At 55.8% G+C, this 55,179-nt stretch carries 65 protein-coding genes, 1 CRISPR repeat array and 1 riboswitch (2 of these 67 cut by a window edge); of the genes, 28 read left to right on the top strand and 37 right to left on the bottom strand.

All coding sequences use genetic code 11. The features are described from left to right. The 9 genes from ugpA to QEN58_RS01090 all read left to right on the top strand — a co-directional run. Positions 1–638 carry the 3' portion of a sn-glycerol-3-phosphate ABC transporter permease UgpA gene (gene ugpA / locus QEN58_RS01130; RefSeq protein ID WP_280105387.1) on the top strand. It extends 247 nt beyond the left edge of the window, so 638 of the gene's 885 nt are visible here — the last part of the coding sequence; the start codon falls outside the window, past its left edge; the stop codon is at positions 636–638. 18 nt (positions 639–656) lie between these two features. Further along, positions 657–1,499 (top strand): sn-glycerol-3-phosphate ABC transporter permease UgpE, encoded by an 843-nt coding sequence (gene ugpE / locus QEN58_RS01125; RefSeq protein WP_133731662.1) that lies wholly within the window; start codon positions 657–659, stop codon positions 1,497–1,499. A 1-nt stretch (position 1,500) separates the two neighbouring features. Continuing rightward, positions 1,501–2,556, top strand: a complete 1,056-nt coding sequence (locus QEN58_RS01120) for a sn-glycerol-3-phosphate import ATP-binding protein UgpC (protein ID WP_280105386.1) — start codon at positions 1,501–1,503, stop codon at positions 2,554–2,556. A gap of 91 nt (positions 2,557–2,647) precedes the next feature. After that, complete coding sequence (locus QEN58_RS01115; RefSeq protein WP_280105385.1) at positions 2,648–3,892, top strand: RNA polymerase sigma factor; 1,245 nt, start codon at positions 2,648–2,650, stop codon at positions 3,890–3,892. 81 nt (positions 3,893–3,973) lie between these two features. Then, a complete protein-coding gene (locus tag QEN58_RS01110; RefSeq protein ID WP_280105384.1) occupies positions 3,974–4,447 on the top strand; it encodes a VOC family protein in 474 nt (157 codons plus the stop codon). Then, positions 4,444–4,806, top strand: a complete 363-nt coding sequence (locus QEN58_RS01105; RefSeq protein ID WP_280105383.1) for a YciI family protein — start codon at positions 4,444–4,446, stop codon at positions 4,804–4,806. The genes QEN58_RS01110 and QEN58_RS01105 overlap by 4 nt, the downstream gene beginning before the upstream one ends. A 21-nt stretch (positions 4,807–4,827) precedes the next feature. Continuing rightward, positions 4,828–5,196 (top strand): DUF1428 domain-containing protein, encoded by a 369-nt coding sequence (locus tag QEN58_RS01100; protein ID WP_280105382.1) that lies wholly within the window; start codon positions 4,828–4,830, stop codon positions 5,194–5,196. Positions 5,197–5,728: 532 nt separating this feature from the next. Next, positions 5,729–6,883 (top strand): glycosyltransferase family 4 protein, encoded by a 1,155-nt coding sequence (locus QEN58_RS01095; RefSeq protein ID WP_280105381.1) that lies wholly within the window; start codon positions 5,729–5,731, stop codon positions 6,881–6,883. Beyond that, complete coding sequence (locus tag QEN58_RS01090; RefSeq protein WP_280105380.1) at positions 6,855–7,394, top strand: phosphatase PAP2 family protein; 540 nt, start codon at positions 6,855–6,857, stop codon at positions 7,392–7,394. The genes QEN58_RS01095 and QEN58_RS01090 overlap by 29 nt, the downstream gene beginning before the upstream one ends. Before the next feature lie 374 nt (positions 7,395–7,768). Here the strand turns inward: QEN58_RS01090 and QEN58_RS01085 are convergent, their stop codons facing one another. Beyond that, entirely contained in the window at positions 7,769–8,011 is a 243-nt protein-coding gene (locus tag QEN58_RS01085; protein ID WP_280105379.1) for a hypothetical protein, read from the bottom strand. Positions 8,012–8,310: 299 nt separating this feature from the next. On the opposite strand from QEN58_RS01085, the gene QEN58_RS01080 reads away from it, so the two are divergent. The 4 genes from QEN58_RS01080 to QEN58_RS01065 all read left to right on the top strand — a co-directional run bounded on the left by QEN58_RS01080 (position 8,311) and on the right by QEN58_RS01065 (position 10,094). Then, positions 8,311–8,442 carry an entericidin A/B family lipoprotein gene (locus QEN58_RS01080; protein ID WP_280105378.1) on the top strand — a complete coding sequence of 44 codons (132 nt, stop codon included), beginning with the start codon at positions 8,311–8,313 and terminating at the stop codon, positions 8,440–8,442. Positions 8,443–8,447: 5 nt separating this feature from the next. Further along, on the top strand, positions 8,448–8,975 hold the full coding sequence (locus tag QEN58_RS01075) for a YqiA/YcfP family alpha/beta fold hydrolase (RefSeq protein ID WP_280105377.1): 528 nt from the start codon (positions 8,448–8,450) through the stop codon (positions 8,973–8,975). 89 nt (positions 8,976–9,064) lie between these two features. Continuing rightward, positions 9,065–9,238, top strand: coding sequence for a DUF6435 family protein (locus QEN58_RS01070; RefSeq protein WP_007111925.1), 174 nt, complete (start codon positions 9,065–9,067; stop codon positions 9,236–9,238). Then, entirely contained in the window at positions 9,222–10,094 is an 873-nt protein-coding gene (locus QEN58_RS01065; protein WP_280105376.1) for a ChaN family lipoprotein, read from the top strand. The genes QEN58_RS01070 and QEN58_RS01065 overlap by 17 nt, the downstream gene beginning before the upstream one ends. A gap of 3 nt (positions 10,095–10,097) precedes the next feature. Here the strand turns inward: QEN58_RS01065 and ntrC are convergent, their stop codons facing one another. From ntrC to glnA, 4 genes are all read right to left on the bottom strand, one after another. Continuing rightward, the gene (ntrC, locus tag QEN58_RS01060; RefSeq protein WP_280105375.1) at positions 10,098–11,525 is read right to left on the bottom strand and encodes a nitrogen regulation protein NR(I); all 1,428 of its coding nucleotides are present in this window, start codon (positions 11,523–11,525) and stop codon (positions 10,098–10,100) included. Then, positions 11,522–12,580: a nitrogen regulation protein NR(II) gene (gene glnL / locus QEN58_RS01055; RefSeq protein WP_280105374.1), complete on the bottom strand. Its 1,059-nt coding sequence runs from the start codon at positions 12,578–12,580 to the stop codon at positions 11,522–11,524. Before glnL ends, ntrC begins: the two co-directional genes overlap by 4 nt. Before the next feature lie 272 nt (positions 12,581–12,852). Then, on the bottom strand, positions 12,853–13,407 hold the full coding sequence (locus QEN58_RS01050) for a DUF4124 domain-containing protein (RefSeq protein ID WP_280105373.1): 555 nt from the start codon (positions 13,405–13,407) through the stop codon (positions 12,853–12,855). A 141-nt stretch (positions 13,408–13,548) separates the two neighbouring features. Beyond that, positions 13,549–14,955, bottom strand: a complete 1,407-nt coding sequence (gene glnA, locus QEN58_RS01045; protein ID WP_007111930.1) for a glutamate--ammonia ligase — start codon at positions 14,953–14,955, stop codon at positions 13,549–13,551. A 533-nt stretch (positions 14,956–15,488) separates the two neighbouring features. Between glnA and QEN58_RS01040 the strand changes: the two genes are divergently transcribed. Both QEN58_RS01040 and QEN58_RS01035 read left to right on the top strand, forming a co-directional pair. Further along, positions 15,489–16,112: a hypothetical protein gene (locus QEN58_RS01040; protein ID WP_280105372.1), complete on the top strand. Its 624-nt coding sequence runs from the start codon at positions 15,489–15,491 to the stop codon at positions 16,110–16,112. A 534-nt stretch (positions 16,113–16,646) separates the two neighbouring features. Continuing rightward, on the top strand, positions 16,647–16,952 hold the full coding sequence (locus QEN58_RS01035) for a hypothetical protein (protein WP_280105371.1): 306 nt from the start codon (positions 16,647–16,649) through the stop codon (positions 16,950–16,952). Positions 16,953–17,100: 148 nt separating this feature from the next. Continuing rightward, a CRISPR array of direct repeats spans positions 17,101–20,488; the repeat unit is 28 nt; unit sequence TTTCTGAGCTGCCTGGGCGGCAGCTAAC. 129 nt (positions 20,489–20,617) lie between these two features. Here the strand turns inward: QEN58_RS01035 and cas6f are convergent. From cas6f to cas1f, 6 genes are all read right to left on the bottom strand, one after another. After that, complete coding sequence (cas6f, locus tag QEN58_RS01030) at positions 20,618–21,187, bottom strand: type I-F CRISPR-associated endoribonuclease Cas6/Csy4 (RefSeq protein ID WP_280105370.1); 570 nt, start codon at positions 21,185–21,187, stop codon at positions 20,618–20,620. 3 nt (positions 21,188–21,190) lie between these two features. Further along, positions 21,191–22,246 (bottom strand): type I-F CRISPR-associated protein Csy3, encoded by a 1,056-nt coding sequence (gene csy3 / locus QEN58_RS01025; protein ID WP_280105369.1) that lies wholly within the window; start codon positions 22,244–22,246, stop codon positions 21,191–21,193. Between the two features lie 18 nt (positions 22,247–22,264). Continuing rightward, a complete protein-coding gene (gene csy2, locus QEN58_RS01020) occupies positions 22,265–23,248 on the bottom strand; it encodes a type I-F CRISPR-associated protein Csy2 (RefSeq protein WP_280105368.1) in 984 nt (327 codons plus the stop codon). Then, entirely contained in the window at positions 23,245–24,633 is a 1,389-nt protein-coding gene (gene csy1 / locus QEN58_RS01015) for a type I-F CRISPR-associated protein Csy1 (protein ID WP_280105367.1), read from the bottom strand. The genes csy2 and csy1 overlap by 4 nt, the downstream gene beginning before the upstream one ends. A 439-nt stretch (positions 24,634–25,072) precedes the next feature. After that, the gene (cas3f, locus tag QEN58_RS01010; protein WP_280105366.1) at positions 25,073–28,405 is read right to left on the bottom strand and encodes a type I-F CRISPR-associated helicase Cas3f; all 3,333 of its coding nucleotides are present in this window, start codon (positions 28,403–28,405) and stop codon (positions 25,073–25,075) included. Further along, complete coding sequence (cas1f, locus tag QEN58_RS01005) at positions 28,402–29,376, bottom strand: type I-F CRISPR-associated endonuclease Cas1f (RefSeq protein WP_425270318.1); 975 nt, start codon at positions 29,374–29,376, stop codon at positions 28,402–28,404. The genes cas3f and cas1f overlap by 4 nt, the downstream gene beginning before the upstream one ends. Positions 29,377–29,533: 157 nt before the next feature. Here cas1f and QEN58_RS01000 point away from each other — a divergent pair, with 157 nt between their 5' ends. The 5 genes from QEN58_RS01000 to QEN58_RS00980 all read left to right on the top strand — a co-directional run bounded on the left by QEN58_RS01000 (position 29,534) and on the right by QEN58_RS00980 (position 33,261). Further along, on the top strand, positions 29,534–30,217 hold the full coding sequence (locus QEN58_RS01000) for a hypothetical protein (RefSeq protein WP_280105364.1): 684 nt from the start codon (positions 29,534–29,536) through the stop codon (positions 30,215–30,217). 156 nt (positions 30,218–30,373) lie between these two features. Further along, positions 30,374–30,523, top strand: a complete 150-nt coding sequence (locus QEN58_RS00995) for a hypothetical protein (RefSeq protein ID WP_162836274.1) — start codon at positions 30,374–30,376, stop codon at positions 30,521–30,523. Continuing rightward, positions 30,520–31,254 carry a metal ABC transporter ATP-binding protein gene (locus QEN58_RS00990; RefSeq protein WP_280105363.1) on the top strand — a complete coding sequence of 245 codons (735 nt, stop codon included), beginning with the start codon at positions 30,520–30,522 and terminating at the stop codon, positions 31,252–31,254. The genes QEN58_RS00995 and QEN58_RS00990 overlap by 4 nt, the downstream gene beginning before the upstream one ends. After that, complete coding sequence (locus QEN58_RS00985; protein ID WP_280105362.1) at positions 31,238–32,128, top strand: metal ABC transporter permease; 891 nt, start codon at positions 31,238–31,240, stop codon at positions 32,126–32,128. Before QEN58_RS00990 ends, QEN58_RS00985 begins: the two co-directional genes overlap by 17 nt. Positions 32,129–32,163: 35 nt before the next feature. Further along, positions 32,164–33,261: a metal ABC transporter solute-binding protein, Zn/Mn family gene (locus QEN58_RS00980; RefSeq protein WP_280105361.1), complete on the top strand. Its 1,098-nt coding sequence runs from the start codon at positions 32,164–32,166 to the stop codon at positions 33,259–33,261. 22 nt (positions 33,262–33,283) lie between these two features. Here the strand turns inward: QEN58_RS00980 and QEN58_RS00975 are convergent, their stop codons facing one another. After that, entirely contained in the window at positions 33,284–34,159 is an 876-nt protein-coding gene (locus QEN58_RS00975; RefSeq protein ID WP_280105360.1) for a LysR family transcriptional regulator, read from the bottom strand. A 158-nt stretch (positions 34,160–34,317) separates the two neighbouring features. Between QEN58_RS00975 and ampC the strand changes: the two genes are divergently transcribed. Both ampC and QEN58_RS00965 read left to right on the top strand, forming a co-directional pair. Beyond that, positions 34,318–35,499, top strand: a complete 1,182-nt coding sequence (ampC, locus tag QEN58_RS00970; RefSeq protein WP_425270317.1) for a class C beta-lactamase — start codon at positions 34,318–34,320, stop codon at positions 35,497–35,499. A gap of 175 nt (positions 35,500–35,674) precedes the next feature. After that, positions 35,675–36,340 carry a cupin domain-containing protein gene (locus tag QEN58_RS00965; RefSeq protein ID WP_280105358.1) on the top strand — a complete coding sequence of 222 codons (666 nt, stop codon included), beginning with the start codon at positions 35,675–35,677 and terminating at the stop codon, positions 36,338–36,340. On the opposite strand, the gene QEN58_RS00960 is transcribed toward QEN58_RS00965, so the two are convergent. Both QEN58_RS00960 and gloA read right to left on the bottom strand, forming a co-directional pair. Continuing rightward, positions 36,337–36,705 carry a DUF6164 family protein gene (locus QEN58_RS00960; RefSeq protein WP_227404105.1) on the bottom strand — a complete coding sequence of 123 codons (369 nt, stop codon included), beginning with the start codon at positions 36,703–36,705 and terminating at the stop codon, positions 36,337–36,339. The genes QEN58_RS00965 and QEN58_RS00960 overlap by 4 nt on opposite strands. Positions 36,706–36,714: 9 nt before the next feature. Then, on the bottom strand, positions 36,715–37,251 hold the full coding sequence (gloA, locus tag QEN58_RS00955) for a lactoylglutathione lyase (protein ID WP_280105357.1): 537 nt from the start codon (positions 37,249–37,251) through the stop codon (positions 36,715–36,717). 244 nt (positions 37,252–37,495) lie between these two features. Here gloA and QEN58_RS00950 point away from each other — a divergent pair, with 244 nt between their 5' ends. From QEN58_RS00950 to QEN58_RS00925, 6 genes are all read left to right on the top strand, one after another. Beyond that, entirely contained in the window at positions 37,496–37,840 is a 345-nt protein-coding gene (locus QEN58_RS00950) for a hypothetical protein (RefSeq protein ID WP_280105356.1), read from the top strand. Positions 37,841–37,894: 54 nt separating this feature from the next. Next, a riboswitch (TPP riboswitch) is annotated at positions 37,895–37,993 on the top strand. Between the two features lie 23 nt (positions 37,994–38,016). Beyond that, positions 38,017–38,826 (top strand): hydroxyethylthiazole kinase, encoded by an 810-nt coding sequence (gene thiM, locus QEN58_RS00945; RefSeq protein WP_280105355.1) that lies wholly within the window; start codon positions 38,017–38,019, stop codon positions 38,824–38,826. Continuing rightward, positions 38,816–39,448 (top strand): thiamine phosphate synthase, encoded by a 633-nt coding sequence (gene thiE / locus QEN58_RS00940; protein ID WP_280105354.1) that lies wholly within the window; start codon positions 38,816–38,818, stop codon positions 39,446–39,448. Before thiM ends, thiE begins: the two co-directional genes overlap by 11 nt. Then, a complete protein-coding gene (locus QEN58_RS00935; protein ID WP_280105353.1) occupies positions 39,445–40,365 on the top strand; it encodes a LysR family transcriptional regulator in 921 nt (306 codons plus the stop codon). The genes thiE and QEN58_RS00935 overlap by 4 nt, the downstream gene beginning before the upstream one ends. A gap of 78 nt (positions 40,366–40,443) precedes the next feature. Further along, positions 40,444–40,881, top strand: a complete 438-nt coding sequence (locus tag QEN58_RS00930; protein ID WP_280105352.1) for a DoxX family protein — start codon at positions 40,444–40,446, stop codon at positions 40,879–40,881. Positions 40,882–40,967: 86 nt separating this feature from the next. After that, a complete protein-coding gene (locus QEN58_RS00925; protein ID WP_280105351.1) occupies positions 40,968–41,705 on the top strand; it encodes a DODA-type extradiol aromatic ring-opening family dioxygenase in 738 nt (245 codons plus the stop codon). Here the strand turns inward: QEN58_RS00925 and trhP are convergent. From trhP to rplP, 23 genes are all read right to left on the bottom strand, one after another. Next, entirely contained in the window at positions 41,698–43,089 is a 1,392-nt protein-coding gene (trhP, locus tag QEN58_RS00920; RefSeq protein ID WP_280105350.1) for a prephenate-dependent tRNA uridine(34) hydroxylase TrhP, read from the bottom strand. The two genes, QEN58_RS00925 and trhP, sit on opposite strands and share 8 nt — an antisense overlap. A 120-nt stretch (positions 43,090–43,209) precedes the next feature. Next, entirely contained in the window at positions 43,210–44,085 is an 876-nt protein-coding gene (locus tag QEN58_RS00915; protein ID WP_280105349.1) for a DMT family transporter, read from the bottom strand. A 91-nt stretch (positions 44,086–44,176) separates the two neighbouring features. Beyond that, entirely contained in the window at positions 44,177–45,565 is a 1,389-nt protein-coding gene (locus tag QEN58_RS00910; protein WP_280105348.1) for an SPOR domain-containing protein, read from the bottom strand. 249 nt (positions 45,566–45,814) lie between these two features. After that, positions 45,815–46,201, bottom strand: coding sequence for a 50S ribosomal protein L17 (gene rplQ / locus QEN58_RS00905; RefSeq protein WP_008959150.1), 387 nt, complete (start codon positions 46,199–46,201; stop codon positions 45,815–45,817). A gap of 39 nt (positions 46,202–46,240) precedes the next feature. Then, on the bottom strand, positions 46,241–47,236 hold the full coding sequence (locus QEN58_RS00900; protein ID WP_064235085.1) for a DNA-directed RNA polymerase subunit alpha: 996 nt from the start codon (positions 47,234–47,236) through the stop codon (positions 46,241–46,243). A 98-nt stretch (positions 47,237–47,334) separates the two neighbouring features. Then, positions 47,335–47,955, bottom strand: a complete 621-nt coding sequence (rpsD, locus tag QEN58_RS00895; RefSeq protein ID WP_008959152.1) for a 30S ribosomal protein S4 — start codon at positions 47,953–47,955, stop codon at positions 47,335–47,337. A 12-nt stretch (positions 47,956–47,967) separates the two neighbouring features. Then, the gene (rpsK, locus tag QEN58_RS00890; RefSeq protein WP_007111985.1) at positions 47,968–48,354 is read right to left on the bottom strand and encodes a 30S ribosomal protein S11; all 387 of its coding nucleotides are present in this window, start codon (positions 48,352–48,354) and stop codon (positions 47,968–47,970) included. 39 nt (positions 48,355–48,393) lie between these two features. Beyond that, positions 48,394–48,750: a 30S ribosomal protein S13 gene (rpsM, locus tag QEN58_RS00885; protein WP_007111986.1), complete on the bottom strand. Its 357-nt coding sequence runs from the start codon at positions 48,748–48,750 to the stop codon at positions 48,394–48,396. 123 nt (positions 48,751–48,873) lie between these two features. Next, a complete protein-coding gene (rpmJ, locus tag QEN58_RS00880) occupies positions 48,874–48,987 on the bottom strand; it encodes a 50S ribosomal protein L36 (protein ID WP_008959154.1) in 114 nt (37 codons plus the stop codon). Positions 48,988–49,051: 64 nt separating this feature from the next. After that, entirely contained in the window at positions 49,052–50,383 is a 1,332-nt protein-coding gene (gene secY, locus QEN58_RS00875; RefSeq protein WP_280105347.1) for a preprotein translocase subunit SecY, read from the bottom strand. After that, the gene (rplO, locus tag QEN58_RS00870; RefSeq protein WP_040479525.1) at positions 50,384–50,818 is read right to left on the bottom strand and encodes a 50S ribosomal protein L15; all 435 of its coding nucleotides are present in this window, start codon (positions 50,816–50,818) and stop codon (positions 50,384–50,386) included. A gap of 3 nt (positions 50,819–50,821) precedes the next feature. Beyond that, positions 50,822–51,004: a 50S ribosomal protein L30 gene (gene rpmD / locus QEN58_RS00865; protein ID WP_040479528.1), complete on the bottom strand. Its 183-nt coding sequence runs from the start codon at positions 51,002–51,004 to the stop codon at positions 50,822–50,824. A 6-nt stretch (positions 51,005–51,010) separates the two neighbouring features. After that, positions 51,011–51,511: a 30S ribosomal protein S5 gene (gene rpsE / locus QEN58_RS00860; RefSeq protein ID WP_007111990.1), complete on the bottom strand. Its 501-nt coding sequence runs from the start codon at positions 51,509–51,511 to the stop codon at positions 51,011–51,013. Between the two features lie 11 nt (positions 51,512–51,522). Beyond that, the gene (rplR, locus tag QEN58_RS00855; RefSeq protein ID WP_008959159.1) at positions 51,523–51,873 is read right to left on the bottom strand and encodes a 50S ribosomal protein L18; all 351 of its coding nucleotides are present in this window, start codon (positions 51,871–51,873) and stop codon (positions 51,523–51,525) included. Positions 51,874–51,882: 9 nt separating this feature from the next. Continuing rightward, positions 51,883–52,413, bottom strand: coding sequence for a 50S ribosomal protein L6 (gene rplF / locus QEN58_RS00850; RefSeq protein ID WP_223288618.1), 531 nt, complete (start codon positions 52,411–52,413; stop codon positions 51,883–51,885). 9 nt (positions 52,414–52,422) lie between these two features. Next, entirely contained in the window at positions 52,423–52,815 is a 393-nt protein-coding gene (gene rpsH, locus QEN58_RS00845) for a 30S ribosomal protein S8 (protein ID WP_035582690.1), read from the bottom strand. Between the two features lie 32 nt (positions 52,816–52,847). Beyond that, on the bottom strand, positions 52,848–53,153 hold the full coding sequence (gene rpsN, locus QEN58_RS00840) for a 30S ribosomal protein S14 (protein ID WP_040479530.1): 306 nt from the start codon (positions 53,151–53,153) through the stop codon (positions 52,848–52,850). A gap of 10 nt (positions 53,154–53,163) precedes the next feature. Beyond that, the gene (gene rplE / locus QEN58_RS00835) at positions 53,164–53,703 is read right to left on the bottom strand and encodes a 50S ribosomal protein L5 (RefSeq protein ID WP_280105346.1); all 540 of its coding nucleotides are present in this window, start codon (positions 53,701–53,703) and stop codon (positions 53,164–53,166) included. 18 nt (positions 53,704–53,721) lie between these two features. Continuing rightward, positions 53,722–54,036, bottom strand: a complete 315-nt coding sequence (gene rplX / locus QEN58_RS00830) for a 50S ribosomal protein L24 (protein ID WP_007111996.1) — start codon at positions 54,034–54,036, stop codon at positions 53,722–53,724. 14 nt (positions 54,037–54,050) lie between these two features. Continuing rightward, positions 54,051–54,422 (bottom strand): 50S ribosomal protein L14, encoded by a 372-nt coding sequence (gene rplN / locus QEN58_RS00825; protein WP_008959163.1) that lies wholly within the window; start codon positions 54,420–54,422, stop codon positions 54,051–54,053. Between the two features lie 49 nt (positions 54,423–54,471). Beyond that, positions 54,472–54,732, bottom strand: a complete 261-nt coding sequence (gene rpsQ, locus QEN58_RS00820; protein ID WP_007111998.1) for a 30S ribosomal protein S17 — start codon at positions 54,730–54,732, stop codon at positions 54,472–54,474. Between the two features lies 1 nt (position 54,733). Next, a complete protein-coding gene (gene rpmC / locus QEN58_RS00815) occupies positions 54,734–54,925 on the bottom strand; it encodes a 50S ribosomal protein L29 (RefSeq protein ID WP_007111999.1) in 192 nt (63 codons plus the stop codon). Further along, positions 54,925–55,179: the 3' portion of a 50S ribosomal protein L16 gene (rplP, locus tag QEN58_RS00810; RefSeq protein ID WP_007112000.1), read on the bottom strand. Its footprint extends 159 nt past the window's final position; only the last 255 of its 414 coding nucleotides appear in the window; its start codon lies off the right edge, out of view; the stop codon is at positions 54,925–54,927. Before rplP ends, rpmC begins: the two co-directional genes overlap by 1 nt.

The raw sequence follows: 55,179 nt of genomic DNA, 5'->3' as shown, positions 1-55,179 counted from the left end.
CCCTGCTATCGATGACAGTGGCGCTTTTATTGGCCAGTACCGTCAATCGGATGATTCGCTCACGCAGCACCTACACCACGCTCCTGGTGTGGCCCTACGCCATCGCCCCCGCGCTTGCGGGCGTGTTGTGGTGGTTTATCTTTAACCCCTCTATCGGCATTGTGCCCTATATGCTGGAAATGGTGGGTTACCAGTGGAACCACCGTAACTCCGGCAGTGACGCCATGCTGCTGGTGATTTTTGCCGCCGCCTGGAAGCAGATCTCCTATAACTTCCTGTTTTTTCTGGCGGGTTTACAGTCCATTCCCCAATCGCTGATTGAAGCCGCCTCCATTGACGGCGCCAGCCCGACTAAGCGCTTCCGGACGATTATTTTTCCGCTGCTCACGCCCACCACCTTCTTCCTGCTGGTGGTTAACGTGGTGTACGCCATGTTCGACACCTTTGCGATTATTCATGCCACTACTGCAGGCGGCCCAGCTCAGTCGACCAACATCCTAGTTTACAAAGTATATGCCGACGGTTTTGTAGGCCTCAACCTGGGTTCCTCTGCGGCTCAGTCGGTGATTCTGATGGTGATTGTGGTGGCCTTAACGATGATTCAATTCCGCTTTATTGAGCGCCGAGTCAACTACTAAGCCTTTGGGAGAACGTTAATGGTTGAAAACCGCCCTTGGGCTAACCTGATAGCCCATATTGTTTTGATTTCTGGTGTCGCGCTGGTGGCTTTTCCGGTGTATGTCGCGATCATCGCCTCTACCCACTCCCTCTCGGGCTTGCTGCAGGGCACGCTGCCACTGCTGCCTGGGGGACACGGGATCGAAAACTACACGCGCATGTGGCAGTCGGGCGTCTCTAATGCCGGTGCACCGCCCGCCGCCCTGATGTTGTGGAACAGTTTTATCATGGCCATGGCGATCACGGTGGGTAAGCTGTCGATTTCGCTGCTTTCCGCCTTTGCCATCGTCTACTTCCGTTTCCGCTTTCGGATGTTCTTCTTCTGGGTAATCTTCGTCACGTTAATGCTGCCCGTAGAAGTGCGCATTATTCCGACTTTTCAGGTCGTCGCGGATCTTAATATGCTCAATAGCTTTGCCGGGCTGTCGATCCCGCTGATTGCCTCGGCTACCGCAACCTTCTTGTTCCGCCAGTTCTTTATGACCATTCCCGAAGAGATGCTCGAAGCCGCCCGGGTCGATGGCGCCGGGCCGCTGAAGTTTTTTAAAGACATACTGATGCCGCTGTCGGTAACCAATATCGCCGCGCTGTTTGTGATCATGTTTATCTACGGCTGGAACCAGTACCTCTGGCCGCTCATTATCACCACCGACCCTGATTATTACACCATCGTGATGGGCATTCAGCGCATGACCTCGGAAGAGAACCCACAGTGGCAACTGGTGATGGCGGCAGTGGTGATGGCCGCGCTGCCGCCGGTGCTAGTGATTCTGTTTATGCAACGCCTATTTGTGAAAGGCCTGACCGAGACGGAGAAATAAGATGGCCAGTATTACCTTGGAAGGGCTCAAGAAAACCTATAGCGGCGATGTTCATGCCGTCAAAGGCATCGACTTACAGATTGAAGATGGCGAGTTTGTGGTGCTGGTGGGGCCTTCCGGCTGCGGCAAATCTACTCTGCTGCGTATGGTGGCGGGGCTTGAGACCATTACCGAAGGCACGCTCAAAATCGGTGACCGGGTGGTCAATAAGCTAGAGCCCGCCGAGCGTGATATCGCCATGGTGTTCCAGAACTATGCGCTCTACCCGCACATGACGGTGTACAACAACCTAGCTTACGGCCTCAAGAACCGCGGGTTTAAAAAAGACGAGATTGAAAAGCGCGTGCGCGTTGCCGCCAAAATGCTCGAGATCGAAGACTTTCTAGAGCGCAAACCGCGCAAGCTCTCTGGGGGCCAGCGCCAGCGGGTAGCCATGGGCCGAGCCCTGGTGCGCGAACCGGCGGCATTCTTGTTCGATGAGCCGCTTTCCAATCTGGATGCCAAACTGCGGGTGCAGATGCGCGTGGAGATCAAACAGCTGCAGCGGCGCCTGAAAACCACCAGCCTCTATGTGACCCACGACCAGTTGGAAGCCATGACACTGGGAGACCGTTTAGTGGTGCTTAACGCCGGGCAGATTGAGCAAGTGGGCACGCCGATGGAGATCTATGCCCGCCCCGCCAGCATGTTTGTCGCCGGGTTTATCGGTTCCCCTGCCATGAATATGCTGCCGGTGGATTACTTGAACGAACAAGGCGCCAACGGTCTGCTGGATAACCTGCCCGACGGCACCGATACCGTCGGCATTCGCCCGGATGATATGCATCTAGCGCCGCCTGCCGCGCCTCACCTAATTGTTGATTCAACGCTGGCGCTGTTTGAAGCCGCGGGAGCCGAAAGCCACCTGTATGTGACCCTCGCCGATAGCGACCAGCCCACGGTGATCCGCGTATCGGGCCAGCCGCCGGTCGCCGAAGGCGAAACCCTGCGGTTTTTTGTGACCCGGGACGCTTTGCATCCTTTTAATAGCGCCACGGGAAAACGCACAGGGGATTGAATGCTTACCTCCCTAAAACAAGACAATAAAAAAACAAGTCAACGGAGAAGCCATGCACTACGTTTGAGATAAAGCTTACGGACTTCCCTTGATGAGTACTCAACCTTCATACGTCGATGATCTGTATCGTGAGCACTCCCGGCGCGTGCAGGCGACGCTGATACGCCTGCTGGGAGATTTTGAACTAGCCGAAGAAGCCATGCAGGATGCCTTTGTGGCAGCTGTTCAACAGTGGCCGGTTAACGGCAAACCTGACAACCCCACGGCATGGCTAATTCGCACCGGCTACCACTGCGGAATAGACCAAATCCGCCGACGCAGTACTGCTCGCCGTCGGGCTCACTTGCTATTACCTACAGAGCTGTTACCTACAGAAGAGGCGCTGGATCTTGAGCCCACCACCATCGAAGACGACGCCTTGCGGCTACTGTTCACCTGCTGCCACCCAAGTTTGAGCATGGAAGCACGGATCGCCCTTACCCTTCGCGAGATGTGCGGTTTGACCACCGAACAGGTAGCCAGCGCGCTACTGATGAAGCCTACGACGTTGGCACAGCGTATCGTGCGAGCCAAACGCAAGATTCGCGATGCACATATCCCTTATGTTGTCCCTACCCAGGCAGAACTACCCGAGCGCCTCCCCGATGTGCTCAAGGTGATCTACCTGGTTTTCAATGAAGGCTACTCACGCAGCACGGGAGCCAGCGTGGTCGATATCAGCCTAACCCAAGAAGCCATGCGACTTGGCAAGGAGCTGGCAAGGCTACTGCCCCAGGGTGAAGTGTTTGGGCTGATGGCGTTGATGTTGCTAAATGATGCCCGCCGGGAAGCACGCCAGGATAGCGACGGGGAACTGGTGACCCTGGATGCTCAGGACAGGCGCCTATGGCGCCAAGAGGATATCCAGGTCGGCATAGCGTGGCTGGAACAGGCGCTGGCGCTCACCCCCACCGGATACTACACCCTTCAAGCTTCGATTGCCGCAGTACACGCCCAGGCTAGCCGCGCAGAGCAAACCGACTGGGGGCGTATCGTTAGGCTCTACGATGCCCTGTGTCGACGCTTTCCATCGCCAATCCTGGCACTGAATCGTGCGGTCGCCATCGCCATGAATGGTGCTCCCGATACCGGTTTGAAGTTACTCGACGACATCGCTCATCACCCGCAAATCAGTCGCTATCATCTATTTCATGCCGCTAAAGCGGATTTACTGCGTCGCCAAGGCCAGCATGAGGCTGCGCGCAGTGCCTATCAACAGGCGCTGCAATTGGCCACCCTGGATCCGGAAAAACGCTTTTTGCACAGGCGGCTGGCTGAGCTAGAACACTCTTCATAAAAAAATGTAAGGCTGTGTCGATTCAAGACGATGACAAACGACTAAAGAGAGTAACTCCCCTGACCACCCAGGAGTCTCTCAATGACTAGCCCCCAAGAAGATACCCGCATACCGGATGCCATGAATGTGCATGTCGCTTTTCCAGGCACCTGTCGGGAAGCCATGCAGTTCTATGCCGACGTTACCGGCGGCCAGTTGGAGTGCCTGTTGACCTATGCTGAAACGCCAGCTGCTGAACACTCACCATCGGAACTCCATGACCGCATCATCCATGCCTCGCTGAACCTACGGGGCCGCCGCTTAATGGGTGCCGATATGGCGGCTGACACCTATACACCGCCGCAAGGTGTAGAAGTTCAGTTGGAGTACCAGGATATCGAACAGGCCGCACGAACCTTTGCCCAGCTAGCGGAGGGTGGAAAGATCACCATGCCGTTTGAGGCTACCTTCTGGTCACCAGGGTTCGGCATGGCAACCGATCGCTTCGGCATTCACTGGATGGTAAACGTTGCGTCAGACAACTGCCCCATGGCCACTGAAGGAGACTGCGCATGAAGTACGTTGCGCTGGTGTATTACCAAGAGCAGATTATCAACGCCATGAGCGAACAGGCGTGGCAAGACCTCAACCAGGAGTGCATTGCTGGGGTTGAGCGCCTGAGCGCCAGCGGCCACTACCTGGCTGGCCAGCCGTTACAACCGACTGAGACCGCCACCACCGTGCGCGTGCGTGATGGCGAGACATTAATCTCCGATGGCCCCTTTGCGGAAACCAAGGAACAACTGGCGGGATTCTATCTGCTCGAAGCCCACGACTTGAATGAGGCACTGCAGCTGGCTAGCCGCATCCCACCAGCCCGACTGGGCAGCATTGAGGTACGCCCCGTTCGAGAACTCCCCCCTAAAACAGAATAAAACAGTAATAGGAGAACAGCCATGAGCAAGCTTACACACCCTTATGTAGATGGTTTCGTCGCTGCCGTGCCCAGCGCTAATAAAGATGCGTTTATTGAGCATGCCCGTGCCGCGGCCGTTGTTTTCAAGGAGCACGGCGCACTGCGGGTCGTGGAGTGCTGGGGAGACGATGTCCCCGAAGGAGAAGTGACCTCCTTCCCCATGGCGGTTAAGCGCAAGGACGACGAAAGTGTCATCTTTTCCTGGATAGAGTGGCCATCCCGCGCCGTGCGCGACGAGGCCATGCCCAAAGTCATGCAAGACCCGCGCTTGCAGATGGACGTTAATCCGATGCCGTTTGATGGCAAGCGGCTGATCTTTGGCGGCTTTAAAAGCATCATTGATGAATAAACGCGATCAGTGGCCCGGGACTCACTGCGACGCTTCCTGGGCCATATTCTCTTGAGCCACATCAGTCACCCGCCCTTCAACCTGATAGAACACCTCTTCTCGTTCCACTATATAGTCGCGCAGCATCTCCCAGTCCGTATTGCCAACGATGGTATTGCGGTCATCTTCGTAGGCAGCGCCGAGTACCGTATGACCGTCGCCGCCAGCAGCAGGTCATTGCCTATGCTGGGGTCGCTGCCATATCCAAGGTGGGAGAAATGGTGGCGAGCAACGCTGTCCCTAGCGCTATGCCGTAGCAATGAAATCGCATTTAAATGACTCCTTTCATATCGGTGTTCAGACACCTTAGCAGTAAAGAGAGTCCATCGAAGGATGTTATGCGTTCGAGGCCAGCGCATTATGTTCGCCGCACTTTATTACCCTTACTGGCTAAATTTTCTAAGCGTGTCATCACTTATTCACCTCTTTGACGCGGCAGTGTCACTCTTCCCTCCCAGACTGTATGAAAACGTGATAAAGGGATGAATCGCTCATGCGGCTCTGCATCGTTAGTGAAACATGGTCACCGGACATTAATGGCGTTGCTCATACGCTTAGCCGGTTAAGCTATGAACTTAACCGGCAAGGAGTGCCGGTTGATGTGATCCGCCCTCGCCCACGGGTCTCGGGTAATGCGACCGGCATTAACCGCGAATTACAGGTACAGCGCCTTGCCTTACCCGGCTACTCAGATGTGCAGGTAGGACTGGTGAGGCCCGCCACGCTACGCCGTTTTTGGCGCCAACATCGCCCCGACGTTATCTACTTAGCAACGCAAGGCCCCCTCGGTTGGGCGGCACGCCAAGCGGCGCGGCAACTCAATATCCCCCTGGTAGCGGGCTGGCACACCAACTTTGACCACTACTGCGAAGATTATGGTGTCAATTGGCTGTCCTCGACCACTCGGCGCTATCTACGCTACTTCCATAATGGCTGTGACCTAACGTTAGTACCTACCCATCAGCAGGCTAAAGCACTGCATCGTCAAGGGATTAGGGGTGTCCATGTGCTGTCACGCGGGCTGGATGGTGAGCGCTTCTCCCCCAACCATCGCGATGCGCAATTGCGCCAGCGCTGGGGGGTTAGCGAGCATCAGCCGGTGGCCCTTTACGTTGGCCGTTTAGCCGCAGAAAAAAACCTCACCTTGCTCCATGAAAGCTTTCAAGCCATGCGTGAAGTGCGGCCCGATATCGCACAGGTGATCGTCGGCGACGGCCCCGCACGGGCGCAGCTGGAAAAGGCGCTACCCGATGCCCATTTCACCGGTTTCGTGGGGCAGGATTCACTCGCTCGCCACTATGCCAGCGCCGACCTGTTTATTTTCCCTTCGCTTTCCGAAACCTGGGGCAATGTGGTGGCGGAAGCCATGGCCAGCGGCTTGGCCGTGGTGGCCTATGACCACGCGGCCAGCGCCGAACTCATTAACAGCGGCCATAACGGTGTCACCGTTCCCGCTGGCAATAGTGATGCTTTTCAACAGGCAGCGGTGGCGCTATGCCAACACGCCGCTGACTACGCTCGTTTAGGTCGAGTGGCGCGTTTACGTGCCCTTGAGCAGAGCTGGACGGGTATTGCCGAGCAATTTTTGCGTTACCTACACCAAGCCCAGGAGGCTCATCATGCGCCCGCGTCCGCTTGTCGTATTTGACCGTCTTGACCTGCTGGAGTGGCAACTCTGCCAGCGTGTATCGCGGCTATCGATCTACCGCCCCTGGCGAATCACGCTTCAGGCCGCCAGCCGCTTAGGCGATTGGCCAGTTTGGGTGTTGCTGATTCTCGCCCAGCCCTGGCTTCAACCCAATGGCGTTTGGCGGGTATTTCAGTACAGCGTTATCGCTCTATTTGCCGTGGCAGTTTATCGGCTAGTAAAAACACGCTTATGCCGTGAACGGCCCTTTATTACTTACGGTGGAGGCATTGAGTGCTGTGAACCGGCCCGCGACCGTTATAGTTTTCCCAGCGGCCACACCATGCACGCGGTGATGTTTAGCGTCTTAGTCGCCGCCCACACGCCCTGGCTGTTGCCGGTAGTGTTGCCATTAACGTTACTAATAGCGATCTCGCGGGTAGGGTTAGGGCTGCACTATGTCAGCGATGTACTGGCTGGGGCCGCGATGGGCTACGCTTTTGCCTTGACCAGCCTCTACTGGATGGGGTGAAGCGCGTTATTGTCACTTTATAGACAGCCAACGCAAAAACGCCCGCCGATGCGGGCATTACTGCTTTTTCTTTCAAAGCAAAGAGTTAGATATCGGGGGGCATATCATCACACTCATCAATTCTAGCCATGAATGATGTCTTAAACATCATATACACGCCCAGCCCTGAAAACCCTAAGAACAAAACAAACATGCATAACATCAATGCCATAGCCATAATCTTGTCCCTGATGGTGCGCGGTCGTTACGTTGACGTTTTCTAACCGCTGCATTTTGATTTCATCGAAGGATAGACCAAAACAACGCATTAATCTGTGTGGTTGCACTCCGTGCGAGTGCCGCATAACAACGGATGCTAAAAAAGAAAATTAAAATCAAACACTTATAGCAAATTGCGCACGCAAAAAAACCACCCCATTTTCATGGGATGGTCGTTTCGCATCGCCCCACTCCTTGGTTTGATGAACAGCGCCTCCTTGCGCTGCAACCAGTGAGTGAGCTAAGTGTCCTTTAACATCCTGTTCGTTTTTCGGCTCCCTGCCTTCCTTTTTACTGTTAGCCCACTCACTTAGTTTCTGGTGAAAAATCTCAAAATGGCTAAAACTCAATAACTGCATTTTTTAGCTAACTAACTAGCACACATACAGTACCTGCAGGCAATAAGCCAATCCATGCCAATAACTAAAAATTCAATTAATAAACAATGATTTATAAAAACAAAACTTGATAAGAAAACCTCTTCCAATTCGCATTTTCATGTATAGAAGTGACACATGCGACATAAGCACCCGGGTTTGGGACACACTGTTAAGCCCTCGATGCCTAAACGCATTGAAAACCGTAGCGATTCGTCACGACAGCGGTTATTTTCTATTTATTAACTGCCTTTGAATCACATGCCTTCAAGGAGACTTCTATGAAACGCATTATTGCCCTTAGTACCGTAATGTTGGTGACGCTGCTGCTCGTGAGTGGCTGTAATACCGTTCGTGGTGCTGGAGAAGACCTAAAACAGGGTGGTGAAGCTATCCAGCGCGCAGCGAGCTAAACGTTATGATGACTGTTTATCTGTCCCATGGCCTTGAGAGCGGGCCGGGCGCACTGAAAACCCAGGCGCTGAAAGGGGTCGCTGAAAAGTTGGATGACTGTGAGCCCGTTGTTATGGATTACCGGGGCATGGCAGAGCCACAGCAGCGCCTTCAACACTTGCTGGGGGTGTTAGCCGAGCGCGGTGACGACCCTGCCCAGTGTGTGCTGGCGGGCTCCAGTTTAGGGGGCTGGCTAAGCGCGGCGGTTAGCGCTCAACAGCCGGTATTGGGCTGCTTTCTGCTAGCTCCAGCGCTGGGCTTAGCTGATTACCCTCAAACGTCACTCACGATCCAGGCACAGCACACGCACATCATTCACGGCTGGCGTGACGATGTGGTGGCTCCTGAACCAGTGATTGAGCGTGCCCGTCTACAGCGCCTGTCGCTGCGGATGGTCGACGATGATCATCGCCTGCACGCCAGCCTGGAAACTATTTTATGCGATTTTGAGCGTTTTTTACGTCAGTGCGCCGCGCCTACTCACTACGATTAAAAAGGCTAGCTGAAACAAACATTCGACACGAGCGCTCTAAACCTATACAAATGGTGTACACCATAACGTAGATAGTGAGGAGATTACTCATGTTAGGCATGTTTAAGCGCGACCCCAAAAAGAAGCTTCAGCAAGAGTATGAGCGCAAACTACAAGCCGCCATGGAGGCTTCACGCAATGGCGATATGCGTGCCAATGCCACGCTTACCGAAGAAGCAGAAGCGTTACTTGCCGAGATCAGGCGCATTGAAGCGACACAATAACTGCCATAGACACCGCTATGGCTTACTAGCGGTTTTAGCGCTAGTTAACCTGCTGCCCAGCGTCGCTTTGGCGGCCTGCCCAAGCCCAGGGCAGTGGTGGCAGGAAGAGCAGCCACTCGCCAGTAGTGATCTGCTGCCGACCGTTGCCCAGCAACAAGTGGTATTGCTGGGTGAGCAGCACGATGAAATAGCCCACCACCGCTGGCAGCTGCATACCCTCGCGGGACTGCATGCTCTTCGCGATGATCTTGTCATTGGCTTGGAGATGCTTCCGCGCAGCGCTCAACCGACCCTTGATGCCTGGCTCGCCGGCGAATTAGATACAGACGCCATGCTTGAACAAACGCAGTGGGACGAGGCGTGGGGATTTGATTCAGCGCTGTATATGCCGATTTTAGAGTTTGCCCGGATGGCAAATATTCCGTTGGTCGCGCTCAATATCGCCCCCGACCTGCGCCAGCGACTGGTCAATGATGGCTGGGAGCACGTGCCCGCGGATGAACGCCATGCAATGCAGCCGCCACAGCCCGCCAGCGTCAGTTACCGCTCAAGGCTCACCGAGGTGTTTAATCAGCACGCGATGGGCGATGACCCCGAAGCACTTGAGCGCTTTATTCAAGCCCAGCTCACCTGGGATACCGCCATGGCCCAGCGCTTAGCAGAAGCCACGCAGGGCGGTGCCCTGGCAGTGGGCTTAATAGGGCTAGGCCATGTGACCTACAACGAAGGCATTGCCTACCAGCTCAAGGCCTTTGGTGTTAACGACACCGTGAGCCTGCTGCCCTGGGAAATGAGCGACTGCACACTGCCCGACCCCACCCTGGCCGATGTGATATATATACTCGCTGACGAGTAGCAATTACTCGTCAGCGAGTGCCGGTAATAATGTTTTCAGTTTACGCGTGAGCGTATTGCGCCCCCAGCCCAACAGCTCTGCGGCTTCACCTTTACGCCCGCCGGTATGTTTTAGCGCTGTCTCAATCAGAATCCGCTCAAAATCGGGCACCGCTTCTTCCAGCAAATGGGTATGGCCTTCGGCCAAGGCATGATCTGCCCAGTCGCGAAACGCCGTGCGCCAATCGCCGTGGGCACTGCTTTCCGAAGCGCTGGGTGAACGCAGCTCCGGGGGTAAATCTTCAACCAGAATTTCACGCCCTGACGCCATCACGGTGAGCCAGCGGCAGATATTTTCTAACTGCCTCACGTTGCCGGGCCACGGCAAACGCGTTAGGTGGGCTTCCGCTTCGCTGGTCAGCACCTTGATATCGGTCGTTAGCTCCTTCGCCGCTTCGGCTAAAAAGTGCCGCGTTAAGCGCGGGATATCCTCGCGGCGCTCGGCAAGCTTGGGCAGGTGGATACGGATCACGTTCAGGCGGTGGAACAAATCCTCCCGGAAGCGACCGTCGTCCACCAACACTTCCAGGTTTTGGTGGGTAGCGGCGATGATACGTACATCCACTTTGACCGGCGTATGCCCGCCAACGCGATAGAACTCCCCATCGGCCAACACGCGCAGTAAGCGCGTTTGGGTTTCAGAGGGCATATCGCCTATTTCGTCTAAAAACAGCGTACCGCCGTTGGCCTGCTCAAACCGCCCCTGGCGCTGCTGAGCCGCGCCGGTAAACGCCCCCTTTTCGTGACCAAACAGCTCAGATTCAATCAAGTCGCGGGGAATCGCCGCCATATTGAGGGCGATAAACGGCTTGCCCGCCCGCGGGCTATGCTGATGGAGTGCCTGGGCAACGCGCTCTTTGCCGGTACCCGACTCACCGTTAATCAGCACCGTGATATGCGAATGGGAAAGGCGACCAATGGCGCGAAACACCTCCTGCATGGCCGGCGCCTCACCGATAATTTCGGCGTTTAAACCTTCCGGCACGGTGACCGGACGCTGGCGTTCACGAGCGTGGGCCACGGCGCGGCGCACCAGCGCCAGGGCCTCGTCGACATCAAACGGCTTGGGTAGGTATTCAAACGCCCCGCCTTGATACGATGCCACGGCGCTGTCCAGGTCGGAGTGCGCGGTCATCACGATCACCGGCAGGTCGGGATGCGCTTCACGCACCCGCGCCATCAAGTCCAGCCCGTCGATACCCGGCATGCGGATGTCGGTGACCAACACGTCGGGTGGGTTTTCCAACAAGCGCGTCAGGGCAACGTCGGCACGCTCAATACACTCAACGTCAAGGTCGGGTTGCGCCAACGCGCGTTCCAGAACCCAGCGGATAGCTCGGTCATCATCGACAATGACCACCCGCGCAACATCATTACGTGCAGCCTCAGTCATGACGCTTCTCCGGTGAAATTAACAACCATGGGAATCAGTAAACGAAATTCGGTGTGTCCAGGGCGTGAGTCGCATTCGATCAAGCCTTGATGCTGGTGCAAGATCGATTGGGCGATAGAGAGCCCAAGACCGCTGCCTTCCGCGCGCCCCGACACCATGGGGTAAAACAGCGTTTCTTGCAGCGCGACGGGAATGCCGGGGCCGTTATCGATGACCGCGACTTCACTGACCAGCCGGTGGCGTTCAGCGCCAAGGGTGAACTGGCGACGGGCGCGGGTGCGCAGTATTAAACAAGGCTCCGGCGTTTGCGCATCGCTCATGGCCTGAACTGCGTTGCGAGCCACATTGAGAACCGCCTGAATCATTTGTGACTCATCGCCGGAAAGGTCGGGCAAGCTGGGGTCGTAATCACGGCTAATCGACACGCAAGGGTGCTCGGCAATCATCAGCGCCCGCACCCGCTCAAGCACTTTGTGAATATTGACCGGCTCGTGTTTAAGAATTCGGTTAGGGCCGAGCATGGAATCGACCAGGTCGCGCAGCCTATCCACCTCTTCCACAATGATATGGGTATATTCGCGCAGCGCCGGGTCGTCTAGATCTCGCTCTAGTAGCTGTGCTGCCCCGCGGATGCCACCCAGGGGGTTTTTGACTTCGTGGGCGAGCCCGCGGGCCAGCACCTTAATGGTCTCCTGGCGGGTAGTTAGCGCCTCTTCACGGGAGATCTGCATCAGCCGATCCCGCGGCTCCACTTCCAGCAACAGCTCATCCTCGGATAGCGGCGTCACCGTGTAGTCAACGGTGAGCGATTCACTATTAAGCGGCGTAATGCGCGCTTCACGCTGGGTAAAAGGGTGAAACGCATCCCGCGCCTTGGCTAATACATCGTCAATGCTTTGATCCCCGCCGAGTAGCGTATCCAGGCTAATCCCTTGAACGCGGCTAAGGCTGACCGCTAACAACGCTTCAGCGGCAGGGTTCATCCAGCGCACACGCAGCTCGCCGTCTAGCAGCAATACCGCCGTGGTGAGATGTTCAAGCAAACGCTGATGCATAGTGGTGTCCTGAAAAATCACGTCTTCCATCGCCGATACAGACCTACAGGTGGATGATCAATGAGGGAACTGCAAAAAGCGCGCCAACTATGCACCTATGCCCATTTGCACGGCTTGCGGGCATCGCAACGGAAGAGGGTGAATCGTTTTAGCGCACTCACTGCGTCAAACGCTCTCATTAATGCACCATTTTAGTGCACATAGTTTTTGAAAGGGAATCTTTAGGGTTGCTGTTTGGTAGCGTTTTTCTAATCTCGCTTATGAAAGCGCTTTTAAGGAACCGTAATCGTCACCGCTGCCGTGCGGTGCTGTAAACGCTGGCTGCTATCCAGCAGCTCTGCCTGAATCTCGTGACGCCCTGCAGGAAGCCCGGTTAGCCAAAACACGTCGCTGTGCAACGCGGTCTGGCTGATGTCTCCATCCACTAACAGGCGCACCTGGTGGTCGTCGCGCAACGGTGGCGCAATAGCCACCTCCACCGCGGTCATCCCCTCTGGCACCTGTGCGCCTTGCTGGGGCAGAGCGATCGAAAAGTGATCGTAGGGCATAAAGGGCTGCCCCGGTTTGCCGCGCGGTCGTACATCAGCAGGTGTTGTGACGTTAGGGTTGGCGAGCGCGGCGCTTAACGCTGGCGGTAGGCTAGGCAACGGTGCCAACTCCAAGGCCTTGCCACCGCGGCCAGGATTATCGGTGAAGGTAACGTTGCCGTGCTTATCGGTCACCCGATAAACCGCTTGCCCGAACGCCGTCGCTGCACTGCCAGCAAGCGCTACGCCCAAGACAGCAGCCAGCAGGCCACTCACCGCTAATATATTGATCTTACTCATAACACCCCTTACAACGCTGCCCAGCCCCAATAACAAAAAACCCCGCCGAAGCGGGGTTTGAGTAGCGTTTTTTAACAACGTCTGCCACCGCCAGGGTGATGGTAGCAGCTAGCCGTTAACAGCGCTGTTTAGCAGCTGTACTTAACAGCTATAGTACATATCAAACTCAATGGGGTGAGTGGTCATGCGAATACGCTCCACTTCTTCCATTTTGAGTTCGATGTAGGCATCGATCATTTCGTCGGTGAACACACCGCCTTCGGTCAAGAACGCACGGTCAGCGTCGAGGGCTTCCAGTGCTTGATCCAGGCTGTGCGCCACGGTCGGTACAGACTTGCCTTCTTCTGGCGGTAGGTCGTACAGGTTTTTATCCATGGCATCGCCAGGATGGATCTTATTCTTGATACCGTCGATACCCGCCATCAACATGGCAGAGAATGCCAAGTAGGGGTTGGCGGTCGGATCAGGGAAGCGAGTTTCAACGCGCTTGCCTTTCGGGCTTGCCGTGTAAGGAATACGGATTGAAGCAGAACGGTTGCGGGCGCTGTAAGCCAGCATAACCGGCGCTTCAAAACCTGGCACCAGACGCTTGTACGAGTTGGTAGAAGCGTTGGTAAAGGCGTTCAGTGCACGGGCGTGCTTGATGATGCCGCCAATGTAGAAAAGCGCCATTTCAGACAGGCCAGCGTACTCGTCACCGGCAAACTGGTTTTGGCCATCTTTCCAGAACGACTGGTGTACGTGCATGCCCGAACCGTTATCGCCAACCAGCGGCTTCGGCATGAAGGTCGCCGTTTTGCCGTAAGCATGCGCTACGTTGTGAATCACGTACTTCATTTCCTGAACTTCGTCAGCTTTCTTCACCAGCGTGTTGAATTTAACGCCGATTTCGTTCTGACCCGCGTTAGCAACTTCGTGGTGGTGAACCTCGACGGTCTGGCCAATCGCTTCCAGGGTGTTACACATCGCACCACGGATATCGTGGAAGCTATCCACCGGGGGAACCGGGAAGTAGCCGCCTTTAACGCGCGGACGGTGACCTAAGTTGCCGCCCTCTACCTGATTATTGGTCGCCCATGCACCTTCGTCAGAAGTGATTTTATACATGGAGCCCTGAATATCAGACTTCCAATGCACTTCGTCAAAGATGAAGAACTCAGGCTCAGGACCGAAAAATGCGGTATCACCCAGGCCAGTAGACTCTAAATAAGCTTCAGCGCGCTTGGCGATGGAGCGCGGATCACGATCATAGCCCTGCATAGTGGCCGGCTCGATGATGTCGCAGCGCAGAACCAGCGTGGCATCTTCGGTGAAGGGGTCGAGGTAACCAGTACCATCTTCCGGGCTCAGAATCATGTCGGATTCGTTAATGCCCTTCCAACCTTCAATAGAAGAGCCGTCAAACATTTGGCCATTCTCGAAGAATTCTTCGTTCACATCGCGAGCAGGCACGGTAACGTGCTGTTCTTTACCGCGAGTGTCGGTAAAACGCAGATCTACCCATTTAACATCGTGTTCTTCAATTAGCGCGAGAGTCTTGGCTGACATAGTGTCCTCCGGTATGAGCGTGGCTTAAAGCTAACGACAGTAAGCTACCGATAAAAGTGTTGTTCGACAAAATACGCGCTAAACAGCACGTTTGTCATTCTTGTTCGCTCAACGTTTGCCTGACATTTAATAACAAATCGCTCAGCGAGCATTTCAGACCGGCTATCGTTTTAGCACGCCGCAAGGCTTATGCCTACGGCCCGCTTGCCGCTGCCAAATACAATGCAGAGAGCATGCCAACTCTGCACCAATATGGCATAAAAAAACGTCAAGCTATTGTTTTATATTGGATAAAAAGTAAGTCAGGATGCCTCTTGATGAGGCATAAAGGCTAAACTGGGTTTCTGCCGCCTCCTAAAAAACCATTAACGCACCAAAATAGACCAAAAATAACGGCTAATGCGCGAATATAGTGCATTAAATATAATGAGCACTCTTTTTTAGCTCACAAGCTTTTTTACTTGCTACCCAAATAAACCAGATACTACAATAAATTACAATTTGATAGGTTTACTCACACTTGGAGTCGGCAAATGGGATCGGTTTGCTTTATTGTTGATGCCATGGTGACGGGTGAGATGTTGCCACGCCACTTAAAATCGATACGTGAATCTGGTGTTGCCGATCACTTGCTGCCCATTTTGGTAACGGCCACTCAAGCACAGGAACGCCTGAGCGCTATAGAGCAGCGCTACCACACTCACTCGCTGATTACCCCAGCGCGTCCGCTGGGCGTGCGCCTCAATAAAGCCGCATCTACCAGCCAAGCAGAGTGGCTTATCATTGCACTGCAGAAAAAGCCGCTGCCGGCCAATCTTTGGGGTTCGCTCTATCCACAGCTCAACACTTACACTCTTGATGCCTTAATTATCGGCCTCACCCGGCCATCGCTGCCGGAACGTATCCTACGGCGCTTATTGGCAAGCGTCTTAATTTTGCCGCCATACATTGCCGTTAGGCGAGCTTGGCTTGAGCGTTTGGGTGGGTTTGACCCTGAGCTGGACGATGACAGCGCGATTGACGATTTTCTGCAGCGCTTACACGCCTGCCCCACCCGCTTGAAAAACTACAACGGGCACCTGCTTCGCCAAGGAGATGACCCAGACGCCCTCTCGCTGCCTAACGCATCCGATGCGACTTTCACGCCCCCCCCGTAATACGCTTTCAGCCACTCTCCTCTACCACGTCCTTTACTAACTCATCCCTTACTAACTGACCTTCAATCGCTTGCCGAACAATATCGCACCCAGTGTCGTAGTATTGGCGAGCTAATTAAGCCCCACCACACCAACCGCCATAAGCACCAGCGCATACACGCCAATGGGCGGCGATAATCAGTGCCACCATTAGCGCCCACCACAACGGTCGGGCCATTTACTGCATTCAGGCGGGCCGCCCCAGCGGTGCAACCCACAGCAGGTAATCTGGCAGGTCAACGTCAAACCAGTACGCCATGCTGATCACAAATGGCGTGATGCATGGATTTGCTAACGGGCTCTTTTGTAAGGCTATGATGAACAAATGATGTGCGCATCGACCTCTACCCCGACGTTCATACATGGCAGGTATGGCGCGCCAGCCTAGAGGATGAGACGAACAGGGCGGAGGATGAAGAGCATACACAACCCCGTTGAAGGGACTACACTGAAGCAACACTCATCACGACACTCAACTCGACAGGGAAGACAGCGATGCATCAGCATATCGAATGGGACGAACCCGGCAGCGCCAGTGTTATGCAGTACTTTAAAAAGCACCCGGATCAAAGCAGCCAACCCGACCCAGGCGACATTATTTCCGCTCGCTACCAAGGCGTCACGGTGCGCGTCAAAGTAGAAGCCTACCGCGAAGACGACGCGGTCAGTATTGGCGAAGTCGCCGCGATCATTGATACCAAAGGCGGCCGCCACCAAAGCCATAACACGCTGGAAGTCGGCCATATCGTCAGAGTACCCGACGACAAACGCGCCCTAGAAGCACCGCCGCAAGAAGATTGAAACCTCGCCTTGATCGAAACTCAGTAGTCACAGCCACCCAAACGCGGTGGCTTTTTTGTGCAGTTGAACTACCAAGCGGTACAAGCGCAGTGATGCCAAGACACATACCTTACACAGTGAGGATGGAGAGACTCGAACTCCTAAACCTATTCTGAGCTGCCTGGGCGGCAGCTAACGTTGCCGAGGCGGCGCGCCTAATTCTATGAGATTTCTGAGCTGCCTGGGCGGCAGCTAACGCTTCGTAACTGGTCACCTGGTTGTCGATGTATTTCTGAGCTGCCTGGGCGGCAGCTAACCAGGTCGTTGAGGCTTGCCGGATACCCACCGATTTCTGAGCTGCCTGGGCGGCAGCTAACCTGGTCGATCCTTTAATACTTCCCAGCACACATTTCTGAGCTGCCTGGGCGGCAGCTAACTAACAGCGTTAGCGAGAACTGGCGGGTGTCGTTTTCTGAGCTGCCTGGGCGGCAGCTAACATTCAGTCGCGGCACTTCGCCAATCTAGGTGATTTCTGAGCTGCCTGGGCGGCAGCTAACGAGTATCCGTCAATCGTTGCTGCCTGGGGCATTTTCTGAGCTGCCTGGGCGGCAGCTAACCCAGACCTAGCTCAATTCGTCCGTATTTATTGTTTCTGAGCTGCCTGGGCGGCAGCTAACGAAGCGCCTAACACGCTGCGCTCAACCTCCAATTTCTGAGCTGCCTGGGCGGCAGCTAACGTCAATGGCAAGAAAGCAATGATCGGCATGCATTTCTGAGCTGCCTGGGCGGCAGCTAACGAGTTAATGCTGCGCATCCGCGACACCGAAGCTTTCTGAGCTGCCTGGGCGGCAGCTAACTCATCGCTGCCGCCTATTGCGATGTTGGTGGCTTTCTGAGCTGCCTGGGCGGCAGCTAACACCGGGTCGTTTACTGGTGAAGGTTCGCTCGTTTTCTGAGCTGCCTGGGCGGCAGCTAACCAAGACACGCAACGGTAAGGAGTTCGTTTAATTTTCTGAGCTGCCTGGGCGGCAGCTAACGCAATACAGCAGAACTCGAACAGCGCATTTCATTTCTGAGCTGCCTGGGCGGCAGCTAACAGCGGTGCCACATCGCCAGATGCGTTCATGTTTTTCTGAGCTGCCTGGGCGGCAGCTAATGCGGTCATGTCTTTCATTCGCTAGCCTCCATATTTCTGAGCTGCCTGGGCGGCAGCTAACACAGCCCCCGCCCCAGACTACAAGAGCGAATTTTTCTGAGCTGCCTGGGCGGCAGCTAACTACGAATCCGACGAAGACGGCGGCGTCATCCCTTTCTGAGCTGCCTGGGCGGCAGCTAACTTGATATCGAATTGGGATTACTGGAAGTTGCTTTTCTGAGCTGCCTGGGCGGCAGCTAACGCTATGTGCAATCGCTTCACGCAGGCGCGGCCTTTCTGAGCTGCCTGGGCGGCAGCTAACGTCCCATGATGCTGTATGTCGCGTATGAGCTGTTTCTGAGCTGCCTGGGCGGCAGCTAACACCAGGGCGTCGAGCTGATTGCCTTCGCTTATTTTCTGAGCTGCCTGGGCGGCAGCTAACAGCCGCTACTTCGATGGATCACGAATTACACATTTCTGAGCTGCCTGGGCGGCAGCTAACTAAGTGCTGCTTTCACATAGCTGTTGCAGCTTTTTCTGAGCTGCCTGGGCGGCAGCTAACAAACAGATGGGGCATACCAGCGTAGTGACCACTTTCTGAGCTGCCTGGGCGGCAGCTAACGCGACCGGGCGGCAACTGTCGTTAACCCGTTTTTTCTGAGCTGCCTGGGCGGCAGCTAACTTAACGCCGTTGGTTATGACATAAGCGTCGACTTTCTGAGCTGCCTGGGCGGCAGCTAACCAATGATGCGGATGTTGCGATGCTCCAGGCGATTTCTGAGCTGCCTGGGCGGCAGCTAACTGTATCGGTGGTCGTGAAGTCGTCGCTGTTGCTTTCTGAGCTGCCTGGGCGGCAGCTAACGCCGTGGCGCTTGAGGCAGCTCACGAATCCACTTTCTGAGCTGCCTGGGCGGCAGCTAACCTGGCGCTGGCCGTGAACCTCCAGCGCAAGTGTTTCTGAGCTGCCTGGGCGGCAGCTAACTGCCTCGAATAAAAAAAGCCGCAGGGAATGGCTTTCTGAGCTGCCTGGGCGGCAGCTAACTCCTACCACGATAAACAGAGCGGTCGCCTGCTTTTCTGAGCTGCCTGGGCGGCAGCTAACTCATCGATCGACGCCGGCACGTTTGATTACCATTTCTGAGCTGCCTGGGCGGCAGCTAACAAAGGCAGCCGATTATCGGTCATTCGCTGTCTTTTCTGAGCTGCCTGGGCGGCAGCTAACCCTTTACAGCAGGCACAAAAAAACCGCCTGCATTTCTGAGCTGCCTGGGCGGCAGCTAACGAGCTGATGGTGCAAAAGATCATGGCCATGATTTTCTGAGCTGCCTGGGCGGCAGCTAACTCCATCGGCTCACCGTAGTCGTAATCACAGTCTTTCTGAGCTGCCTGGGCGGCAGCTAACTGACAACGCTATTAGCGTGACAATCACTGACATTTCTGAGCTGCCTGGGCGGCAGCTAACCTTTCTAAAGCTGCTGGGGTTCACGCCTACCATTTCTGAGCTGCCTGGGCGGCAGCTAACAATCTTGGAGCTTTTCGACCCCATTGCATCATTTTCTGAGCTGCCTGGGCGGCAGCTAACGCTTTTCAATGCTAAAGCGTAGCGTTCCTTAGTTTCTGAGCTGCCTGGGCGGCAGCTAACCCGTTCCCAAGTCAGCCATTTGACGTGGCGTTTTTCTGAGCTGCCTGGGCGGCAGCTAACGCTCCCCGTCAGACTATCTTCGTCCGCCACGATTTCTGAGCTGCCTGGGCGGCAGCTAACGCCACGATCAGCCCTGACGAGGTCGCGCCAATTTTCTGAGCTGCCTGGGCGGCAGCTAACCAAGTAATCGCAAGCCAATATCCCAACAAAATTTTCTGAGCTGCCTGGGCGGCAGCTAACGAAGAGTTTCAGAATAGCGTTCAAAGCCTTCATTTCTGAGCTGCCTGGGCGGCAGCTAACTCGATAATCATCCGGAACCGTTTGCCGCGTAATTTCTGAGCTGCCTGGGCGGCAGCTAACTTCGCGGCCTCTACCAATGCCTGCAGCAGCTTTTTCTGAGCTGCCTGGGCGGCAGCTAACCCGCACTGGCGTCGATTTACGGCACAAGCGAGTTTCTGAGCTGCCTGGGCGGCAGCTAACAGCGACCAGCTAAGCGCTGCCCGTGATGTGATTTTCTGAGCTGCCTGGGCGGCAGCTAACGCCCTGCAGATCGTCAACGCCCAGACCGCCAATTTCTGAGCTGCCTGGGCGGCAGCTAACCTACTTCGGTGACTTTAACGATGTGATCATCGTTTCTGAGCTGCCTGGGCGGCAGCTAACAGGCTGGGATAACGGGCGTGGGATCGATTCTGTTTCTGAGCTGCCTGGGCGGCAGCTAACTTTCAGTTAATGCGAGGGGCATTGCATCGGCTTTTCTGAGCTGCCTGGGCGGCAGCTAACTAGAGCTTATCAAAATTAACATGCTGATTGTTAAAGAGCTTTAGTCGAAAAAAGCGGCATCACCCTTTTTCGAGCGATACCGCTAAGTGATTGATTATTGGCCGTCTATTTTCATGCTAGAAAAAAGGGTCAAAACCAAGGCACTGTGGCGTCAGGGCTTAAGCCATAGTGATTAAATGAACCAGCCACCAGTTTTTCCTGAGACATGCCGTGTTCAATAAACAGGCTAAAGCGCTGCTGGGTGGAACGGCTATTGATCTGCACAAACGGCAGCTCAATTCGCCGTGCCGCTAGATTGGCATAAATCTGCTGCGCTTCGCCTTCCGAAATGTCATGCCTCTTGGCATAGCGTTTGGCACGGCTTGGACTTCCAGTATTGAACTGCTTGCGCGCCACGTTGATGTGCTGAGCGTTGTCAGGTACCGCAAGCAGCTCGCTGACTTGCGTGTGATCGCGCATACCGGTAAGCCAGTCAGCGCCCATCAATTGCTCCAGCCGTCCCTGAGTGCCATGCAAACGCAGGTGATCGCCTAACGTGCGAGCGCGGACACCGTGTTTATGGGCTGGGAAGCTAACGCCTAGATCCGTTGCCTGTAAGTCGAAAAGCGCCCGATGCAGTTTGTTATAAAGCGCGCCCATCAGCATCGCCGGGGCAAAGTCAGGGTCGGGCCTAAGTCGAATATCAATATAATGATCCATGGCTTACCCCGCATCGCCGAAGACGCCACCGCGAATCAGGGTTGCCATGACAAAGTGCTGCTGATCTACGGGTGGAATTTGATCTTTCAGCAGCCAGTTATCCAGCAGGTTGTAGAAATCTAATTTCTCTTTTCCTTTGCCAGGATTGGGCTGACGGTAAGCAGTACCTTGGGTCGTGACCGAGCCATAAGGTTCGATGGCGATGGGCCCCAGGCCGTTACTGTCTTCCGGCACCGGATACCAGGTATCAATGGTGCGCAGGGCATTACCAAGTTTCTGAGAATGGATGGCAGCCTTTTTGTCATCACCGTCACCGATACTGTAGAGCGTCTTGCTCTTGTCGCCACGAGAGCGGTCAAGGATCAGCTCCTGCGAGGGGAACACTTCCTGGCCAGCACCAATGCGGGCGAAAGCGACGACGTCAAGCAGGAGATACTGCTTGCCTGCCAACGCCTGGGCAATGGTCCCCCCTAGCTCACGGGTCTGAGCGTCACCGGTAAAGTCACGAGTAGACTGTTCAAGCGCATTGAAAGTCCATGTCTTTTCAGGCTGCCCCTCTTTCATCTGGCTGACGACGACTTCAACCTCCTCGGCACCGATGCGATTACGCCAGAGGAAGCGACCATTGGCGAGGTTACAGGCGTAGCGATGGGCCAACTCATCGAAACCGTGTTCGTTAACATATCCCGATACTGTCTGTGCCAGCTTTTTCTGGTATTCGGCATCGTTACAGGCGGAAGGCGTACCGGCTCCCGCCAAAACCCGCAGCGTGAAGCGAACCGCTAGGGTATCGGCTTCGTGGGGCAAAGTAGCCACATCGACGGTTTGCAGGTTGGGATTTTCGATGGCGGCGTCGAGCTTTAGCGGGTCTTGATCTTTCGCTTTAAGTCGATTGGAGATGGTACCCCGTACTGATTTTTCGCGAACTGGAATAAAAGCCCATTGTGTAACCTGAGCGCGGTCTTCCCAATTGCCAGCACGAAACAGCGCATCAGACGGATCGAGTTTACGTTCAAAAGCGAGAACGGATGCAGTTTTAAGCGTGTCATTCTTGGCCATGTCGTTTCCCCTTAATGATTAGTCTTGTGTAACAGTGTTGGCGTAGTCGTTTTGTAGACGATAGATACCGCGACCCAGGTCGTTCTCCACGAACCACATCAGATCGTCGGGCTTTTGAAAGCGGTGCGGGCTAACCCATTCGCCGATGGAGTAAAGGCTTTCCACGAACCGAAATGGAACGCTAGGATCGCGGGCATTGGCTACTTCACCGGGGTCGTACTGATCGGAGATAGCGCCGTAGCCAACCGGAATAGGCACCAGCCAGCCGCGATAGGGTCGGCGTACATTCCACTGCACGACCTCTTTCTCCTTTCCATCTTTTTCGTCTTCCACTTGCTCAACGAGGCATTCATGGTTAAGCCGGGAAAGATCAAGCCAGGCGTCCAGGGTGGTGGCACTTTCGTCTTGCGCTTTAAGCGTGGCGGTATGCTCGGCAAGCAGGTCATCACGCAACACCAGCGCAAACCCCGGTAATAAACGACGTTTGAGGCGTCGCCACTGTTTCACCCTCTCCGATTCAGTGGCACTAAAGCTAATCAGTTCAGGGCGATTGCGTTGTTGAGTATCGAACGCTGGCATGACGCTACCACCCGCAATACGCATCCCTTGCACTTGATCGAATAACGTTTGGGCAATGGCACGACGGCGCTCGGCGCTGCTGAGATCGTCGCCTTCCGACTCCACGCCAATTAACAGGGTGACCTCCAGATGCGAGCGTCCTTCCTCGACGATGGCGGCCGTGCCACCACTCTTGTCGACGGGGTTACGCGTCAGGTGAAACGCCTTGATAAAACCGCCCTCGGTTACTTGTGGCTCTATGTGATGACACACCACGCCAATCTCGTTAAATACCAGTTTGATGTCATCGGGCAGGTTTCGCTCCAGCACTTGCTGAACACCTACAAAAGCGCTCATGGCAGGAAATCCCCAGGTCATCGGGCTGGAGATAGCATTGGCGTTCTGGATACGCAGCCGGGGCAACACAAGGAGATGATTGATCATGCAAGCTCTCCTTGAAGGCTTTCGTCATCGTCACGCAAGGCGTCTTCCAAGTCTTCTAGCTGTCGGCGGAAATTGCGTAACACAAGCTCAACCTGGGCTGCCCAAAAGTCGTGTACTGGATCATCCAGGCTGATCTTCATACGCTTGGTAAGCGTGTTTTTTAGCCAACCCGCTACTCGATGAGAAATGTCTTCATGCCAATCAGATCGCCGTCGTGCGGTTGCAAAATCAGAATCCAGCTCGCTTCGTCCTGGGTCGAGCCAATAGCATTCAGCAGTCACCAATCGGCACTCACTGTCTTTTGACCAGCCAGGTGTTAAACGGTGAAGCTCATACGTAAACATCAAAAGCTCATCGGATAACATTGCCGTCAGGTCGTCATGTAAATCCCGATCCTGATACGTCTTTCGTGGCGCTTTTCCGGACTGGGCTCGGCGTTCATCCTCTTTCATATTCTGTTTGATCCAATTGACCAAATCATTGATCAGTTGGCGAACCGGCGCTCGCCGGCCAAAGCGAGGTAGCACCGACTCCGTACGAAGCGGAGGGGTTACATCACGGGAAATCCAGTTCGGTGGCAGCGAAGCGAGTAAATAGTTCTGCCCGCCCCGCTCACTATTGAGCTGAGAGATATTTTGCGGCTTGGTACCGCCGAGCTTCTGCACGGCCAGGTTGAGATAGTCGCTGTAGCCACCCTCAAACGCGGCGTTATCGCGGCGCGCCTTACGCCCCGCCTTGGCGTGTTCGCCAAAACGGGCTTCGCTAAGCCGCGCATGAAACGGGTTAGTCAAGGCGGTGGCATAAAGCGGAGCTAATAGATGATAGCTGGCATTATCAGTAGGATCGTCGTTAACCAGCCAGTACACCTGCTTGCCTCGCGCATGCGAGCTAGGCGTTCCCTTTGGCTCAACAATGTTGGCAAAGGCCTGAGCCCACGCTTGCGCTTCTTCACGCTCTTTGCTGAGGGCGCCGACTAACGTATCGTCATTTTCAAGCGCCAGCTCCAGTAGTGAACGCTCTTGCCATTCGAGCTTGAGGAACTTGTAGACATCAAGGGCAGCTGCATTGCCGACAACGTCGCCTTGGAAGTCATCAGGCAGGCAATGGCTACCCACTAGATCGCCCTGTTCGAGCGACCGGGGCTCCACATATAGATTGGTGCCCTTGGCATCTGGGTGGATCGCTTTGAGGGAGTGGGTTACGACTTGAAGCTGACTGACGCGCCGAGCAGCATCGGCCAACCACGTCTGTGGCACGAACTGTTCCTGCAATTTGATATAGGCGGGGTCATCTGACGCCATTTTCTCTGTTTTGGTCGCAAAGCGCTGGTGAATAAATTGCTCAATCAGTTCTCGCAATGAACCAGGGGGTTGGGGTTCTGACATAAATTCTCTGCCCTAGTTGGGTGACATGCCATCGGCATGGCATAATGAACCCCGAAGCATTGCTGCCTCGGGGCTTGGATATGGACAGGCCTAAACCCGTCACAGGATTATTATCTTGCGGTGGTGCCTAGCCACGATGCATATCCTCCTGCCCTCACTGTCCCAGAGAGCTTGGGGCTAACATGGCCCGTCAGCATTGATTCATTTGGCGTGAGGCACTGGCCTGCCTCACGCTTTCTACGTTACACCTCTGATCCTTAATATTTAACCACTACTGTCTAACTGTAAGAGGTTTGGAGATAACTGCACAGCGAGACTACATTATATACAATGTATGGTCTGCCGCAATGGCAGCTTAGAAAACTACTGCCTAGCCATAGGCGGGAATTTATTCTGCCGCCCAGGCAGCAGCAGTCAGCCCATTTAAGGGCTGACTGCTTCATTTCTTTCTCACAAATCCCAGCGCAGGATGGAAATGCCACCCGTGAGGTGCATAGTCGGTTTTGAGTCGGATGCGCCCAAAGCGCTTTGCACAACGCTCAATGTCCATCTCCATGGCATCAGCCTGTTCGGCAAGGGCTTTTATATAGTCGGGCTCGTTCCAGGGAGTGATACGCAGATTTTCCAATAGCCCCTCGGGCAACCTATCGAGATCCCTTTCAACCTCCTTGAACTCCTCGTCAAGACCGTTGCGCTCCACACGGCGAAACAGGTAATCCTCCTCGGCCTCATCCGGTATCAATACGAACTCGCTCTCTTGGGCATTATCCTCACGAAACGGCGCGTGTTGCATAGCCACCGCCCCCAGCGTCATCGAAGTAGGCCGGTAGAAAAGATAGGCGCAAAGGTCGATCTTTTGCGGCTCCCCACGGCGTTTACGGCGCTGCGTCTTGCTAGGCGTTTCAGCTCCCTCAACCATCAGCGAGGCCAGCCGCGCATGCTCCAGATCTACCAGTTTGCCGCTGGGTTCGAGCGCATCTGACGCCATTAAACGTGGACGGGAGTCGATAGGATCAATTTCTTCTGCCCGTAGCAGAGTGTTGAGATCGTGGGTTTTCAGTGGCCAGTACTGCTCGGTCTCGAAACCTGGGTGGCTAAAGGCAGGCCGCATTCCTTCAAGATGCTTTACGTTGGTGCTGAGCAAAGCGATATTGGCTTCGCTAATCGGATTTAGACGATGGCGGCGAACGCGCCCGGCAAGTTGAATGATCGAACGCATGGAAGACGGCTCGACAATGGCCCAGTCGTAATCGTGATCGCGCCCTACCTCGGTGACTGGCGATCCCAGTACGATGAACAACTGGTCGTTCGCCTCACCCTTCAAACGAGCGCGAATATCGGGCAGTTCAAAGACACCCAGTTCATCACGGCGATCCAGTGCACGGTCAAGCCGTGCCTCCAGCCGAGAGCGCAGAAGCAGCGGAAATTGCGAGTGATAGACGCACAGATGAAACTGGCAACCTTCAAGAATATCGGTGCGATAGAGCGCCTGAGCAAGGGCTACTAGAGGCGCGATATTGGCCATGCGCACGAGTCCGAAACTTGCTCTCTTGCCGCTGTGCGGGTCTATCGTATGGTGTGCTTTATGCAGTTTAAGCGCCTGCTCGACCACCGTTTGCGCCAAGGCCTCGGCAATGACATCCAGAGATGAAGACACCGAAAAAGGAACAAGGTAGCCACGCCGTAGTGGCGGCTGCGCTGCCAGCTTGGCAGCCCGTTTACGGGCAAAAGCGTCATGAGCAGCATCAAAGCGCATGCCGTCAGCGCAGCTTTCCTGCGTGCAGCCATGCTCATCGAACCAGGCGCATACCGGCTCAACGAGCGCTCCCAGCACGCCCCGGTGGCGCTGGTATTCGGCGCGGCCTTCGCGGTAAGCATCGAAAAGGCCGCGAACCAACGCAGGCGGCAAAGTGGCAGAGGAAAGCAGCACTCGAGAGCCCAGCATACCGGCCCAATAGACCAGCCGCGTCAAAGCGGGCAAGTCATTGATATCGAAATCATCTGGCTCGTCCAGCACAAGATCGCTGCTCATCAAGCGCAGCATTGGGGCAATTTGATGGCCGCCACGCAGGCTTTCTGTAGCGGGCACCAGATGGTCGATGGTGGAGACGAGAATAGGAGCACAAATCAAAGAGCGCGCACGAGGGTCGGCGACAGCCTTATTAAGGACGGGATGCGCATCGACGTTGCCCTCAAAATGTACGTGGCTCTGCTCATCCAGTAATTCAGCCCGGGAGTCTGACCCACCTTGAGACTGCTGATGTTCAAACAGCTCACGGCTGGCTGCTCCTCCAACGCGGATCGCAAGATCATCGCTCCCAAGCCCTAAGCGCTCACGATAGGCTTGCCCTGTTTGGAGGGTCAATGTGCGCAGCCCAAGAGCAATAGCAAAACGCGCCCCGATTTCCGGCTCGCTCAAACCATAAAAAATACGCCCATTGGCAATTGTCTTGCCACACCCCGTCGAGGCCATATTGATACCGAAAAAGCCTTGGCGCTGACTTTTCTCACGCACCCCAACGGCAAGATCATAGGCTTTATCCTGCCAGCGAAAACGAGGATTTTTGCTACGTGCTTTAAAACCTTTGTGCCCAGTAATACCGCTCATTGCTTTGACCATATCGGGCAAGCGATGAGCGATCTCCCCTGTTGCGCGAGTTACTCCTAGCAGGTGTTCTTCCAATGGCTGGCTTAGCTGTCGTTTACCGTTAACATTTGCCGTATTGGCATACAGAGGCAGAGACCACTTACCCGATAAGCGACCATCAACTGTCAGGCTTGAGTAATGGTGATCAGCCAGCATCAACGCCATGCGCGCTAAGTGCATAACGTAGGGAGAATCGAGCGGGGGCGTTATGAAGCGCACCGTGCTTAGCTGACGAGAGAGACGCTGAGCACGCTCCCGCCATGCTCTAGTGGTGACCGGCAAACCGTGTGGAAATGTCCAATAAGGTGTTATGTCAGCGGGGGTTGCGGGCTCTACGCGCTCGTTCCAAGCTGCCGTTATGTCATTAGGAAGCATAGGCAGGCTACCGGCATTGATAGGCGCCTTGGCACCCAGCCACTTCTGCGCACCGGTTTTTTCATCAAAAGCAGGCTGTGCTGGTAAGCGGTGATGACTGACAATTAGCCAGCCGATTGCTTTGGCAATAGGCGGCAGATGAAGAAACGGTGATGGCTCTTCGCGCGCACCATCCAAGCCATCACACTTTAGCTGCCCTAGCCAGCGTGCATCGTTCGGTGCGGTCGGGTTTTGCAGCCGGACCAACCAGCTCTCATCATCGTCATCACCAACGAATGCTTCCAATAGCCTGAGCGACACCCACTCATGACGATAACGGTTGCGGCCCTCTAACTTACCGACCAACCTAAGCTGGAAAGCCTCCATCGCTTTTCCCAGGTCATGGAAGAGCGCCGCCATAGAGGCAAGCAAATGAATCAATTGGCCGCTGTGCCAATCGTTTTCGTCTTTTGTGCGCAGGATATTCCGCCGTGTCGTATTAGTCGGTGTGGCACCTCGCGAATTAAACCGCGAGGCATCCCCCACCACCCACATCAATTCACTATGGTCGTGGCCACGAATCCAGTGGCAGGCGACGGCGGTGTTTTTGCGGGCTTTTTTACGCAGCAGTTTGCGCAGGGTGTCCAGCCCGGCCTGGGTGATCGGCGTTTGCCAAGTACGGTCGCCTCGGCGTTCGGCAAACTGGTCGAGGATGCGGCGTGTCTCTTTCAGGGCGTTTTTGTTGCACTGGGAAATCAAAAGCACATTCATGCTTCGCCACTCCCCAACGCTTGGGCAACTTCCTTGAGGGTATCGATCATAAAGTCGAGGGATTCGGTGCGGGTTAAGCGCTCGATGCAGGCTTGACGAAACTCTTGCTCTTCATCACCGCGCATGGCGGAAATAAACGCCTGGGGCAGAATCACCGCGTCTTTCACCAAATCCGCCACATCAAAGACTAGGCCGCCCCGGCGGGTTTTGCCGTGGAGCACCGCGAGGCCGTGGGGAATGCCCAGCACCCAGGTGGCGGTCGCCGCCAAGCCATAGGCAAGGTAGTTACCGTGATCGAGAAAGCGGTTGGCGGGGTCGGTGCCTGTGCCGCGCTTGGCGCGTGTGAACTCACCGTAGTCGACAGCGTTCACCGCCAGCTTGAAGAGCGTTTTGGTTAAACGTGCCTCTAAGGTTAGTAGGTCGACGGTGCTGGGGGCTTTGTTGATCGCTTCGCGGTGATGGACAAGAGCGCTGTGCAGGTGATCGGCGGAAATACCAAAGCCTGCATCTTTCATTACACGGCTTGTCCACAGCGCTTCGATACGCGTAAGGCGCGCCTGCTGAAACGCACGGGCGGCATCCAGGCGTTTTGCATCGTCAAACCAGAAGCGCACCCAGTATTGCAGGTACTCTGTGGGCCGGTATTCGCTTTGCGGGGTCAGCCAGGCGACATCCACATCGACTTCATTCGCCGCAAATAGCGGTGTGCCACCACCACCGCAAAATCCAACTAATACACCTGCTTTGGCAAGCTCACGCATGGCCGCCTGGGTAATCGAGGTGCCGGTGCCCAGCAGTATTGAGGTGGTGTTGGCTATGGGAATATTCCAGTAGCGGGATTTGCTGCCCTCATCGGTGACGTACTCTACGCGCCCCCCGTTTACCAATACCCGGCAATGTTGCAGGTAATAGAGATTGGCGCGCTTGGAGTGAAGAATGGTTTTTAAGTCATTGGGCGAAAAGTCATCCATGCGGCGCTCCTGGTTATCGTCTTCCACATCTAACCATTCTTCACCACGCAACACCATTGACCTTAGTCATACTTCGCCAACCCTGAATCCACCCTCGTCTCATTTGATTTGCGTGCTACGCTTAGCGCTCCCGCTCCCCTTATATAGGCACTTCACTATGCATCCTTTTCGTCTTCTCACCGCCGTGGTTACCACGCTGGTGATCGCCCTGCCTTTCTCTCTACAAAACCCGGCACAAGCCCAGGCACAAACCAACGGGCAGTGGAGTGAGTACGATGATGTGTTTGAGGACGGCGCCCGCCATGCCAACGTTTGGCAGTGGGGCTGGACCGGCATTTACGCCACCAGCCTGGCGGTGAACGCTTACCAGTCGAGTGAAGCGAGCGACGAGGATGACCGCTTTGATGCGCGAGTGGGCGTGGTGAAATCAGCGCTGGCCGTGGGCGGCATGCTGACCGACCGCCAGCCGCACCCCGCGGCGCTGGCCGAGTATGAGCGCTTGAAAGCCAACGGTGATTTAAGCGGCGTGCAGGCGCTAGGCTTGCAGCTTGCCCAAGCGGAGCGAGAGCGGCGCGGCTGGGGCGCCCGCGTGAGTTCGCTCGTGGTCAATGGCGTGGCGGGCGCGGTGATTGCCGCCGATGGTCGGGAAAGCGATGGTGCGATCAACTTTGCCACCGGCATGCTGGTCAACGAGCTGCAAATTTGGACACAGCCTAATCAGGCGTCTTCCGCGATTAATCGCTTCCAGCCCGCCAATCTATCGCTGGGGCCGATGACGATTCCCGGTGAATATGCGCTGCATGTATCCCCTCAGCAGCTAGGTGCTACCTGGCGCTATTGATACCCTCTTGTTGTTATTCCTCTAAAGCGCTGGCGGCGGCGTGCCTCCAGCGCTTTGTTATTGCCAGCGCAGCGTGAACGAGTAAAATATCCAGCAATTTTTTGGCTTTGCCAAACGTTATGTTATAACCTATTTGAAATTATACGAGGCCACTTGATGAGTGAGCATACGCACCGCCACAACAAGGAGGGCCCATGCCACTTCTCCTTGATGTCGCTATCGGCTGTTAAACGGCTGCTGTTCGTTGCCGTGCCGCTATTGGCGCTTTGGGGCTTGGTGGTTTGGGCTAGCGGGTGGTTAGGATGAGTCAGCGCTCTTTATCACGTTTACAGCTGCACAATCTGCACTTGGCCCAGGCGCGACGCACGGTGCTGGAGCATATCGAAGGCGACTTTAAGCCGGGCGCGATTACCGCGCTGATTGGTGCTAACGGTGCCGGTAAAAGCACGCTTATTCAGGCGATTATGGGCGAACTTCGGCCTATTAGCGGCGAAGTGGTCTGTACCATCACCAAAGAGCGTCGGGCATGGCTGCCCCAGCAGTTAGCGCTGGACCTGACCTTTCCTATGAGCGTGGAAGAGCTGGTGATGACCGGCAGTTGGCCCAGCCACGGGGCGTTAACCGGCTACTGCGCGAGTCACTACCGCAAGGGTCGCGAGATCATGGCGCGACTAGGTATTTCGCACTTGGCCCATCGCCCGCTGGGTGAGCTTTCCGGCGGTCAGCGCCAGCGTGCACTGATTGGCCGTACGTTAATGCAGGAAGCCGAACTGCTTCTGCTCGATGAGCCGTTTGCCAACGTGGATAGTGAAACCGTGGATATTCTGATCCGCATTCTGCGCCAGATGGCGGACGATGGTGCGACCATTATTGTCGTACTCCACGATATGGATCACCTGCGCCGACTGGCCGACGAAGTGTTGATGCTAAACGGCGGCCATGGTCGCTGGGTTGCGCCCAGTGCGCTGACGCATCAACAAGCGCCCGCTCAGGTGGTGCCGTTTACCCTGGGAGGACGCCATGCTGGATCTGCTTAATGTGTGGTTTGTCAGCCCGTTCGATTACGGCTTTATGCGCCGCGCGGTGGTGGGTGGTTTAGCGCTTTCGCTGGCCGCGCCGCCGTTGGGGGTTTTTTTGGTGCTGCGCGGTATGAGCCTGATTGGCGATGCCATGGCCCACGCAATTCTGCCCGGCGTCGCGCTGGGGTTTCTGCTGGCAGGGTTTTCACTGCCGATTATGAGCATTGGCGGGGTGCTGTTTGGGTTAATGGTGGCGCTGCTGGCGGGAGCGGTCTCAAAAATGGGCGGTCAGCGCGAAGATGCCGCCATGGCGAGCTTTTTTATTATCTCGCTAGCCGCAGGCGTGATGCTGATTTCACTGGGCGGCAGCAGCGTTGACCTTACCCATGTGTTGTTTGGCTCGATTTTGGCGATCAACTCCACCGCGCTGCTGCTGATAGCGGGCATCAGTACGCTGATTGTGTTGACCCTGGCGGTGGTGTTTCGCGCCTTGGTAGTGGAGTGCTTGGACCCGCTGTTTTTGCGTGGCCAGAGTCGCCGCAGCGGCTGGGTACACAGCGTGTTTTTGGGGCTGCTGGTGCTGAACCTAACCGCAGGCTTTCAAACTCTGGGCACGCTAATGGCCGTCGGCTTAATGATGCTGCCCGCCACCTCGGCGCGCTTTTGGAGTAAACGCTTAGAGGGTTTGATAGGCATCGCGATTGTGCTGGCCATGGTGGCGAGCACCGGCGGTCTGCTGCTCTCTTTTCATCTGGATATCCCTTCAGGCCCGAGCATTATTCTACTGGCCGGGTTTGGTTATCTCTTTTCGGCCCTGTTTGGTCGCTACCACAGCTTGGCAGCCAAGCTGCGGCGTAAAACTACGCCGCTGGAAGTGGAGCAAGGGGCTTAATTGTTAGTCTTCATGCTTATCGTAAGGAGTGTTGTATGTCGCTTGCCTATTTATCATCTCGGCCATCGCGCTGGTTAGTGGGTGTTTCCGCCATGCTGGCACTGCCTGCTGCCATGGCTAATGAGCGCGTTCAGGTGGTGACCAGTTTCTCTATCCTCGCGGATATGGTGGAAAACGTGGGCGGCGAGCATGTCGAGGTGACCCCGCTGGTCGCTGCCGATGGCGATGCGCATGTCTACTCCCCCAGCCCCGGCGATGCACGCTCCCTGGCCAATGCTGATTTAGTGGTTTTCAACGGCCTGCTGTTTGAGGGCTGGATGGAGCGCCTGATTAGCGCCAGCGACTACACCGGGCCGATGGTCACCACGACCGACGGTATCGAGCCACTCTCGTTCGCTGAACATGAAGAGCATGACGATCACGGTCATGACGAGCACAATAATGAAGAGCACGGTCACGGTGACCATGAGGACCATACCGATGAGCACGCGGGTCACGACCATGGTAATCAAGATCCTCACGCCTGGCAGGATATGCATCAAGCCGAGGTGTATATCGCCAACATCCGCGATGGGTTAATTGCCGCCGATGCGGGTAACGCCGATGACTACCGCGCCAATGCGGAGCAGTATTTACAGGAAATGGCCAAGGTAGACGACGAGGTTCGTGCGCTGATTGACGAGATTCCGGCCTCCACCAGCGTGATTACCGGCCACGACTCCTTTGGCTACTTCTCAAGCGCCTATGGGGTGACCTTCCTCTCGCCAGTGGGGCTTTCCACGGAAGCTGACCCAAGCGGTGCCAGCATGGCGGCGCTGGTGGATGTGATCGAGCAAGAGAATGTGCAGGCGCTGTTCCACGAGAACATGACCAATCAGTCGATCATTACTCAGCTCGCCGAAGAGACCGGCCTGCCGATTGCAGGCACGCTCTACGCCGATGCGCTGGCAGCCGAAGGTGAAGCAAGCACCTACCTGGGTATGATGCACCACAATGCGCAGGTGCTGCACGATGCGCTAGCCCAGCCCGGTCATGACGATCACGGTCATTCTGACGACCACGACCACGACCACGACCACGACCACGACCACGACCACGACCACGACCACGACGATCATGGTCATAGCCACTAGCCGTTAACGTCAACAGCGCTGCTCAGGCATTGATGGCCGTGAGCAGCCACTCCCGGAAGGACGCCATGGCGTGGGTTTCCGGGCGTGTCTGCAGGCGAGTCAGCCAGTAACCGCCCAGGCTGACAGTGGTGTCGAAAGGCTGTACCAGCGCGCCGCTTTTCAACTGGCGTGGGAACATCAGCGGTGGTGCCAGTGCCACCCCTGCCCCTAGCAAAGCGGCTTCTACCATAGCGATGGAGGAGTCAAACACGATGCTGTTGGTCATCGGAAAGCTGCGCGGTAGCCCCGCTGCTAACAGCCACTCTGTCCACTCATCGGCGCGATAAGAGCGCAGCCAGGTCTCGCCTAATACATCGGCAGGCGTTTTAAGCCGCGCGGCGATATCGGGTATGCACATTACCGAGAGTGACGCCGGTAATAGTGGCTGCGCTGCAGTACCGTGCCAGGCCCCCGTGCCAAAGCGGATCGCAAAATCCAGCCCTTCACCTGCAATATCCGCGCGGTTGTTATGAGTGGAAAGGCGCAAATCGACATAAGGGTACTGGCGCCGAAAATCCCCCAGTCTCGGCAGCAGCCAGCCAACGGCAAAAGTCCCCACAACCCCAACGTTTAATACTTCCCGATAGCTGCTCTCGCCCACCCGTTCCAGCGTGTGGGCTATCTGATCGAATGAACTCCTCAATACCGGCAGCAGCAGCTCACCCTCCTGGGTAAGCATCAACCCCCTAGGCAAACGCTTGAACAGCGGAACCTTCAACAGCGTTTCGAGCAATTTAACTTGGTGACTGACCGCCGCCTGGGTCACATGAAGCTCTTCTGCCGCGCGGGTAAAGCTTAAATGCCTGGCCGATGCTTCAAAGGCGCGCAGCGCCTTCAACGGCAGGTAGGGACGCACCACGTTGACCCCCAAGTTTTTCTAATGGCTTACGCAAAATATCGCTGTTTGTGAATTGCCATAGCGCGCCGTAAGTTAACCACAGTCACCCTCTTTGCGGCTGGTGATACCTCCCCGCTTTTTTGCAGCGCTCATCACAACAGGATCTCGGTATGCGTAAGATGTTAGCAGCAAACTCTGGCCTTATCATGACAGCTTCTCTCCTTATGGGAGGCACTGTCTGGGCATCCGATGCGCCTGAAAGCGCAGATATTGATACGTTGGTGAACGCCACTATCGCGCCTTTGATGGCCGAGCATCGTATTCCAGGCATGGCGGTAGCGCTTAGCATTAATGGCCAGCAGCACTACTTTAATTATGGTCTCGCCAATCAAGAGGCGGGGATTCCGGTCACCGATCAGACGCTGTTCGAACTCGGCTCTATCAGCAAGATCTTCACCGCTACGCTGGCAGCCTATGCCCAGGCTAGCGGCGCGCTCTCGCTTTTCGATCCGGCCAGCCGCTACCTGCCTGAACTTGAAGGCAGCGCCTTCGATGAGATCACGCTGCTGGAACTGGGCACCTACACGGCGGGCGAGCTTCCGCTGCAGTTCCCTGAATCGGTTCAAACCGAGGAGGCGATGATCGACTACTATCGTCAATGGCAGCCTGAATCCGCCCCTGGCAGCCAGCGGCTCTACTCCAACCCAAGCCTAGGCCTGTTCGGTTACCTCGCCGCACAAAGCCTTGGTCAGCCCTTCGAAATGACGGTGCAGGAGGCGGTGTTCGCTCCGCTAGGGCTTGAGCATAGCTACTTTCAAGTACCTGAAGCGGAGCAGGCGCACTATGCCTACGGTTACTCTAAGAAGGATGAGCCCATTCGGGTGAATCCGGGCATGCTGGATGCTCAGGCCTACGGATTGAAATCGACAGCCGCTGACGTGCTCACGCTGGTGGAAGCCAATATGAGTGGCGCTGGGCTTGAGATAAAAGATGAACTAGACGAGCCACTAAGCCAAGCCTTGGCAGCCACGCGCACGGGATACTTTGAAGTCGGCAATATGACCCAAGGGCTGGGCTGGGAAAGCTACGCCTACCCGGTGGCGCTCGATCAATTGCTGGCAGGCAACTCGCTTGAGATGATCTTGGAGTCCAACCCCGCCAACCGCTTAACACCACCGCTAGCTCCCAGGCAGGAAGCGCTCTACAACAAAACCGGCGCTACCAACGGCTTTGGCGGCTATGTGACTTTTGTGCCTAGTGAGCAAATCGGTATTGTCATGCTGGCAAATCGCAACTACCCCAATCAAGCCCGCATAGAAGCTGCACATCATATCCTTTCCACGTTGACTGAAACGCCCTAAGCGGTGGCATTAGTTATACGCTGTTAATAACAATGGCACTGAGCGTAGGACCGGAATCAGCCCGCAAAGGGCGGTTCCGCTCCCCGAGACACACCAAAAGTTGCATTCTGCGCTGTCGATAAGGACACTATTACCCCTTCCCGTCACTTACCTTCACTGCGAAGAGCCCTTTCCCATGCGTCTAAACGCCGATTTTAGCCACTTTGCCTGTGTTACCCCAGAAGAGTATCAGTGGGTCGATTCCCCGAGTGCCGGGGTCGAGCGCATGATGTTTGACAGAATTGGTGATGAAGTTGCCCGCGCCACCAGCCTTGTCCGTTACGCCCCCAATACGCAGTTTGAACGGCATACCCACGGCGGCGGCGAAGAGATTTTGGTGCTGGAAGGCGTGTTCGCCGATGAGCATGGGCGCTACGCGGCGGGCAGCTACTTAAGAAACCCCATCGGCACCGGCCATACGCCGAAGATTGGCGAGGAAGGCGCGCTGATCTTTGTCAAACTGCACCAGTTCGATCCTAACGATACGCTACAGCTGGCGGTGCCTGCTCACCGACTGCCCTGGCAGCCAGACCGGCGCCCGCGCATTGCCTACAAGATGCTGCACACCTACAAGCAGGAGCGCACCAGCCTGGAGCGTTGGTCGGCGGGCACCTCTATCACGTACCCCACGCTGCTGGGCGGTCTGGAGTTTTTGATTCTGGAAGGCTCGTTGAGCGATAGCGAGCAGAGTTATACGGCCGGCACCTGGTGCCGCTACCCCAGCGGTGCGGCTCCGGCATTAACAGCCGGTGATGATGGCGCGATGATGTACCTCAAGCGCGGCCACCTGCCTGCGGCTTAGGCGCGTGATAGGCCCAGGAACGGCAGTAGCGTAAGGGCAGCAATAAGCCCCACAGCTAACAGCACCAGCACCACCTGCAGCGGATGCGCGGCCAAGCGACGCCATAGCGTCTCGGCGTCACCCCGCTCAACCGCCGCCTGGTGCTCGCGCTGGGCACGTTCAAGACGCTCCGCCTGATAGGCCTCTAACGCCGCGATGGCAGCGTCATGCTGATGCGGATTGCGCAGCCAAATTGCATCGACCCCCAGGCGGAAAAAGCCCGCCTGGGTTTCATAGGTATCAAAGCCATGGGCGGCCAGCAGGTCACGCACTTCCATGGCTTCTTCATCGGTCACATGGCGCAATCGGAACAGTAGTTCAGCCATTGGCGTGCCTCAAGAGTCGCTCTTACCCACCATCAGGTCTGCTTGAATCACTTCGATCCAGTAGCCGTCCGGGTCTTTAACGAAGATAACATCTTTCATCTTGCCCTGATCGGCGCGCTTGACGAAGGTAACGTCGTGTTCGTCGAACCACGCCTGGGCCGCTGCCAAATCCGGCACGTTAAAGCATATATGCCCAAAGCCTTGGGGCTCGGCATTGCCATCGTGATAGGCGAAATCTTCTTGGTTTTCGGTCCCCCAGTTGTGGGTCAGCTCCAACAGCCCTTTCTGGCTAAACGTCCAGGCGGTACGCGCTTGCGCATCTTCCGGCACGCTGTCGCTAGGCTCAAGGTTGGCCAGGAAGTAGAGCGAGAATTGCATCTCTTCGAAATCCAGCCGCCGCATCACCTGCATACCAAACACCTTAGAGTAGAACGCCAGTGCCTGCTCAGGATCTTTCACCCGTAGCATGGTGTGATTTAAACGAAACCCTTGGGTCTGAGGTGGTGCGGGCACAACGCCGGGATGCTGCTCGCCTTGAAAACTCATTTCGCTCTCCTCTCGCTAATACTGTTCATTGACTCTATTGAGCTTCACATACCGCTTACCATGGGGGCTTTATTGCCAGAATGCTAGTCCTGACAGGCACGTAGACAGTGTCGTATCGGGGCACCGATAAGCGCACTGGCAATACTAAACAAAAACCCTACACTTATTATTCACAAGCTTTACAAAAGTAGTTCCCGCAACATGCGTGACGCCACACCTTTGAGGCGTCTACCAGGAGTTTTCCATGAGTGCGATTGATATGACGCTGGGAGACCAGCTGACCCTGAAACAACTTGCCAATGCGCTTCACAACGGTTTTTCGCCGATTGTTGAAGTTGAGTCGATGGATGGGATCTACAAAGTGCGTTTTCACCACGCTAACGGCGTTTCAGACCTGAGCGATAATAAGGGCCACGTCAGCACTTTTCTGGGCACCGGTGAAATCCGCGACACCCTGGGTCAACTGGGTTTGACCCACGGCGTGCTGACCTTCACCGACCAGTGCGGTGACGAGATGATTGGCGTCGAAGGTAAAGCGATGACACCTGATGAAATGCTTACCTACGGTACACGCATTTCGTTTCGCTAGATTACCATCGTCCGCATCCGGGGCTTTACAGGGCTACTTCAGGCAAGGATAGTAATCCCTCGACAGGGGCGCCCTCCGTTACGGGTGGGCTGAGAAGCACCCTTTGAACCTGAACCGGATAACACCGGCGTAGGGAGTCGTGGTAACGCTTACCACCTCCCTGCCGGGAGGATGCTATGACCGTACGCCCGCTTGGCGACTACCTTGAGACGCTGCGCGCAGTGACACCACTGATTCACTGCATGACCAACTATGTGGCCATGAACAGCACTGCCAACCTGCTGTTAGCCACAGGTGCGTCGCCCGCCATGCTGCATGCGCCAGAAGAGGTGGCAGAGTTCACGGCTATTTCCGCGGGGCTTTCGATTAACATCGGCACGATCTCTGCCCACTGGGCTGATGCCATGCTGACCGCCACAGCGACCGCCCAGCAACATGATATCCCCTGGGTATTAGACCCCGTCGCCGTTGGCGCCACGCGCTATCGCCAAACGCTGTGCGCGAAGCTTCTGGCCGCTAAACCCAGCGTGATTCGCGGCAATGCGTCTGAAATTCTTGCCCTTAATGGCTTAGCCAGCCAAGGCCGCGGCGTGGACTCGACAGCCGCCACCGACCAAGCGGTAGACGCAGCGATAGCGCTGGCGCAAACACACGGCTGTATTGTCGCGATGACCGGCGAAAGCGACTGGGTGACGGACGGCACACAGCACTACCGCATTAACGGTGGCCACCCTTTGATGCCCAGTGTAACAACGCTCGGCTGTGGGCTAAGCGCGTTAGTAGCGGGCTTTGTAGCTGCCAATCGCGATACCCCACTGGGAGCAACAACGGCCGCGCTGGCCTGCTTTGCCGTCGCCGGTGAACGTGCAGGCAGCAACGCCCAAGGGCCTGGTAGCTTTCAAGTGGCACTGCTGGATGCGCTTTATCGACTCACCCCTGATGACCTCACTACTCATGCCCAACTGGAGGCAATCCATGCCGCTTGATCTATCGCTATATCTAGTAACCGATGCTGCGCTGTGCAGCGATGTTGGCTTGGAGCAGACGGTTGAGCAAGCGGTAAGGGGCGGTGTCACCATCGTACAGTTGCGGGATAAGCATGCCAGCGATGCACAGATGATTGCCCAAGCCAAACGGTTAAAGGCGCTACTGGCGGGTACCGGCGTGCCGCTGATCATTAATGACCGTTTGCAGGTGGCTCAAGAAAGCCAGGCCGATGGCCTGCATGTCGGCCAGAGCGACGCCGCTGTTCAGGAAGCGCGTCGATTGTTAGGTGAGCAGGCGATTATCGGCCTGTCGATCAATACTATCGCCCAGCTGCAAGCCACCCCGTTTGAGCTACTCGATTATGTGGGGATTGGCCCGGTGTTTGCCACCGAGAGTAAACAGGATCACGCCCAGCCCATCGGTTTTGGCGGCTTGGCTTCGCTGGTCAAGGCTTGCCCACTGCCCAGCGTGGCCATCGGCGGGCTGAAAGCCAGTCATGAGATTAGCGTGCAGCGGGCGGGAGCGAACGGTTTAGCGGTCATATCGGCCATTTGTGGTCAGCCCGATCCTTATCAGGCAGCGCGCGCTTTTCAGGTTTTCCAAACCGCTTCGGTGTCATGAATCAGTTAGAGCATATCGTCGCTTTTGTGCGGGTAGCCGAGCTGGGTAGCTATACCCGCGCCGCCGAAGCGCTGGATATTTCCCGCACCCGCGTCTCTCGCCAGGTCATGGCACTGGAAGAGACATTGGGCGCACGACTGATACAACGCACCACGCGACGGCTACATCTCACTGAGGCGGGGGAACGCTATCTAGTCCGCGCTCAAGGTATATTGCAAGCGCTCGATGAGGCAGCCGCAGAAGTGGGCCAAGGTACCAGCGATGTGCGTGGGCGGCTGCGCGTTAATGGGCCGATGAGTTTTGGCACCCGCTATCTAGCGCCACTCGTCGCCCAATTTATGCAAACCCACCCGGCGCTTGAAGTACGCCTGGATTTGAACGACCGCCGCGTCGACCTGCTGGAAGAGGGTTACGATATAGCGATCCGCATCGGCAGTTTGCCGGACTCCAGCCTGGTGGCACGCCGCCTGACCCGTTGCCGCCTGCTGTTCTGTGCCTCACCGGCGTATCTTACCACCCACGGTGAACCCAGCAGCGTTAAAGCCCTTGCCGAGCACCGTTGCCTGCGCTACCGCAGCGGCCAACAGAGCGCTGACTGGAAGATTGCCACCCAGTCATTGACGATCAATGGCCCACTGGAAAGCAATAACGGCGATGTCATCACCCACGCCGCGGAAGCGGGCCTCGGCATCGCTCAGCAGCCCAGTTTTCTGGTCACAGAGAGTATCGCCAACGGGCGTTTAGTGCCCATCTTGACCAGTGAGCCAGCGGTGCGGCTCGATGTTCATGCGCTCTACCCCGCCCGGCGCTACCTGCCCGCCAAGGTGGAGCGCTTCATCGACCTGCTTACCGAGGCGTGGGGCGATCCGCCGGTTTGGGAGCAGCACATTGGATTGTCGCCTATTACGCAACAGTGATGTGCAAAACACACTGATTATCTCGCGCACGCTCGACGGTAAAGTAGCTTTATCAACCACTCAATGGAAGCTACCCCAATGACAACGCATACTCACTCCGCCCCCTCTCTACAGCCCTCTGTACAGCCCTCTTTACAACCCCAGGCCATCTTGCTACTGCGCGTCGCACTGGGTGTGATGGCCCTTGCCCACGGTTTGCTCAAGGTGTTTGTGTTTACCCTGCCGGGCACCGTCGGCTATTTTGAATCACTGGGTTTACCAGGGTTTCTGGCTTACTTGACCATTGCTGCCGAAGTAGGCGGTGGAGCCGCTCTGATTCTGGGTGTTTATACCCGCTGGGTGAGCCTAGCACTGGTGCCGGTACTGCTGGGCGCTGCGTGGGTGCACCTTGGCAACGGCTGGATGTTCTCAAATACCGGTGGCGGCTGGGAATTCCCGGTGTTCTGGACGCTGGCGTTAATCGTGCAAGCGGGCCTGGGCAGCGGCCGCGGGGTGTTAAGCAACCGATTCGCCTAGCACTATCACCTAACGCTATCGCCTAACCCCATTGCCAGCGCATGCTTCACCGCCAGCGCTGGCAACGCTGCAGAGGAGACTCACTCATGTTACCTAGCCTGTTTATTTCCCATGGTTCGCCCATGCTGGCCCTCAATAAAACCCCGGCGCACGCCTTTCTCCGCGAACTGGGCAGGCAGCTTTCGCCCAAGGCGGTGGTGGTGGTCTCAGCGCACTGGGAGAGCCTGGCGCTCAAGGTCAGCACCAGCGCCAAGCCAGAAACCATTCACGACTTTGGTGGCTTCCCTCGGGCGCTTTTCGAGTGCCAGTACCCCGCCCCTGGTGAACCTGAACTGGCCGAACGGCTGGCGGTATTGCTGGGTGCCGAGCGGGTCGAGCGCGGCCTGGATCATGGCGCCTGGGTGCCCCTTTCGTTGATGTTTCCTGACGCCAATGTGCCGGTTGTCTCGCTGTCGCTTCCGGTGCGCTGGAGCAATGCGGAGCTGGTGAAGCTGGGCGAGCAGCTGTCGGCACTGCGGGAAGAGGGGATTTTGGTTATCGGCTCGGGCAGCCTGACCCATAACCTGTATGAAATTATGCCCCAGGAGAGCCCTATGCCCGCCTGGGTAGATGAATTTGCCACATGGGTGAGCGACCGCCTAATCGCCAATGAACGTGAGGCACTGCTTAACTGGGAGAACGCCCCCAGCGCGCGGGAGAACCACCCGACCCCTGAACACTTCCAGCCGTTGCTGGTGGCCATGGGGGCAGGAGGCGGCGCAAAACAGCTGCACCACAGCGTAGAGCACGGTGTGCTTGCGATGGACGTTTATGCGTTTAGCTGATCGCTACTCCTAACGATTCAGGCTGTGCTGCTTTGGAAGGCTTGAGATCACGCATTAACAGCGCAAACTCAAGCTGTTCAGGGGTGATGCTGACCTTGGGGAGGGGGATGCGCACGCGATGTCCCGAGCCAGGCGCTGCGCTTTGCGCTTCACCTCGCAAATTCTCGATATGCTCAAGTACGAAGCGATGGTTGCCACCCGGCAGCATCAGCTCCATGCCATCCCCCACTTCAAAGCGATTTTTAACCTCGACCTCTAACGTGCCACGAGCAGGATCAAAACCCAGCACTTCACCGACGAACTGCTGGTGAATGCCGATGGAATTACCCTGCTCATAGCTTTGGAACTCACCGTGCACATGCCGTTGATAGAAGCCTTCGGTGTACCCTCTATTCGCCAGGTTCTCAAGCTCATCCATTAGTCGCTTGTTAAAGGGGCGCCCAGCGACGGCGTCATCAATGGCTTGCCGATAGACTTGCGCCGTACGCGCAACGTAATAATGGGACTTGGTGCGCCCTTCTATCTTTAGTGATGCCACACCCATTTGCGTCAGCCGAGCCACGTGCTGCACCGCGCGCAGATCCTTGGAGTTCATGATGTAGGTGCCGTGTTCATCTTCGTACACAGGCATCAGCTTGCCAGGGCGGGAAACATCTTCAATCAGCGCAGAGAGCTCGTCTTGGCTGCCGGCCGCCGCGCCACCGCTGCCTTGGGCGGCGATTAAGTCGCCCGTGTCATCGTGGGTTGCCGCGATGGTGTTGTATTTCCAGCGACACGCGTTAGTGCAGGTGCCTTGGTTAGGGTCACGATGATTAAAGTAACCCGACAGCAGGCAACGCCCTGAATAGGCGATACACAGTGCACCGTGGACAAAGGTTTCGATCTCTAAATCTGGGCACTGCTCACGTATTTCACCGATCTCTTCCAGAGACAGCTCCCGAGACAAAATGATGCGGCTGATACCTTGCCGCTGCCAGAATTGGGCGGCAGCCCAGTTGACGACATTCGATTGCACCGAGAGGTGGATAGCTTGTTCCGGCCAGCGATCACGGACCATCATAATCAGGCCGGGATCCGACATAATCAGCGCATCGGGCCTTGCCTCAATCACCGGCGCCATATCCTGGAGGTAGGTTTTCAGCTTGCTGTTATGGGAGGCAATGTTGGAGGCAACGTAAAACTGCTTGCCTCGGGCATGGGCATACTCGATGCCACGATGTAAGTTATCAATTTTAAAATCGTTGTTGCGCACCCGAAGAGAATAGCGCGGCTGCCCCGCGTAAACCGCATCAGCCCCATAGGCAAACGCATAACGCATGTTCTTAAAAGTGCCTGCTGGGGAAAGGAGTTCAGGAGCTTGCTTCAGTCGTTCGGGGGCTTGCATAGACGGTCACCGTAATCAGGACGATGGCTCGCAGCGGGCTGCGATCAAAGGCCTGGATTATAACCAGCACAAACCCGCCGTTTTGGCAAGCTCACGACTTCCGTGACCCAGATCAAATAGTCACGCCGTTGGACGACGTTTCAAGGTCGTGCGCCGGTCGTGATACGCCACCGCTAACCCGCTGCCCATTATCAAGGCGCTGCCTACCCAGACCCAGAGATCCGGCATTTCGCCCCAGAACCACCAGCCGAGCAGTACCGCCCAGAGCATGGCGGTATAATCAAACGGCGCAGCGATGGCCGCAGGGGCAAACCGAAAGGCCAAGGTGATAAAAGCGGTGGCCGCTACGCCCAAGATTCCCGAGGCGAAAAAGCCTACCCAGTGCCACGGCTGGGGTGTTTGCCACACCCAGGGCAGCGTAAGCGCGGTCACCACCAGCGGCACACAGGTCATATAAAACAGCATTGCCCAGAGGTGTTCGCGGGCACCGTAGCGCCGGGCGGTAATCATCATCAGCGCATAAAATAGCGCCGCGCCCACCAATACCAGCGCGCCCACCTGAAACGCCTCGCCATTGGGACGCACCACAATTAGCACCCCCACAAACCCCACTAAAGATGCGATCAGCACCGGGGGATCAATCCGCTCACCCAGCAGTGGCACCGAAAGCAGGGTCACAAACAGCGGCGCCACAAAGGCAATCGCCGTGGCTTCTGCCAGGGGTAGCAGCGTCAACCCCCATACGAAACAAACCATGGTGGCGGTATAGATCAACCCGCGTAGCAAATGGACGCCCGGCCGTTTAGTGCGCAGCTTGCGTAAACCACCGGCAAAATGGGCAAGCAGCGCAATCATGGGTAGTGATACCAAGGCACGGAAGAAAATAATCTGCAGCGGCGAGTGCACTTCACCTAACCACTTGGAAACGGCATCGCCTAGAGCGAGAAATAGAACGCCCAAACACATGCAGAGTATGCCTTTCAGCGAGGTTGTCACCGCGATCTCCCTGTTCACTGGTCAATATAAAGTGCCAAAAAAGAAAAACCCCGCCAATTAGCCATTGGCGGGGTGATCGCAGCCCACCCGCTTATAAGCTGGCGTTAACGACCATGCAGTCCATACCTTGGGAGTGCAGCTCACGACAGGCTTGACGGGCACGCTGCTCGTCCAGCGCCATTAGTCGGGCGCGATAAACCGGGCTTTGGCCCTCTACGGTGTCCACCGCTATACGACCGCCTAAACTTTGGGCAATGCGTTGAGCGGCTTGCTGCGCCAACTGCCGCGCTTGGGCCTCTCGACTAAAGGCACCTACTTGAACCCCCCAGCCACCGCCTGTTTCATTAGCAGAGGCCAGCTGTCGTTCGCGCTCAATGAACGCTTGAAGTGGGTCGGGCTGAGGTGCCTCGCTTTCGGGAGGGGGGCGCTGGATGGTGACTATATCGGCTAGTTGCTCGTCAAGATCGACAACCGGCGCTGTAGGGTTAGAGGTGGCCGATGGTGACAACGATGTGGTTTCGACCACCGCAAGGATAGGTTGCCGTGGTGCAGGCTGCTGTGGCGCAATCGGCTGGGCTGGAGGGGCAAAGGTCATAAATTCCTGTGAGAAACGAGTATCGCCCATCCAGCTCTGCTGGTCACGTAGCGACGCACGCAAGAAGCTGCGGTCGAGTAGGTTGGCCATATGGGTATCCCGGGACTGAGATGAAAAACCGCCCATGACGACGCCGACCAATCGCCGATTACCACGCACCGCCGTAGTAGCTACATTAAAGCCAGAGGCACGAATAAAACCGGTTTTCAGACCGTCGGCGCCCGGGTAGTCACGCACCAACCGGTTGTGACTGGTATGCCGGGTACCCCGGAAGGTGAACTCCTGCAGACCGAAGTAGTGGTAGTACTGAGGGAAATCCTGCATCACACGCACCGAGAGCGTTAGCATATCCCGCGCGGTGGTAATTTGACCGTCATCCGGCAAGCCAGAGGCATTGCGAAAGGTAGTGGCGTGCATGCCCAGCTCGCGCGCCTTGGTGGTCATCATCTGCGCAAAATGCGCTTCGCTGCCGCCCAGCGCTTCGGCGACCACAGCGGCAACGTCGTTGGCAGACCGAACCGCTAGGGCGCGAATAGCGGTATCCACTGGAATAGTGCTACCCGCAGCCAACCATAGCTTTACGGCAGGCTTGGCGGCCGCATAATGAGAGACGGGCAAAGGCTGATTTAAACGCAGGTTACCTTCTTCTAACGCTTCAAAGGTCAGATAGAGCGTCATCATTTTGGTGAGTGACGCAGGATAGCGCTGATCGTCAATGTTCTCGGCGTAGAGCACTTCGCCATTGTCCAGATCCACGACGATGCCCGCGTATCGGGGGTTGTCGGCCTGAACGCTGGTGACCATGGACAGCGTAAGCAGTAGTGCCACACCCAGTGCCCATAACGCCGACGCTCCTTCGGCGAACTGTTTTACCCTCGCATACATACCTGCCCCTTGCTTGTTATCAATGCGCTAGTACTGATCCACTGTTTAACTACCATGCCACACTCAAGCTAGAGCGCAAGGCTTTGCCCCGACGGCATGGCAACGCTCACTACGTTTAGTAATTAGCCGAGTATAGGTTATTACCATGCAGTTAAGCGTAGAAAAAGAGCAGATAAATGAGTGCATAAAAAAACCGACCCCCTAAGAGGTCGGTTTTCATTCGCTACCAAAGAGGCTTAGCGCAGAGGATTACTCTTCTGCAGCTGCTTCTTCAACAACCGGACGGTCAACTAGCTCAACGAACGCCATAGGCGCGTTGTCGCCGGTGCGGAAACCGCACTTGAGAATACGGACGTAACCGCCCGGACGCTCGGCATAACGCGGACCTAATTCGTTGAACAGTTTGCCGACGGCTTCTTTAGAGCGCGTGCGGGCAAACGCCAAACGACGGTTTGCAACGCTATCCTGCTTAGACAAGGTGATCAGCGGCTCGATAACGCGACGCAGCTCCTTGGCTTTCGGCAGGGTTGTCTTAATGACTTCATGCTCGACCAGCGAGACAGACATGTTCTTGAACATGGCCTGACGATGCGAGCTGGTGCGATTCAGATGACGACCACTCTTACGATGACGCATGGTTGTAATTCCTTACCAAACTGGGACTCAAGTCGACGCTCACGCGGAGGCCTTGTCGTCCTTCAGGCTTGCCGGTGGCCAATTTTCCAACCGCATGCCAAGGGACAAGCCACGAGCTGCCAATACATCTTTGATTTCATTCAAAGACTTTTTACCGAGATTCGGTGTCTTCAACAGCTCCACTTCTGTGCGCTGGATAAGATCACCGATATAATAAATATTCTCGGCTTTTAGGCAGTTCGCGCTACGAACGGTCAACTCAAGATCGTCTACGGGGCGCAATAGAATTGGATCAACATGATCCTCTTCCTCTTCGACTTCCTGTTCTTTATCAGCTTCCAGGTCGACGAAGGCGGCCAGCTGCTCTTGCAGGATGGTCGCACTGCGACGGATAGCCTCTTCCGGATCCAGGGTACCGTCGGTTTCCAGATCGATAATTAGCTTATCGAGATCGGTGCGCTGCTCAACACGAGCAGCCTCAACCGAGTAGGAAACACGGCGGACAGGGCTGAAGGTGGCATCCAGCTGCAGGCGGCCAATGGCACGTGTCTCTTCATCAGAGCCGCGCGCGTCAGCCGGCTCGTAGCCACGACCCAGCGCTACCTTAAGCTGAATTTTCAGCTCGGCACCTTCATTGACATGAGCAATGACGTGGTCCGGGTTGACGATTTCGACGCTATGATCAAGCGCAATGTCGCCAGCGGTGACGACGGCTGGGCCCTGCTTGTTCAGCGTGAGCACCGCCTCATCGCGGCTGTGCATCTTGATCGCAACATCTTTCAAGTTCAGGAGGATTTCAATGACATCTTCCTGCACCCCTTCGAGCGCACTGTATTCATGCTCAACACCGGCAATTTCAGCCTCTACCACGGCACAGCCGGGCATAGACGAAAGCAGAATGCGGCGCAGTGCATTCCCCAGGGTGTGACCAAAGCCACGCTCGAACGGTTCGAGCACGATTTTGGCGTGATGTGCGCTGATTTCTTCGACCTTGATGTCGCGAGGACGGAGAAACTCTGTCACTGAACGCTGCATATGAACACCTTTCAGGCTGCCAAACGGATACTTGGTACTCGGTAGGATCTGGTGCAGGCGTTAAACCAGCACCAGATCGACAAGAAACAGAAAACTGTTTACTTGGAGTACAGCTCGACGATCAGGTTTTCGTTGATGTCGGCAGACAGGTCACCGCGTTCAGGCAGAGCCTTGAAAGTGCCTTCCATCTTCTTGGCGTCGATTTCGATCCAAGCGATATCGCCACGGTTGGCCGCAATGGACAACGCGCTTTGGATACGTGCTTGGTTTTTCGCCTTTTCGCGAATGGAAACAACGTCACCCGGCTTCACTTGATAGGAAGCTACGTTAACGGTGCGGCCGTTCACGGAAATCGCCTTGTGACTGACCAGCTGACGCGCTTCAGAGCGAGTCGAGCCGAAGCCCATGCGGTAGACGACGTTATCCAGTCGGGATTCGAGCAACTGCAACAATACTTCACCAGTCGCGCCTTTCAGGCGAGCGGCTTCTTTGTAGTAGTTACGGAACTGTTTTTCGAGTACGCCGTACATGCGACGTACTTTTTGCTTCTCGCGAAGCTGCAAGCCGTAGTCTGAAAGACGTTGACGACGCTGGCCGTGTACACCCGGGATCTGCTCGGATTTACACTTTTTCTCGAAGGGAGTCACACCACTCTTTAAAAAGAGGTCTGTGCCTTCACGACGAGACAATTTGCACTTCGGTCCAATATAACGGGCCATGAATCTGTCTCCTTAAACGCGGCGTTTCTTCGGCGGACGGCAGCCATTGTGGGGAATGGGCGTCGCGTCTACGATGCTTTGCACGCGGAAGCCGGCGGCATTCAGTGCGCGCACGGCGGATTCACGACCGGGTCCTGGACCTTTAACCAGTACGTCTACGTTCTTCACACCATACTCGGCTGCAGCAGTTGCTGCACGTTCGCTTGCCACTTGAGCAGCGAACGGGGTGCTCTTGCGAGAACCACGAAAACCCGAACCACCGGCAGTCGCCCATGAAAGAGCGTTGCCCTGGCGGTCTGTGATCGTCACGATCGTGTTGTTAAAAGAGGCATGGATATGCGCAATCGCATCCACTACCTGCTTTTTAACCTTTTTACGGTTACTACGCGGGTTAGCCATGTTGATGTCTATTCCTGTCTTTACGCCAGAACGTGCGTGTTATTTGCGGATCGGCTTACGCGGGCCCTTACGGGTGCGCGCGTTAGTCTTAGTCCGCTGACCACGCAGCGGAAGACTACGACGATGACGCAGACCACGGTAGCAGCCTAAGTCCATGAGACGCTTAATGTTAAGCGTAACATCACGACGAAGGTCGCCTTCTACGGTGTACTTGCCAACTTCAGAACGCAGGGTGTCGACTTCTTCAGAAGACAGGTCCTGGATCTTGGCATTCATGGCAATACCGGCAGCAGCACAGATGTGCTCAGCACGGGTACGGCCAATCCCGAAGATATAGGTCAGCGAGATCGCCGCATGCTTGTTGTCCGGGATATTGACGCCTGCAATACGGGCCATCAGCTTACTCCGAAATTTGAGCGGCTTGCTCGTTTATTCATCTACAAAAGGCGCAACAGCATACCCCTTTAGTTGCCCTAAGGCAAGGGGTATGCTGGCACCCGCTTAATACAACCCAGGCTATTAACCCTGGCGTTGTTTGTGCCGTGGCTCGCTGCAAATGACGCGGACAGCGCCATTGCGACGAATGATCTTGCAGTTACGGCACATTTTCTTTACGGAAGCTCGAACTTTCATCGATCTTTCTCCAAAAACCGGCTCGCGGCGCGCCACACTCTAATTTAATAGGGTGGACGGCGCCTCAGCGCATGATACCGCCGCTACCGTAGCCTTTCAGGTTGGACTTCTTCATCACTGAGTCATACTGATGCGACATGAGATGCGACTGCACCTGGGCCATGAAGTCCATGATGACCACGACTACGATTAACAACGAGGTACCGCCGAAAAAGAACGGCACGTTCCACGCCACAATCAAGAACTGGGGCATCAAGGAAACCGCAGTGATATACAAGGCACCGAACAGGGTCAGACGTGTCATGACCTTGTCGATATAGCGAGCGGTCTGCTCGCCGGGGCGAATGCCCGGCAGGAAAGCGCCTGACTTTTTAAGATTGTCAGCCACATCCTTGGGGTTGAAGACCAGCGCTGTGTAAAAGAAGCAGAAGAATACCACTGCCGCCGCGAAAAGCAAGATGTAAAGCGGTTGACCTGGACCTAATGCCTGAGATGCACGCTGCAACCACTCCATACCTTCACCGGCACCTACCCACTGACCAATAGAGGCCGGGAAGAGCAGGATACTGGAGGCAAATATCGCCGGGATAACACCGGCCATATTGACCTTCAAAGGCAGGTAGCTACTTTGCCCTGCATACATCTTATTGCCCACTTGCCGACGAGGGTAGTTAACCTTGAGGCGGCGTTGGCCACGCTCAATGAAAACTACAAAAGCGACAGTCGCAATACCTAACGCTGACAGCGCTAACAGCGGCAGAACATTCCAGGCCCCTTCGTTACGGGCAAGCTCGAAGGCTTGGCCCACGGCACTGGGTAGTCCAGCAACAATACCGGCGAAAATCAGCAGCGAAATACCGTTGCCGATGCCCTTCTCGGTAATCTGCTCACCTAGCCACATCATAAACACCGCGCCCGATACGAATGTAATCACGGCGGTGAAATAGAAGCTTAAGTCAGCAGTGTACGCGATGCCTTGGCTAGCCAGACCGACGGACATGCCGGTAGCCTGGACAAACGCCAGTATCACCGTGCCGTAGCGGGTGTACTGGCTAATCTTGCGGCGGCCAGCCTCACCCTCTTTCTTGAGCTGTTCAAGATGAGGGGAGACCGCAGTCATGAGCTGCATGATAATTGACGCCGATATATAGGGCATTATACCCAGGGCGAGAACACTCATGCGCTCCAGGGCGCCACCCGAGAACATGTTAAACATGCCCAGGATGGTGCCCTGTTGCTCCCTAAACAAGGCAGCAAGCTGGTCAGGATTGATACCGGGAACGGGAATGTGGGCACCGATACGGTACACCACGATGGCGAGGAGCACGAAGCGCAAACGCGCCCACAGTTCACTCAGACCGCTGCCCATCGCCGGCATGTTTCCTGACTTGGCCATTTAGTCCTCTACCTTGCCGCCAGCGGCTTCGATCGCTTCACGGGCACCTTTGGTGACCTTGATTCCGCGAACGGTTACCGCTGTTTTCAGTTCGCCAGAAAGGATGATCTTCGCGTGTAGCGTAGAATCCTTCAGCACGTTGGCTTCTTTCAAAGATGCCATGGTGACTTCACCACCGGCAACTTTAGCAAGTTCAGCCAGGCGTACTTCTTCAGAGACCAGAGACTTTGCAGACGTAAAACCGAATTTCGGCAAACGACGCTGCAAAGGCATCTGACCGCCTTCGAAACCGGGCTTAACACTGCCGCCACTACGTGCTTTCTGACCTTTGTGACCACGGCCACCGGTCTTACCAAGACCGGAACCGATGCCACGACCAACACGCTTTGCGGCGTGCTTGGAGCCCGGAGCCGGGCTTAGGCTATTAAGTTTCATGGATTACTCTCCCTCAACGCGCACAAGGTAGTTCACCTTGTTGATCATGCCGCGTACGGCGGGGGTGTCTTCCAGTTCAACCGTATGACCGATGCGACGCAGACCCAAGCCCTTCATAGTAGCTTTGTGCTTGGGCATGATGCCGATGGTGCTCCGGATCTGGGTAAACTTGATCGTTGCTGCCATGGTGTCTTACCCCGTGATCGCTTCGACAGACAGACCGCGCTTAGCGGCCACGTCTTCCGGTGCTTGCATGGAGGAGAGACCTTTAACAGTCGCCCGTACCACGTTAACCGGGTTAGTGGAACCGTAGCACTTGGCCAGTACATCGTGGACACCGGCGAGCTCTAGTACAGAGCGCATGGCGCCACCGGCGATAATACCGGTACCTTCAGAAGCCGGCTGCATGTACACCTTGGAAGCACCGTGACGGGCTTTGACCGGGTACTGCAGCGTATGGCCAGCAAGGTTCACCTTGACCATGTTGCGACGAGCTTGATCCATCGCTTTCTGGATTGCGACAGGCACTTCACGCGCCTTGCCACGACCGAAACCGACACGACCTTTACCATCACCAACGACGGTCAGTGCGGTGAAGCCGAAAATACGACCACCTTTGACCACCTTGGCGACGCGGTTGACCTGCACTAACTTCTCTTGCAGATCACCGCTTTGCTGTTCGTTCTTCGCCATCGTAAAACCCTTTAGAATTCCAGGCCGCCTTCACGTGCGGCGTCGGCCAGCGCCTTGACGCGGCCGTGATACTTAAAGCCAGCACGGTCGAAGGCCACCTGGGTGATGCCTGCTTCTTTAGCGCGTTCAGCAATCAGAGCACCTACTTTAGAGGCCGCATCTGAGTTGCCGGTCGCACCCTCGCGCAGTGCTTTGTCCAGCGTAGAAGCACTGGCTAGCACTTTGCCACCATCCGGCGAGATAATCTGCGCATAGATGTGACGCGGGGTACGGTTGACGCACAGGCGATACACGCCCAGCTCGCGGATCTTTGCGCGAGCGCGGCGGGCACGACGGAGACGAGATTCTTTCTTCGCGTTCATAACCCTGCCTTACTTCTTCTTGGCTTCTTTGCGACGCACCTGCTCGTCGGCGTACCGAACACCCTTGCCTTTATACGGCTCGGGGGGACGGAAGGCGCGGATTTCCGCGGCGCACTGGCCGAGCTGCTGCTTATCGGCGCTTTTCAGCACGATAACGGTGTTCTTCGGCGTTTCCGCTGACACACCTTCAGGCAGTTCGTAGTCGACCGGGTGCGAGAAGCCCAGTGAAAGATTGAGCGTCTGGCCCTTAGCTTGGGCACGATAACCGACGCCAACAATTTCGAGAGTTCGTGTAAAACCCTCGGATACGCCCGTTACCAGGTTCTGAACTAAGGCGCGGGTAGTACCGGCCATTGCCCAGCTCTTGGCAGATTCGCTCGGGGCGAAGGTCAGCTGGCCATCTTCCTGACCTACCACTACATCAGAGTGGATGGTCATAGATAGCGTGCCCTGGCCGCCTTTGGCGGTCAGCTGGTCAGCATTGATTTTAATATCAACGCCGGCAGGCACTTTAACCGGATATTTCGCTATGCGGGACATTCCAGCCTCCTAGAATACGGTGCAGATGACTTCGCCACCGACACCCGCTTGGCGCGCGGCACGATCGGTCATGACACCATTAGATGTGGTGACAATCGCGATACCCAGGCCATCGGCAACCTTAGGCAAGTTGTCCTTGCCCATGTAGCGGCGCAGGGACGGCTTGGAAACCCGCTGAATGTGCTCAATGACCGGCTTACCCTCAAAGTACTTGAGAGTTACGGTTAGCTCGGGCTTAACGCCCTCCGCTACCGCAAAGTCGGCAATGTAGCCTTCTTCCTTTAGCACTCGGGCCACTTGCACTTTCAGCTTGGAGGACGGCATGGTTGCCGTCTCCTTGGTGGCCATCTGCGCATTGCGGATACGGGTAAACATATCCGCCAGAGTGTCTTGCATGCTCATTTAATGTGCGCTCCTGATAATACTACGTGGCGTTACCAACTGGATTTTTTCAACCCAGGAACGTCGCCACGCATGGCGGCTTCACGCAGCTTGTTACGGCCAAGGCCGAACTTGTTGTAAAAACCGTGCGGACGACCGGTGATACGGCAGCGGTTACGCTGACGCACCGGGCTTGAGTCGCGCGGCAGTTGCTGCAGCTTCAGCGTCGCCTCGAAGCGGTCTTCCTCAGTCGTGTTCACGTCTGAGATGATCTTCTTGAGTTCAGCGCGCTTGGTCGCATACTTCGCGACCAGCTGAGTACGCTTAAGCTCACGCTCTACCATACTTTTCTTAGCCATGATCCCAGCCCTATTTCTTGAACGGGAAGTTCAGCGCGGCTAGCAGCGCACGACCTTCCTCGTCGGTTTTGGCGGTCGTCGTGATAGTGACATCCAACCCCCGGATGCGATCGATTTTATCATACTCGATCTCCGGGAAGATGATCTGCTCACGCACACCCATAGAGTAATTGCCACGACCGTCGAAAGACTTCGGGTTGAGACCACGGAAGTCACGCACGCGGGGAATCGCGATGTAAACCAGACGGTCCAAGAAGTCCCACATACGCTCTGCGCGCAGTGTTACTTTGATGCCGATTGGCCAACCTTCGCGTACCTTAAAGCCCGCGATGGACTTACGTGCCTTGGTCACCAACGGTTTTTGACCAGAGAGTTTCTCTAGATCGCCGATGGCATTGTCAATCAACTTTTTATCGTTGACTGCTTCGCCGATACCCATATTCAGAGTCACTTTCGTGATCCGTGGTACCTGCATAACGTTGGCATAGCTGAACTCTTCTTTGAGTTGAGCTGCTACCTCGTTTTGATAACGTTCTTTCAAGTTCGCCATTTTGCTACCCGACTCGCGTTAGGCGTCGATCTGCGTCTGCGTCGACTTGTAGATACGTACCTTGGTACCGTCTTCCTTCACTTGGAAGCCGACGCGATCCGCCTTACCGGTCTCCGAATTGAAGATGGCTACGTTGGACGCGTGAATCGGAGCCTCACGCTCGACGATACCGCCCTGATTACCCGCCATGGGATTTGGCTTGGTGTGACGTTTAATCATGTTCACACCGGACACCAAGAAGCGGTTTTCTAATACCCGCTTAACGGTGCCACGTTTGCCTTTATCCTTCCCGGCGATGACGATGACTTCATCGTCACGTTTGATCTTTTGCATATCCGCCTCGCTCCTTACAGCACTTCAGGCGCTAAGGAAATGATCTTCATGAACTTTTCATTACGAAGTTCACGAGTCACCGGCCCAAAAATACGGGTACCGATGGGCTGTTCGTTGGTGTTATTCAACAAAACTGCCGCATTTCCATCGAAACGGATGAGCGAACCGTCGGGACGACGGACGCCACTACGGGTCCGGACCACGACCGCTTTTAGCACCTGGCCTTTTTTGACCTTGCCACGCGGAATCGCTTCCTTAACCGTGACCTTGATGATATCACCAACGCGAGCGTAACGACGGTGTGAACCGCCTAACACCTTGATGCACTGCACCCGGCGCGCTCCGCTGTTGTCGGCGACATCCAGCATTGTCTGAGTCTGAATCATCGGTTTTCTCCAAACCTAATCTGACTGCACTGATTGACAAGCCTCAGGATTAACCCTTGGCGTGTTCAACCACCTCGACCAGCGTCCAAGCTTTTTTCTTGGAAAGCGGACGGCACTCTTGAATAGAGACCGTATCGCCTGCCTTAGCCTGGTTCGCCTCATCATGGGCGTGCAGCTTGGTGGAGCGCTTAACGTATTTTCCGTAGATCGGGTGACGCTCGCGCCGCTCGATCATGACGACGATGGACTTGTCCATCTTATCGCTCACCACTTTACCGGTGAGCGTACGCTTTGTGTTTTCTTCGGCCATCTCAATCACCTGCCTTCTCGTTGAGCAAAGTCTTAACGCGGGCGATATCCCGGCGGACCTGCTTGAGCAGATGAGTCTGGCTCAGTTGGCCAGTGGCCTTCTGCATGCGCAGGTTAAACTGCTCGCGGAGGAGTTCGAGGAGTTGCTCCTGGAGCTCTCCTGCGGACTTTTCACGAATTTCCTGGGCTTTCATCACATCACCGTCCGTTTCGCAAAGGTGGTGGATAAGGGCATTTTCTGTGCGGCAAGCTCAAACGCTTCACGAGCGAGCTCTTCCGACACGCCTTCAATTTCATACAGGACCCGACCCGGTTGGATCTGGGCAACCCAGTACTCAACAGAACCTTTACCTTTACCCATACGAACTTCGAGCGGCTTCTTAGAGATCGGCTTATCAGGGAAGACGCGGATCCAGATTTTACCGCCACGCTTAACGTGACGTGTGAT

It is taken from the genome of Halomonas alkaliantarctica (assembly GCF_029854215.1).
Classification (GTDB): Bacteria; Pseudomonadota; Gammaproteobacteria; order Pseudomonadales; family Halomonadaceae; genus Vreelandella; species Vreelandella alkaliantarctica_A.
The sequence above is the reverse complement of the archived record's forward strand: the minus strand, read 5'-3'. Positions and strand labels throughout refer to the sequence as shown.

Coding starts and splice junctions, on each gene's coding strand:
- ugpE (WP_133731662.1), top strand. CDS start 657: ATGGTTGAAAACCGCCCTTGGGCTAACCTGATAGCCCATATTGTTTTG.
- QEN58_RS01120 (WP_280105386.1), top strand. CDS start 1,501: ATGGCCAGTATTACCTTGGAAGGGCTCAAGAAAACCTATAGCGGCGAT.
- QEN58_RS01115 (WP_280105385.1), top strand. CDS start 2,648: ATGAGTACTCAACCTTCATACGTCGATGATCTGTATCGTGAGCACTCC.
- QEN58_RS01110 (WP_280105384.1), top strand. CDS start 3,974: ATGACTAGCCCCCAAGAAGATACCCGCATACCGGATGCCATGAATGTG.
- QEN58_RS01105 (WP_280105383.1), top strand. CDS start 4,444: ATGAAGTACGTTGCGCTGGTGTATTACCAAGAGCAGATTATCAACGCC.
- QEN58_RS01100 (WP_280105382.1), top strand. CDS start 4,828: ATGAGCAAGCTTACACACCCTTATGTAGATGGTTTCGTCGCTGCCGTG.
- QEN58_RS01095 (WP_280105381.1), top strand. CDS start 5,729: ATGCGGCTCTGCATCGTTAGTGAAACATGGTCACCGGACATTAATGGC.
- QEN58_RS01090 (WP_280105380.1), top strand. CDS start 6,855: ATGCGCCCGCGTCCGCTTGTCGTATTTGACCGTCTTGACCTGCTGGAG.
- QEN58_RS01085 (WP_280105379.1), bottom strand. CDS start 8,011: ATGCAGTTATTGAGTTTTAGCCATTTTGAGATTTTTCACCAGAAACTA.
- QEN58_RS01080 (WP_280105378.1), top strand. CDS start 8,311: ATGAAACGCATTATTGCCCTTAGTACCGTAATGTTGGTGACGCTGCTG.
- QEN58_RS01075 (WP_280105377.1), top strand. CDS start 8,448: ATGATGACTGTTTATCTGTCCCATGGCCTTGAGAGCGGGCCGGGCGCA.
- QEN58_RS01070 (WP_007111925.1), top strand. CDS start 9,065: ATGTTAGGCATGTTTAAGCGCGACCCCAAAAAGAAGCTTCAGCAAGAG.
- ntrC (WP_280105375.1), bottom strand. CDS start 11,525: ATGACTGAGGCTGCACGTAATGATGTTGCGCGGGTGGTCATTGTCGAT.
- glnL (WP_280105374.1), bottom strand. CDS start 12,580: ATGCATCAGCGTTTGCTTGAACATCTCACCACGGCGGTATTGCTGCTA.
- QEN58_RS01050 (WP_280105373.1), bottom strand. CDS start 13,407: ATGAGTAAGATCAATATATTAGCGGTGAGTGGCCTGCTGGCTGCTGTC.
- glnA (WP_007111930.1), bottom strand. CDS start 14,955: ATGTCAGCCAAGACTCTCGCGCTAATTGAAGAACACGATGTTAAATGG.
- QEN58_RS01040 (WP_280105372.1), top strand. CDS start 15,489: ATGGGATCGGTTTGCTTTATTGTTGATGCCATGGTGACGGGTGAGATG.
- QEN58_RS01035 (WP_280105371.1), top strand. CDS start 16,647: ATGCATCAGCATATCGAATGGGACGAACCCGGCAGCGCCAGTGTTATG.
- cas6f (WP_280105370.1), bottom strand. CDS start 21,187: ATGGATCATTATATTGATATTCGACTTAGGCCCGACCCTGACTTTGCC.
- csy3 (WP_280105369.1), bottom strand. CDS start 22,246: ATGGCCAAGAATGACACGCTTAAAACTGCATCCGTTCTCGCTTTTGAA.
- csy2 (WP_280105368.1), bottom strand. CDS start 23,248: ATGATCAATCATCTCCTTGTGTTGCCCCGGCTGCGTATCCAGAACGCC.
- csy1 (WP_280105367.1), bottom strand. CDS start 24,633: ATGTCAGAACCCCAACCCCCTGGTTCATTGCGAGAACTGATTGAGCAA.
- cas3f (WP_280105366.1), bottom strand. CDS start 28,405: ATGAATGTGCTTTTGATTTCCCAGTGCAACAAAAACGCCCTGAAAGAG.
- cas1f (WP_425270318.1), bottom strand. CDS start 29,376: ATGGATGACTTTTCGCCCAATGACTTAAAAACCATTCTTCACTCCAAG.
- QEN58_RS01000 (WP_280105364.1), top strand. CDS start 29,534: ATGCATCCTTTTCGTCTTCTCACCGCCGTGGTTACCACGCTGGTGATC.
- QEN58_RS00995 (WP_162836274.1), top strand. CDS start 30,374: ATGAGTGAGCATACGCACCGCCACAACAAGGAGGGCCCATGCCACTTC.
- QEN58_RS00990 (WP_280105363.1), top strand. CDS start 30,520: ATGAGTCAGCGCTCTTTATCACGTTTACAGCTGCACAATCTGCACTTG.
- QEN58_RS00985 (WP_280105362.1), top strand. CDS start 31,238: ATGCTGGATCTGCTTAATGTGTGGTTTGTCAGCCCGTTCGATTACGGC.
- QEN58_RS00980 (WP_280105361.1), top strand. CDS start 32,164: ATGTCGCTTGCCTATTTATCATCTCGGCCATCGCGCTGGTTAGTGGGT.
- ampC (WP_425270317.1), top strand. CDS start 34,318: ATGTTAGCAGCAAACTCTGGCCTTATCATGACAGCTTCTCTCCTTATG.
- QEN58_RS00965 (WP_280105358.1), top strand. CDS start 35,675: ATGCGTCTAAACGCCGATTTTAGCCACTTTGCCTGTGTTACCCCAGAA.
- QEN58_RS00960 (WP_227404105.1), bottom strand. CDS start 36,705: ATGGCTGAACTACTGTTCCGATTGCGCCATGTGACCGATGAAGAAGCC.
- gloA (WP_280105357.1), bottom strand. CDS start 37,251: ATGAGTTTTCAAGGCGAGCAGCATCCCGGCGTTGTGCCCGCACCACCT.
- QEN58_RS00950 (WP_280105356.1), top strand. CDS start 37,496: ATGAGTGCGATTGATATGACGCTGGGAGACCAGCTGACCCTGAAACAA.
- thiM (WP_280105355.1), top strand. CDS start 38,017: ATGACCGTACGCCCGCTTGGCGACTACCTTGAGACGCTGCGCGCAGTG.
- thiE (WP_280105354.1), top strand. CDS start 38,816: ATGCCGCTTGATCTATCGCTATATCTAGTAACCGATGCTGCGCTGTGC.
- QEN58_RS00935 (WP_280105353.1), top strand. CDS start 39,445: ATGAATCAGTTAGAGCATATCGTCGCTTTTGTGCGGGTAGCCGAGCTG.
- QEN58_RS00930 (WP_280105352.1), top strand. CDS start 40,444: ATGACAACGCATACTCACTCCGCCCCCTCTCTACAGCCCTCTGTACAG.
- QEN58_RS00925 (WP_280105351.1), top strand. CDS start 40,968: ATGTTACCTAGCCTGTTTATTTCCCATGGTTCGCCCATGCTGGCCCTC.
- trhP (WP_280105350.1), bottom strand. CDS start 43,089: ATGCAAGCCCCCGAACGACTGAAGCAAGCTCCTGAACTCCTTTCCCCA.
- QEN58_RS00910 (WP_280105348.1), bottom strand. CDS start 45,565: ATGTATGCGAGGGTAAAACAGTTCGCCGAAGGAGCGTCGGCGTTATGG.
- rplQ (WP_008959150.1), bottom strand. CDS start 46,201: ATGCGTCATCGTAAGAGTGGTCGTCATCTGAATCGCACCAGCTCGCAT.
- QEN58_RS00900 (WP_064235085.1), bottom strand. CDS start 47,236: ATGCAGCGTTCAGTGACAGAGTTTCTCCGTCCTCGCGACATCAAGGTC.
- rpsD (WP_008959152.1), bottom strand. CDS start 47,955: ATGGCCCGTTATATTGGACCGAAGTGCAAATTGTCTCGTCGTGAAGGC.
- rpsK (WP_007111985.1), bottom strand. CDS start 48,354: ATGGCTAACCCGCGTAGTAACCGTAAAAAGGTTAAAAAGCAGGTAGTG.
- rpsM (WP_007111986.1), bottom strand. CDS start 48,750: ATGGCCCGTATTGCAGGCGTCAATATCCCGGACAACAAGCATGCGGCG.
- rpmJ (WP_008959154.1), bottom strand. CDS start 48,987: ATGAAAGTTCGAGCTTCCGTAAAGAAAATGTGCCGTAACTGCAAGATC.
- secY (WP_280105347.1), bottom strand. CDS start 50,383: ATGGCCAAGTCAGGAAACATGCCGGCGATGGGCAGCGGTCTGAGTGAA.
- rplO (WP_040479525.1), bottom strand. CDS start 50,818: ATGAAACTTAATAGCCTAAGCCCGGCTCCGGGCTCCAAGCACGCCGCA.
- rpmD (WP_040479528.1), bottom strand. CDS start 51,004: ATGGCAGCAACGATCAAGTTTACCCAGATCCGGAGCACCATCGGCATC.
- rpsE (WP_007111990.1), bottom strand. CDS start 51,511: ATGGCGAAGAACGAACAGCAAAGCGGTGATCTGCAAGAGAAGTTAGTG.
- rplR (WP_008959159.1), bottom strand. CDS start 51,873: ATGAACGCGAAGAAAGAATCTCGTCTCCGTCGTGCCCGCCGCGCTCGC.
- rplF (WP_223288618.1), bottom strand. CDS start 52,413: ATGTCCCGCATAGCGAAATATCCGGTTAAAGTGCCTGCCGGCGTTGAT.
- rpsH (WP_035582690.1), bottom strand. CDS start 52,815: ATGAGCATGCAAGACACTCTGGCGGATATGTTTACCCGTATCCGCAAT.
- rpsN (WP_040479530.1), bottom strand. CDS start 53,153: ATGGCTAAGAAAAGTATGGTAGAGCGTGAGCTTAAGCGTACTCAGCTG.
- rplE (WP_280105346.1), bottom strand. CDS start 53,703: ATGGCGAACTTGAAAGAACGTTATCAAAACGAGGTAGCAGCTCAACTC.
- rplX (WP_007111996.1), bottom strand. CDS start 54,036: ATGCAAAAGATCAAACGTGACGATGAAGTCATCGTCATCGCCGGGAAG.
- rplN (WP_008959163.1), bottom strand. CDS start 54,422: ATGATTCAGACTCAGACAATGCTGGATGTCGCCGACAACAGCGGAGCG.
- rpsQ (WP_007111998.1), bottom strand. CDS start 54,732: ATGGCCGAAGAAAACACAAAGCGTACGCTCACCGGTAAAGTGGTGAGC.
- rpmC (WP_007111999.1), bottom strand. CDS start 54,925: ATGAAAGCCCAGGAAATTCGTGAAAAGTCCGCAGGAGAGCTCCAGGAG.